Source organism: Blautia intestinihominis (genome assembly GCF_040096655.1).
Lineage (GTDB): Bacteria > Bacillota > Clostridia > Lachnospirales > Lachnospiraceae > Blautia_A > Blautia_A intestinihominis.
In genome coordinates this window covers 1-57,671 of record NZ_JBBMEI010000011.1, presented here as the reverse complement: position 1 = coordinate 57,671, position 57,671 = coordinate 1, and the positions used below count along the sequence as shown (strand labels likewise).

Annotated in this window: 48 protein-coding genes, 1 tRNA gene, 1 pseudogene and 1 other annotated feature (1 of these 51 running past the window's edge); of the genes and pseudogenes, 45 read left to right on the top strand and 5 right to left on the bottom strand. The window is 45.5% G+C overall.

Features of this window, described 5'->3' with window-relative positions:
* The 14 genes from WMO75_RS05380 to WMO75_RS05315 form a co-directional block, all read left to right on the top strand.
* On the top strand, positions 1 to 453 hold the end of the coding sequence (locus WMO75_RS05380) for a hypothetical protein (RefSeq protein WP_303223025.1). The gene continues 483 nt to the left of window position 1, outside the view; 453 of the gene's 936 nt are visible here — the last part of the coding sequence; its start codon lies beyond the left edge, outside the window; the stop codon is at positions 451 to 453.
* A 19-nt stretch (positions 454 to 472) separates the two neighbouring features.
* Positions 473 to 1,114 (top strand): hypothetical protein, encoded by a 642-nt coding sequence (locus WMO75_RS05375; protein WP_118252281.1) that lies wholly within the window; start codon positions 473 to 475, stop codon positions 1,112 to 1,114.
* Positions 1,115 to 1,136: 22 nt separating this feature from the next.
* Entirely contained in the window at positions 1,137 to 1,862 is a 726-nt protein-coding gene (locus tag WMO75_RS05370; RefSeq protein ID WP_118252280.1) for a transglutaminase domain-containing protein, read from the top strand.
* A 21-nt stretch (positions 1,863 to 1,883) separates the two neighbouring features.
* Positions 1,884 to 2,684, top strand: coding sequence for a hypothetical protein (locus WMO75_RS05365; protein WP_303223027.1), 801 nt, complete (start codon positions 1,884 to 1,886; stop codon positions 2,682 to 2,684).
* A 72-nt stretch (positions 2,685 to 2,756) separates the two neighbouring features.
* Positions 2,757 to 4,268 (top strand): MBOAT family O-acyltransferase, encoded by a 1,512-nt coding sequence (locus tag WMO75_RS05360; protein WP_118698261.1) that lies wholly within the window; start codon positions 2,757 to 2,759, stop codon positions 4,266 to 4,268.
* Positions 4,255 to 5,223: a hypothetical protein gene (locus WMO75_RS05355; protein ID WP_022213748.1), complete on the top strand. Its 969-nt coding sequence runs from the start codon at positions 4,255 to 4,257 to the stop codon at positions 5,221 to 5,223. The genes WMO75_RS05360 and WMO75_RS05355 overlap by 14 nt, the downstream gene beginning before the upstream one ends.
* A gap of 123 nt (positions 5,224 to 5,346) precedes the next feature.
* Positions 5,347 to 5,601, top strand: a binding site (T-box leader).
* Positions 5,602 to 5,663: 62 nt separating this feature from the next.
* Positions 5,664 to 7,319, top strand: a complete 1,656-nt coding sequence (locus WMO75_RS05350; RefSeq protein ID WP_118698260.1) for a 2-isopropylmalate synthase — start codon at positions 5,664 to 5,666, stop codon at positions 7,317 to 7,319.
* 187 nt (positions 7,320 to 7,506) lie between these two features.
* Entirely contained in the window at positions 7,507 to 8,325 is an 819-nt protein-coding gene (locus WMO75_RS05345; protein WP_118698259.1) for an FAD binding domain-containing protein, read from the top strand.
* Complete coding sequence (locus WMO75_RS05340; protein ID WP_022213745.1) at positions 8,315 to 8,782, top strand: (2Fe-2S)-binding protein; 468 nt, start codon at positions 8,315 to 8,317, stop codon at positions 8,780 to 8,782. The genes WMO75_RS05345 and WMO75_RS05340 overlap by 11 nt, the downstream gene beginning before the upstream one ends.
* A gap of 1 nt (position 8,783) precedes the next feature.
* The gene (locus WMO75_RS05335) at positions 8,784 to 11,078 is read left to right on the top strand and encodes a xanthine dehydrogenase family protein molybdopterin-binding subunit (RefSeq protein WP_118698258.1); all 2,295 of its coding nucleotides are present in this window, start codon (positions 8,784 to 8,786) and stop codon (positions 11,076 to 11,078) included.
* 2 nt (positions 11,079 to 11,080) lie between these two features.
* A complete protein-coding gene (locus WMO75_RS05330; protein WP_303223030.1) occupies positions 11,081 to 12,112 on the top strand; it encodes a DUF6077 domain-containing protein in 1,032 nt (343 codons plus the stop codon).
* Positions 12,113 to 12,125: 13 nt separating this feature from the next.
* Complete coding sequence (locus WMO75_RS05325) at positions 12,126 to 12,932, top strand: hypothetical protein (RefSeq protein WP_022213742.1); 807 nt, start codon at positions 12,126 to 12,128, stop codon at positions 12,930 to 12,932.
* A gap of 102 nt (positions 12,933 to 13,034) precedes the next feature.
* A tRNA-Arg gene (locus WMO75_RS05320) sits at positions 13,035 to 13,106 on the top strand.
* Between the two features lie 55 nt (positions 13,107 to 13,161).
* Complete coding sequence (locus WMO75_RS05315; protein ID WP_022213741.1) at positions 13,162 to 14,082, top strand: SH3 domain-containing protein; 921 nt, start codon at positions 13,162 to 13,164, stop codon at positions 14,080 to 14,082.
* Positions 14,083 to 14,179: 97 nt separating this feature from the next.
* On the opposite strand, the gene WMO75_RS05310 is transcribed toward WMO75_RS05315, so the two are convergent.
* Positions 14,180 to 15,388, bottom strand: coding sequence for a polysaccharide deacetylase family protein (locus WMO75_RS05310; RefSeq protein WP_173906828.1), 1,209 nt, complete (start codon positions 15,386 to 15,388; stop codon positions 14,180 to 14,182).
* 187 nt (positions 15,389 to 15,575) lie between these two features.
* On the opposite strand from WMO75_RS05310, the pseudogene WMO75_RS05305 reads away from it, so the two are divergent.
* The 10 genes and pseudogenes from WMO75_RS05305 to ybaK all read left to right on the top strand — a co-directional run.
* Positions 15,576 to 16,250 (top strand): annotated as a pseudogene (locus WMO75_RS05305) (pseudouridine synthase); the annotation flags it as partial.
* Between the two features lie 91 nt (positions 16,251 to 16,341).
* On the top strand, positions 16,342 to 18,300 hold the full coding sequence (gene ligA, locus WMO75_RS05300) for an NAD-dependent DNA ligase LigA (RefSeq protein ID WP_118698256.1): 1,959 nt from the start codon (positions 16,342 to 16,344) through the stop codon (positions 18,298 to 18,300).
* 35 nt (positions 18,301 to 18,335) lie between these two features.
* Entirely contained in the window at positions 18,336 to 19,277 is a 942-nt protein-coding gene (gene metA, locus WMO75_RS05295; RefSeq protein ID WP_022213738.1) for a homoserine O-acetyltransferase MetA, read from the top strand.
* A gap of 29 nt (positions 19,278 to 19,306) precedes the next feature.
* Positions 19,307 to 20,809 (top strand): Na+/H+ antiporter NhaC family protein, encoded by a 1,503-nt coding sequence (locus WMO75_RS05290; protein WP_173906826.1) that lies wholly within the window; start codon positions 19,307 to 19,309, stop codon positions 20,807 to 20,809.
* A gap of 30 nt (positions 20,810 to 20,839) precedes the next feature.
* Positions 20,840 to 21,448: a C39 family peptidase gene (locus WMO75_RS05285; RefSeq protein ID WP_118252270.1), complete on the top strand. Its 609-nt coding sequence runs from the start codon at positions 20,840 to 20,842 to the stop codon at positions 21,446 to 21,448.
* Positions 21,449 to 21,535: 87 nt separating this feature from the next.
* A complete protein-coding gene (locus WMO75_RS05280; protein ID WP_227221891.1) occupies positions 21,536 to 22,135 on the top strand; it encodes a zinc dependent phospholipase C family protein in 600 nt (199 codons plus the stop codon).
* Positions 22,136 to 22,310: 175 nt separating this feature from the next.
* The gene (locus WMO75_RS05275; protein ID WP_303223032.1) at positions 22,311 to 24,341 is read left to right on the top strand and encodes an NlpC/P60 family protein; all 2,031 of its coding nucleotides are present in this window, start codon (positions 22,311 to 22,313) and stop codon (positions 24,339 to 24,341) included.
* 152 nt (positions 24,342 to 24,493) lie between these two features.
* Positions 24,494 to 25,747 carry a transglutaminase domain-containing protein gene (locus tag WMO75_RS05270; RefSeq protein ID WP_243875190.1) on the top strand — a complete coding sequence of 418 codons (1,254 nt, stop codon included), beginning with the start codon at positions 24,494 to 24,496 and terminating at the stop codon, positions 25,745 to 25,747.
* A gap of 10 nt (positions 25,748 to 25,757) precedes the next feature.
* Complete coding sequence (locus WMO75_RS05265) at positions 25,758 to 26,924, top strand: TM7S3/TM198-like domain-containing protein (protein ID WP_173906824.1); 1,167 nt, start codon at positions 25,758 to 25,760, stop codon at positions 26,922 to 26,924.
* A 21-nt stretch (positions 26,925 to 26,945) separates the two neighbouring features.
* Entirely contained in the window at positions 26,946 to 27,425 is a 480-nt protein-coding gene (ybaK, locus tag WMO75_RS05260) for a Cys-tRNA(Pro) deacylase (protein ID WP_022213731.1), read from the top strand.
* A gap of 85 nt (positions 27,426 to 27,510) precedes the next feature.
* On the opposite strand, the gene WMO75_RS05255 is transcribed toward ybaK, so the two are convergent.
* Positions 27,511 to 29,151, bottom strand: a complete 1,641-nt coding sequence (locus WMO75_RS05255; RefSeq protein ID WP_022213730.1) for an ABC-F family ATP-binding cassette domain-containing protein — start codon at positions 29,149 to 29,151, stop codon at positions 27,511 to 27,513.
* Positions 29,152 to 29,451: 300 nt separating this feature from the next.
* On the opposite strand from WMO75_RS05255, the gene WMO75_RS05250 reads away from it, so the two are divergent.
* The 19 genes from WMO75_RS05250 (at position 29,452) to yqeC (ending at position 54,132) form a co-directional block, all read left to right on the top strand.
* Positions 29,452 to 29,883 (top strand): RrF2 family transcriptional regulator, encoded by a 432-nt coding sequence (locus tag WMO75_RS05250; protein WP_173906823.1) that lies wholly within the window; start codon positions 29,452 to 29,454, stop codon positions 29,881 to 29,883.
* Positions 29,884 to 30,109: 226 nt separating this feature from the next.
* Positions 30,110 to 33,646 carry a pyruvate:ferredoxin (flavodoxin) oxidoreductase gene (gene nifJ, locus WMO75_RS05245; RefSeq protein ID WP_303223035.1) on the top strand — a complete coding sequence of 1,179 codons (3,537 nt, stop codon included), beginning with the start codon at positions 30,110 to 30,112 and terminating at the stop codon, positions 33,644 to 33,646.
* A gap of 81 nt (positions 33,647 to 33,727) precedes the next feature.
* A complete protein-coding gene (locus WMO75_RS05240; protein ID WP_291581445.1) occupies positions 33,728 to 36,475 on the top strand; it encodes a YfhO family protein in 2,748 nt (915 codons plus the stop codon).
* 5 nt (positions 36,476 to 36,480) lie between these two features.
* Complete coding sequence (locus WMO75_RS05235) at positions 36,481 to 37,443, top strand: glycosyltransferase family 2 protein (protein ID WP_227221881.1); 963 nt, start codon at positions 36,481 to 36,483, stop codon at positions 37,441 to 37,443.
* A gap of 12 nt (positions 37,444 to 37,455) precedes the next feature.
* On the top strand, positions 37,456 to 37,878 hold the full coding sequence (locus tag WMO75_RS05230; RefSeq protein ID WP_022213467.1) for a GtrA family protein: 423 nt from the start codon (positions 37,456 to 37,458) through the stop codon (positions 37,876 to 37,878).
* A gap of 35 nt (positions 37,879 to 37,913) precedes the next feature.
* Positions 37,914 to 38,966, top strand: coding sequence for a nicotinate-nucleotide--dimethylbenzimidazole phosphoribosyltransferase (gene cobT, locus WMO75_RS05225; protein ID WP_227221880.1), 1,053 nt, complete (start codon positions 37,914 to 37,916; stop codon positions 38,964 to 38,966).
* A gap of 2 nt (positions 38,967 to 38,968) precedes the next feature.
* Positions 38,969 to 39,520, top strand: coding sequence for a bifunctional adenosylcobinamide kinase/adenosylcobinamide-phosphate guanylyltransferase (locus tag WMO75_RS05220; RefSeq protein WP_118698248.1), 552 nt, complete (start codon positions 38,969 to 38,971; stop codon positions 39,518 to 39,520).
* Complete coding sequence (cobS, locus tag WMO75_RS05215) at positions 39,501 to 40,277, top strand: adenosylcobinamide-GDP ribazoletransferase (protein WP_291581450.1); 777 nt, start codon at positions 39,501 to 39,503, stop codon at positions 40,275 to 40,277. The genes WMO75_RS05220 and cobS overlap by 20 nt, the downstream gene beginning before the upstream one ends.
* An 11-nt stretch (positions 40,278 to 40,288) precedes the next feature.
* Positions 40,289 to 40,669, top strand: a complete 381-nt coding sequence (locus WMO75_RS05210; RefSeq protein ID WP_291581451.1) for a bifunctional adenosylcobinamide kinase/adenosylcobinamide-phosphate guanylyltransferase — start codon at positions 40,289 to 40,291, stop codon at positions 40,667 to 40,669.
* Entirely contained in the window at positions 40,662 to 41,261 is a 600-nt protein-coding gene (locus WMO75_RS05205) for a histidine phosphatase family protein (RefSeq protein WP_118698247.1), read from the top strand. Before WMO75_RS05210 ends, WMO75_RS05205 begins: the two co-directional genes overlap by 8 nt.
* A gap of 487 nt (positions 41,262 to 41,748) precedes the next feature.
* A complete protein-coding gene (gene ssnA, locus WMO75_RS05200) occupies positions 41,749 to 43,080 on the top strand; it encodes a putative aminohydrolase SsnA (RefSeq protein ID WP_303223037.1) in 1,332 nt (443 codons plus the stop codon).
* Between the two features lie 50 nt (positions 43,081 to 43,130).
* On the top strand, positions 43,131 to 44,885 hold the full coding sequence (locus tag WMO75_RS05195; RefSeq protein ID WP_303223039.1) for a selenate reductase: 1,755 nt from the start codon (positions 43,131 to 43,133) through the stop codon (positions 44,883 to 44,885).
* 31 nt (positions 44,886 to 44,916) lie between these two features.
* Positions 44,917 to 47,499 carry a selenium-dependent xanthine dehydrogenase gene (gene xdh, locus WMO75_RS05190; RefSeq protein ID WP_303223041.1) on the top strand — a complete coding sequence of 861 codons (2,583 nt, stop codon included), beginning with the start codon at positions 44,917 to 44,919 and terminating at the stop codon, positions 47,497 to 47,499.
* Position 47,500: 1 nt separating this feature from the next.
* Positions 47,501 to 47,992, top strand: coding sequence for a 4Fe-4S binding protein (locus WMO75_RS05185; RefSeq protein WP_173905362.1), 492 nt, complete (start codon positions 47,501 to 47,503; stop codon positions 47,990 to 47,992).
* A 264-nt stretch (positions 47,993 to 48,256) separates the two neighbouring features.
* Positions 48,257 to 50,533 (top strand): xanthine dehydrogenase subunit XdhA, encoded by a 2,277-nt coding sequence (xdhA, locus tag WMO75_RS05180; protein WP_303223042.1) that lies wholly within the window; start codon positions 48,257 to 48,259, stop codon positions 50,531 to 50,533.
* 15 nt (positions 50,534 to 50,548) lie between these two features.
* The gene (gene xdhB / locus WMO75_RS05175) at positions 50,549 to 51,457 is read left to right on the top strand and encodes a xanthine dehydrogenase subunit XdhB (protein WP_303223044.1); all 909 of its coding nucleotides are present in this window, start codon (positions 50,549 to 50,551) and stop codon (positions 51,455 to 51,457) included.
* Positions 51,454 to 51,948 carry a xanthine dehydrogenase subunit XdhC gene (xdhC, locus tag WMO75_RS05170; protein ID WP_022213455.1) on the top strand — a complete coding sequence of 165 codons (495 nt, stop codon included), beginning with the start codon at positions 51,454 to 51,456 and terminating at the stop codon, positions 51,946 to 51,948. Before xdhB ends, xdhC begins: the two co-directional genes overlap by 4 nt.
* Before the next feature lie 7 nt (positions 51,949 to 51,955).
* Positions 51,956 to 52,759 carry a selenium-dependent molybdenum cofactor biosynthesis protein YqeB gene (yqeB, locus tag WMO75_RS05165; protein WP_303223046.1) on the top strand — a complete coding sequence of 268 codons (804 nt, stop codon included), beginning with the start codon at positions 51,956 to 51,958 and terminating at the stop codon, positions 52,757 to 52,759.
* On the top strand, positions 52,759 to 54,132 hold the full coding sequence (yqeC, locus tag WMO75_RS05160; protein ID WP_302700435.1) for a selenium cofactor biosynthesis protein YqeC: 1,374 nt from the start codon (positions 52,759 to 52,761) through the stop codon (positions 54,130 to 54,132). The genes yqeB and yqeC overlap by 1 nt, the downstream gene beginning before the upstream one ends.
* A 79-nt stretch (positions 54,133 to 54,211) precedes the next feature.
* Here the strand turns inward: yqeC and WMO75_RS05155 are convergent, their stop codons facing one another.
* Genes WMO75_RS05155 through WMO75_RS05145 form a run of 3 tightly spaced genes read right to left on the bottom strand, consistent with a single transcriptional unit; the run spans position 54,212 to position 55,849 of the window.
* Positions 54,212 to 54,766 carry a PIN domain-containing protein gene (locus WMO75_RS05155; RefSeq protein WP_022213452.1) on the bottom strand — a complete coding sequence of 185 codons (555 nt, stop codon included), beginning with the start codon at positions 54,764 to 54,766 and terminating at the stop codon, positions 54,212 to 54,214.
* Complete coding sequence (locus tag WMO75_RS05150; RefSeq protein WP_022213451.1) at positions 54,759 to 55,514, bottom strand: ImmA/IrrE family metallo-endopeptidase; 756 nt, start codon at positions 55,512 to 55,514, stop codon at positions 54,759 to 54,761. The genes WMO75_RS05155 and WMO75_RS05150 overlap by 8 nt, the downstream gene beginning before the upstream one ends.
* A gap of 5 nt (positions 55,515 to 55,519) precedes the next feature.
* Positions 55,520 to 55,849, bottom strand: coding sequence for a helix-turn-helix domain-containing protein (locus tag WMO75_RS05145; protein ID WP_022213450.1), 330 nt, complete (start codon positions 55,847 to 55,849; stop codon positions 55,520 to 55,522).
* 237 nt (positions 55,850 to 56,086) lie between these two features.
* Here WMO75_RS05145 and WMO75_RS05140 point away from each other — a divergent pair, with 237 nt between their 5' ends.
* Together WMO75_RS05140 and WMO75_RS05135 are read left to right on the top strand one after the other, a co-directional pair.
* On the top strand, positions 56,087 to 56,977 hold the full coding sequence (locus tag WMO75_RS05140; RefSeq protein ID WP_303223049.1) for a Fic family protein: 891 nt from the start codon (positions 56,087 to 56,089) through the stop codon (positions 56,975 to 56,977).
* A gap of 290 nt (positions 56,978 to 57,267) precedes the next feature.
* Positions 57,268 to 57,671: IS66 family transposase (locus WMO75_RS05135; RefSeq protein ID WP_349077722.1), on the top strand; the 404-nt coding region annotated here is incomplete at its 3' end.

The window sequence follows — 57,671 nt, the reverse complement described above, 5'->3', positions numbered from 1 at the left end:
ACTATAAGCGGTCTCAGGCTTGGCAAGAACGGATATGCGGTGGATACCATGCAGGCACGCTGTAAGATGGCAGCAAGGAGATTTATTGCAAATCATACAACAGCAGGTATGACCAATCGTCAGAAACTGCGGGCATGCTTTAATTATATTATAGGTTATAATAGATTTGTAGGAAGCATGGATCCTACCCCTGCTGAATTCAGAAGCCGCAGATGGGTATACAAATACGCAGTTCAGATGTTTGAAAACGGTCTGACAGGAAACTGTTATGGAATGGCAAGTGCAGTCGCAGCAGTTGCAAAGGAACTGGGATATCAGCCGTATGTGATCACTCTGGCAGAGGGACACAGCTTTGTGATGATAAATGGACGCTATTATGATAACATGTATGGAGCTTTATTTGATGCGGCTTCACGCCCGTCTTATGTAGCACAGTATAAAATAAAATTTTAAATAAAAAAGGAGAATCAACATGAAAAAAACCAGAAAAATCTTGGCAGTAGCACTTTTCCTGCTGCTCATGCTGACACCGGTTGTTTCAGTTTCTCAGCCAGTTACTGTGCAGGCTGCTGCAAAAACAACCCTGAAGAAATCAGGCGGCAGATATTACGCTTATGAGAATGGCAAGAAACTGTGTAATGCTTGGCGTAAGATCAAGAGCGGCAAGGTCAGCTATACCTATTACTTTGGAGCAAATGGTGCAGCCTATCAGGCCGACAAAGAAATGATGGGAAAATACAGTGTAATTGTCAAAAAGATCAAGGGTCAGTATTATGGCTTTGATTATCTGGGACACAGAGTTAAGGGAGTACGTGTGGGAAGTACCTCTGCATATGGAATGCCATATGTATATTACTTCAACGCAAACGGGACTTACAACAAAACAAAAACAGCACAGTTGAGAGCTGCTTCCAGAACAAACAAAAATGCAACAACAATCAAGAAACTTCTCGGAAAATACAAAAAATACAAAATTTCCAAAAACAGTTGTTTCAGAAATGGAAACGGAGTGGATATCACCTATACTTATGATAATGTAGAGTTATCTGTATTCCGTCCAAAGGGTAAGAGCTATAAATATGATGTTGTAGAGAGCCTTGTTTCACGCTACTAAGAAAGAAGAGGGAGAATCTAGCATGAAGAAAAAATTAACAGCACTCGTTTTAAGTCTTGTGATCGCAGCAATGCCGGCAGCAGCTCCGGTTATGAATGTACAGACCGTGTCAGCGGCAACAACCAAAGCAGCTGTTCTGAAAAATACATGGAGCAAAGATCATAAATATTATTATGACAAAAACGGCAAAAAAGTAAAAGGAATCCGTAAGATCGGCAAATATACCTATATCTTTGATTCCAAATATACACTTGTGAAAAACAAGAAATATTACAAATACAACGCAAGTACTTACTACAGGATCGATACTCGGGGACGTGCAACCAAACTGTCTCAGGTAGAGACACTGGCAGCAATCCGTCTTCAGAAATGTGGCGGTAACTTAAGAAAAGCGTTTAACTGGTCAGCATCTCTTCGCTACAATGGAAACTACAAAGTGGCAAAGAAAAACCAGACATATTATGGAATTTATGGTTTCCGTACAGGAAGTGGTGACTGCTATGTGATGGCAAGTACATTTTACTGGATGGCAAAGGTTGCGGGATATAATGCACATTATGTAACTGGTTACGTAAACAAAGGTAAAGGCAACGGACCTCATGCATGGGTTGAAATTAAGGTCAAAAACAACACTTATGTATATGATCCAAACTTCCAGAAGGAATACGGACCGAAAGGTTACACAGGATATGCAGTCAAATACGGACAGAAAGGTACTTTGAAGTATATCAAGAAAAAAGTCTACTAAAAAGAGAGGCAGGACAGGTAAATGAAGAAAAAAATCGTAACAATTTTAATGACAGCGGCAATTGGAACCAGTCTGTTAGCAGGCCAGGCTGTTATGGCAGCAGACACAGAAACAGCGACAGAAGCCAAAGCAGATGATACCGGGGATTCCAAAGAAACAGAAGAAGAAAAAACAATCGGTAAAAAACCGGAAACAGATAAAGACGCAGAGGGTGTTTTCAGCCTGAAATTCAAGAACCTTACAGGTAAGGTGATTACAGAAGTGACTGTCAAGAATGAGAAAGATGAGAAATATCCGGATAATTTCCTCGAAAAAGATGACAAGTTTGCAGCAGATGAAGAAAGAACACTCTGGTTTGACCCGAATGCAGACACAGAAGATGCAGCAGAGACAGCAGATGACAAGGACACAGAAGAAGCATCTGAAACATCTGAGCCGGAAGTTCAGAAATATGATATGCAGATTACATTCGAAGATGGAACAACTGCAACACTTCATACACTTCCGTTTGGCGATACAGAGGAAGCGGAACTTCATCTTGAAGGAGAAGTTGCTTATATTGTATTTGACAGCAAGGATCTGAAGAAATCTGTCAATACAAAGGAAACAGAGCAGGCACTGGCACCGAAACCGACAGAAGCACCGGCACAGCAGACATCCTCACAGACAGAGGATTACAGCTATGATGACAGTTATGATGATTACAGCTACGATGACTACAGTTATGATGATTCCGGAGATTCTGACGGCGGAAGCGATGATTCCGGAGATTCTGACGGCGGAAGCGATGATGGATGTCTGGACAATGCAATTTTGAATTAATCAGTCAGGCAGGGGCACTGCATTAAGTAATTAGTGCAGTGCCTTATTCTGGCTTATGCAGGAGAAAATATCATGTCATTAGTATCAAATCTTTTTTTATTGTTTGTAGCGGCAGGAGTTATTGTATATTATCTTGTGCCTGCAAAGTGGCAATGGCTGGTGCTGTTGGCTTTCAGTTATATTTATTACATAGCGGGAGGCATCAGATATGTTGGCTTTCTGCTGTTTTCCACGTTTGTAACCTGGCTGACTGCGCTTGCCATAGAAAAAATGGAAACAGCAGGGAAACACAAAACCGCAAGGAAATTTGTGATCCTTGGGCTGGTACTTAATTTTGGAATGCTTGGTCTTGTGAAATACACAAACTTTGCAATAGAGAATCTGAATGCCCTGTTTCATATGAATCTGAGGGGAATGCAGATTCTGCTTCCACTGGGCATTTCCTTTTATACCTTTCAGTCTTCGGGATATATTCTGGATGTATACTGGAAACGATGCAAGGCAGAACATCATCCCTTGAAATATGCGCTGTTTGTATCCTTCTTCCCGCAGATCCTTCAGGGACCGATCGGAAGATACAGCAGACTGGCACATCAGCTTTATGAGCCTCATAAATTTGAGAGCGCGAATATTACAAGAGGTCTTGAGAGAATTCTCTGGGGCTTTTTCAAAAAAATGATCCTGGCAGATTGGTCAGCGGTTTTTGTAGATGCAATTTTTGATAATCCGAATCAGTATGGCGGCTTGGCAATCTTTGGAGTCCTGTTTTATACGATACAGCTGTATGCGGATTTTTCCGGTGGAATGGATGTTGTAATTGGTATTGCTTCCATGTTTGGAATTGAACTGGATGAGAACTTTACCCGTCCGTTTTTTGCAACGTCTATTACAGACTTCTGGCATCGCTGGCATATCACCCTTGGTACATGGATGAAGGACTATGTTTTTTATCCGGTGACGCTTTCTGGATGGATGAAAAAATTTGGAAGATGGGCAAAAAAAGTCTTTGGAAAGAAAACAGGTCGTACTTTACCGATCTGTCTGTCAAATCTGATTGTATTTTTTGTAGTTGGTGTGTGGCATGGTGCAGCATGGAAATATATCGTATATGGTATGTATAACGGTATTATCATTGCATTCAGCGGCCTTATGGCAGGAAACTACAAGAACTGGAAGAAAAAGCTCAATATTACGGGCAAAGAGAACTGGTATTATGTGTTTATGATCATCAGGACTTTTGTTCTGGTAAACATCAGCTGGTTCTTTGACCGTGCAGATACCGTTGGACAGGCACTTCATATGATGAGACTGGCGGTGACCAGATTTGCGCCGGCAGAACTGCTTCTGATTCCGGCAGGCAAGGAGGGAACAGCATTTACACCTTATGCATTGCTGATTCTTGCAGTTGGATGCATGATTCTGTTTATTGTCAGCGTTCTTCAGGAACGTGGTATCAGAATCAGGGAGACGCTGTCCAGATGTAGTTTACCGGTCACAGTGGCAATTTATTTTTGCCTGCTGTTATCCATTGGTTTCTTCGGATCAACAGCGGCAGTAAGGGGATTTATCTATGCACAGTTTTAAAAAATTTTCAAAAGCAGTTCTCGTCATTGCAGTCTGCACAGCAATACTGATACTGCTGGATACAGCACTTTATCCCTGCACTTTTATGAGAAACGATGTACATACAGTTGTAACACAGCAGTTTGATGACATTATTCTGGGAACTTCTCATGGTAAAATGGATATTGATCCGGAGTCCATGGAGGAAGTGAACGGACGTACAGGACATAATCTCTGCGTAGGTGGTGAATATGGGATTGATGCATATTATCTTACAAAGCTGATCACAGAGAAGCAGAAACCGAAACGAATCATTTATGAAGTGGATCCGGGATATTTTGTTACCGAAAAAGAAGAAGGAAACAACTATCTGCTGTTTTATCATGAATTTCCAGTCACAAAAGCGAAGGCAGAGTACTTCTGGAATTCTATTGTGAAATGTAATTTCCGAACAGTTTTGTTTCCGTGGTATGAATATTCACTTAGCTATGAAGTTCCAAAGATCAAAGAGACTTTCACACAGAAATTGAAAAAAGATTACAGCATCGAAGGGTTAAAGAGTGATTCTCAGGAATATCATGAGAGTGGATTTATCGAAAGGTATCCGGTGGATGTAAAGAAAATAAAGAAAACAGAGCCAAAACTGTTTGAACAGGATAAAGTCAGCAGCCAGAATATGGAATACCTCCAGAAGCTGATTTCATTCTGTAAAGAAAATGACATTGAGTTTGTGGCAGTAACCACACCGGTTCCAATTGCGGCATTGAAGGATTACAGTGATAATTATAATGCGGCGTGGAAGTATTTCGGTAAATTTTTTGAAGAGCAGGATGTAGAATATCTGAACTTTAACACACAGTACTTCAAGGTATTTACACATGACATGAAGGCATACACAGATTATGATGGTCACATGAATGGTGACGCGGCAAGACAGTATTCCAGAATCCTGGCAGAACTTCTGGATAAAAAATAATATTTACGTACCGGATTTCAAATAAGGAATCCGGTATATTGTTTTAAAGGGAACTTTTGAAATTCACCCTTGACAAGAATGAAATGTCATGTTAGTCTTACTACATCAGAAAAAGCAAAATGATGAAATGCAATGATAAGGAATAGTACATGCAAACCGGAGCGCAGAGAGCTGTCGGCTGGTGTAAGGCAGCAGAAGGAATCCATGGAACTCGCCTTTGAGCATCTGTCCGAAATCCGATAAGGAGAGTAGACACAGACGGTATCCACCGTTATATGGAGAGGATATAAGGATCCAATGATCCCGTATCCCTTGAGTGTATGAAACCGTTCATAAATAAGAGTGGTACCGCGAAAGTTACTGTCTTTCGTCTCTTACAATAGTGTAGAGATGAGAGATTTTTTTTTGCACAGAATTTTTTACAAGATGGAGGAAAGATCATGGAAAACGTAACAAAATATCAGAGACAGTATTTTATGCCGCCAGTGAGATGCATGAAATGGGCAGAGAAAGAATATGTAGACAAAGCTCCAATCTGGTGCAGCGTTGACCTTCGTGATGGAAACCAGGCCCTGGTCATCCCGATGAGCCTGGAGCAGAAGATCGAATTCTTCAAACTGCTCGTAGAGATCGGTTTCAAAGAGATCGAAGTTGGCTTCCCGGCAGCATCTGAGACAGAATACACCTTTATCCGTACTCTGATCGAACAGAACCTGATCCCGGATGACGTAACCATCCAGGTACTGACTCAGGCGAGAGAGCATATCATCCGCAAAACTTTCGAGGCTGTCAAGGGCGCACCGAAAGCGATCGTTCACGTATATAACTCTACTTCCGTAGCACAGCGCGAGCAGGTATTCAAGAAATCCAAAGAAGAGATCCTGAAGATCGCTGTAGACGGAGCAAAACTCCTCAAAGAACTGGCTGACCAGACAGAAGGAAATTTCCAGTTTGAATACAGCCCGGAGAGCTTTACAGGAACAGAACCGGAATACGCGCTGGAAGTCTGCAACGCAGTTCTGGATGTATGGAAACCGACCGCAGACAACAAAGCGATCATCAACCTGCCTGTTACCGTACAGCATTCCATGCCTCATGTATATGCAAGCCAGATCGAATACATGTGCGAAAACATGAAATACCGTGAAAACGTTATCGTTTCCCTTCATCCACACAATGACCGTGGCTGCGGTGTCGCAGATTCTGAGATGGGTCTGCTGGCAGGCGCTGACAGAATCGAGGGAACCTTATTCGGAAATGGAGAGCGTACCGGAAACGTGGATATCGTTACTGTTGCAATGAACATGTTCTCCCAGGGCGTAGATCCGAAGCTTGACTTTTCCGATATGCCGCATGTATGCGAAGTATACGAAGAGTGCACAGGCATGAAAGTTGACGAGAGAAGCCCGTACAGCGGTGCACTTGTATTCGCAGCTTTCTCCGGATCCCATCAGGATGCGATCGCTAAAGGAATGCACTGGAGAGAGGAAAAAGACCCGAGCCGCTGGACAGTTCCATATCTGCCGATCGACCCGACCGATGTTGGAAGAAACTACGATGCAGATGTTATCCGTATCAACAGCCAGTCCGGAAAGGGCGGCGTAGGCTATATCCTGGAGACCAAGTACGGTCTGAATCTGCCGCCTAAGATGCGTGAAGCTATGGGTTATGCAGCCAAAGCCGTATCTGACCACAGCCACAAAGAACTTCATTCGGATGAGATCTTTAACCTGTTCAAATCCACTTTCGAAAATGCGGTCAGCCCATACAGCATCAGCGAAGTACATTTCCAGCAGAAAGACGGTGGAATCGTTACTCAGGTAACTTCCAGCTTCAATGGAAAGACAGTTACAACAGAGGCAACCGGAAATGGTCGTCTGGATGCAGTCAGCAATGCACTGAAGAAAGCTTACGAACTGAAATTTACACTGGTTACCTACCAGGAGCATGCGCTTGAGAAGAGCACCAGTTCCAAAGCGATTGCTTACGTAGGAATCCAGAAACCAGACGGAACTCTCTCCTGGGGAGCCGGCGTTGACCCGGATATCATCCGTGCATCCATCGATGCACTTGTAACTGCGATCAACAACCGCTAAATGAAAATCAATCATCTCTTTCTTTTCCGCAGTTCTCCGCAAAACTGCGGATCAGAAAGGGATTTTTTTATGCATGTTTCACAGAAAAATCGATCCCTCTGGAAATTTCGGAATTTTTCTGCTAAAATTAAATAATGTATGCCTTTATACCTTTAAAATTGGATGAAAGAAAGGAATCGATGCACAGATGCTAAAGATTAAAAGCTATGTGAAAGTAAACAGCATTGAGGAAGCATATGAGCTGAATCAGAAAAAAACAGCGATCGTGCTTGGCGGAATGGTATGGCTTAAGATGGGAAATCGAAATATTTCCACAGCCATTGATCTTTCCGGACTTGGACTTGCTGGCATTCAGGAAACGGATGAGGAATTCGTGATCGGATGCATGACGACTTTGAGAGAACTTGAGACTGATAAGAGACTGAATGAATATACGCAGGGGGCTGTGAGAGAAAGTGTCCGGCACATTGTTGGCGTGCAGTTCCGAAACTGTGCGACTGTCGGCGGCAGTATCTGGGGACGATACGGTTTCTCGGATGTACTGACCATGTTCCTGGGGATGGATACCTGGGTAGAACTTCACAATGCAGGAAAAATTCCGCTGACAGAGTTTGTGGATCGGAAGAAAGATAACGATATCCTTGTAAATATTATTGTAAAGAAGCAGCCTCTCCGCGTCTGTTATATGAGCCAGAGAAATACAAAGACAGACTTTCCGGTACTGACCTGCTGTGTTTCTCTGATCGGAAACGAAGCGAGGACAGTGATCGGTGCAAGGCCTGCCCGTGCCATGGTCGTAGAGGATCAGGAAGACATCCTTGGAAATTTTGATCAGAAGAGTGAAGAAGCAAAGAAAGAAGTAATTCAGAAATTTGCAGACTATGCAGCAGAACATGTTCCGACTAGCGGAAACATGAGAGGATCCAAAGAATACAGAACCCTTCTTGTAAAAGTTCTTACGAGAAGAGCCTGGGAAGTAGTAGGGGGAATGAAGGATGAATATTAAATTCTGGCTGAATGGAATACAGCGTCAGGAAGAAGTCGATCCGGGAATGCTCCTGATCGATTTTCTGAGGGAAAAAGGCTGTTACAGTGTCAAGAGAGGCTGTGAGACAGCAAACTGTGGTCTCTGTACGGTGTTGATGGATGAGAAACCGATCCTTTCCTGTTCCATGCTCGCTGTAAGGATCGATGGAAAGAAGATCGTGACACTGGAAGGACTTCAGAAAGAAGCAGAGGAGTTTGGAACTTTTCTTGCAAATGAAGGTGCAGAACAATGCGGCTTCTGCAATCCGGGATTTATCATGAATGTGATCGCGATGCTCCGTGAACTCGAGGAACCGGATGAAGAGCAGATCAAGGAATACCTTGCAGGAAATCTGTGCAGATGTTCCGGTTTTGTCTCCCAGACCGCAAGTATCCTGAAATACCTTAATTATAAGAAAACACAGGAGGAAGCATAAAATGAAATATGTAAATCAACCTGTCCAGAAAACAGATGCCATGGCACTGGTAACAGGAAAGCCTGTGTACACGGACGACCTGGCACCGAAAGATTCCCTGATCGTCAAAGTCCTGCGAAGCCCTCATGCCAATGCATGGGTCGACACGATCAAGACGGATACAGCAAAGAAAGTTCCTGGCATCGTCTGTGTTTTTACCTATGAAGATGTTCCGCAGAAGCGTTTTACACTTGCAGGACAGACTGCACCGGAGATGAGCCCGGATGACAGACTGATCCTTGACCGTCATGTGCGTTTTGTCGGAGATGCAGTTGCGATCGTTGCAGGTGAGACAGAGGCGGCTGTTGATCTGGCACTTAAGCGGATCAAGGTCAAATATCAGGTGGAAACACCGGTCTTCGACATCCATACTGCAAAAGATAATCCGATCCTGGTGCACCCGGAGGAGGACTGGAAACTCAAGATCCCGCTTGGCGGCGATAATAAGAGAAACTTATGTGCTACAGCAAGGGAAGAACATGGTGATGTAGATAAAGTCTTAAGTGAATGTGCATATACGGTAGAACACACTTATCACACCAGGGCAAACCAGCAGGCTATGATGGAAACTTTCCGCACAGCATGTTATATGGACCATTTTGGACGTCTGATCGTACTTTCTTCTACACAGATTCCTTTCCATATCAGAAGAATCGTAGGCCGTGCACTGGATATTCCGGCATCCAAAGTTCGTGTCATCAAACCAAGGATCGGCGGTGGCTTTGGCGCAAAGCAGACTTCTGTCAGTGAGATCTACCCGGCATTTGTAACCTGGAAGACAGGCCGTCCGTCCAAGATGATCTATTCCAGATATGAATCGATGATCTGCTCCACACCGCGTCACGAGATGGAGATCACTGTCCGTGCAGGTGCAGATGAGAACGGTATCATCCGTGCACTGGATGTCTATACACTGTCAAATACCGGTGCGTATGGAGAACACAGTTCTACAACCGTAGGATTAAGTGGTCACAAATCCATTGGACTTTACCGACATACCGAAGCATATCGTTTTTGCTTTGATGTCGTTTATACGAATGTGCAGGCAGCAGGAGCTTACCGTGGATATGGAGCAACGCAGGGTATTTTTGCGGTTGAATCTGCGGTCAATGAACTGGCACACAAGATGGGAATGGATCCGGCCAGGATGAAAGAATTGAACATGCCGGTAGAGGGCGGTCCGCTTCCGGGATATCCAGATGTCCCATATGCACAGAGCTGTGCAATGGATCGCTGTATGGCAAGAGCAAAGGAAATGATGAACTGGGATTCCAGATCACTCTCTCAGGATATGGGCAATGGCAAAGTACGCGGTCTGGGTGTTGCGATGGCAATGCAGGGTTCTTCTATTGCAGGTGTTGATGTCGGCGGTGCAGACATCAAGCTGAATGAAGATGGTTCCTACACTCTGGCACTTGGCTGTACAGACATGGGAACCGGATGCGATACTGTCATGGCACAGATTGCTGCAGACTGTCTGGAGACTCCGATGGAAAATATCGTAGTATTCAGTGTAGATACTGATATTTCTCCATATGACTCAGGTTCCTATGCATCTGCAACAACCTATACAACCGGTATGGCAGTCGTAAAAGCCTGCCAGGAGCTCCGCAAAAAAATCTGTGAACTCGGAGCAGAAATGCTGCAGACAGAGCAGGAGAACGTTGATTTTGACGGCTCTTATGTATTCTGTATCGAGGATGAGAATAAAAAAGTTTCTCTCGAGGAAATTGGGCTTAAGAGTACTTTCTTTAACAATATAGAACTGCAGGTAGTGAAACAGCATTCCTCACCGCTGTCCCCTCCGCCGTTCATGGTCGGAATGGTCGAGGTCGAAGTAGACAAAGAAACAGGAAATATAGATGTTCTTGATTATGTTGCTGTTGTTGACTGTGGAACACCGATCAACCCGAATCTTGCCCGGGTGCAGACCGAGGGCGGTATCGCACAGGGAATCGGAATGGCACTGTTTGAGGATGTACAGTATACAGATAAGGGAAAGATCCGCAACAATTCCTTCATGCAGTACAAGATCCCGAGCAGAATGGATATCGGTAAGATCCGTGTTGATTTTGAGAGCAGTTACGAGGAGAGTGGCCCATTCGGAGCGAAATCCATTGGAGAGCTTGTCATTGATACCCCGTGTCCGGCACTCGCAGAAGCAATCTATAATGCAACAGGAGTCCGTGTACGTGAACTTCCGATCACTCCGGAGAAGATCGCGATGGGGATCCTTGAAAAAGAGATGGAGAAATAAATATGGAAATGGCAATGAAGGGAATCCTGGCTGTTTTCTGGCTTATCCTTGTACCGGTTGCAGTGGGAAGACTGCCGTTTGTCAAAAGACGGCAGCCCCTTCTGACTGAACGTTTCGTGAGCGGTTATCTGATCCTTTTTTCGATCATGGAGGTTCTGACCCTTCCAATGACGTTTCTGAAAATGCCGCTGCATGTGCTGGTGATTTCCTATGGAACTATCGCACTGATCCTGGCTCTGACAGGTGTTTTTGTGACGGTGAAGGCGAAAGATACTATTCGTCTGTCCGGTATTTTTGACAGAGAAAAAATCTATTTCTGGATCGCACTGATCCTGATTCTGGCACAGATGGCAATGTGTGTTCTACTGGCACATATGGATGCAGATGATGCTTTTTATGTGGCTCAGGCGACCTCTGGTGTACAGACGGATACGATCTTTGAAATTATCCCATATACAGGACAGAAGTATTATGGTATTGCAAGCAGATATATACTTTCTCCGTTCCCTGTATTTCTTGCGGTGGTAAGCCAGCTCAGTGCGGGACTTCATCCAGCGATCATGGCGCATATGATTTTCCCGGCAGTTTTTCTTCCGGTAGTTTACAGTGTTCAATATCTTCTTGGAAAGAAATGGTTTCCCGGTGATAAAAGAGCGCAGGGAATGTATTTGTTCCTGACAGCATGTATCTGTAGCTTTTCAGCATATTCTGTATATAATTCAGGAAGCTTTCAGATGATTCGTATCTGGCAGGGCAAGGCACTGCTGGCATCTGCTTTTCTGCCGCTTCTGCTTTATATCTGCCAGTCTGTGCTCATGGAGAAAAAACCGGAATATCCCTGGGTTCTTCTTGCAATGGCAGATTTAAGCTGCTGCCTTCTGTCATCTATGGGAATCATTCTGGGGACAATGATGCTTGGAGTTTTTCTACTGCTTTGCCTGGTGATTCGCAGGGACTGGAGAACTTTTTTGAAGGGAATCATCTGCTGCATTCCTTCTCTGGTGCTCGGAGTTTTTTACATTTTGATTGTGTGAAGGATAAAAGAATATGATGAAAGAAATGATTAAAAAATCTTTGGGATTCTGGAATAATTACTGGGGGAGCAGCATTTTTCCATATCTTCTGGTAATTGCACTTCTTTATCTGCTGATTTTTAAACACAAAAAGAAAACGACCCGGTATGTACTGGCATATGTTTTTCTGATGCTTTTTCTGTTCTTTTTTCCATATACGGCAAAAATCATACAGAAATGTATAGGAGAGAATGTTTACTGGAGAGTTTTGTGGCTCGTACCATCAACATCGGTGATCGCACTGGCATTGACAGAGTTTATCCGTGGAAGGAAAAGCTTCCTGCAGCCGGTTCTTCTGGTTCTTTTTGCAGGAATGATCGCCTGGGGCGGCAAAGAGTTTTATACAGAGGGCTACTATCATAAGGTAAATAATTATCAGCAGGTTCCGGACGTAGTTGCAGGAATCTGTGAACTTGCGAAGCAGGATGCAGATGGAAAGAAATTCCTGCTGGTGGCAGATGAGTATGTCAGTTCGTATATTCGTGTTTACGATCCATCGGTTTATCTTCCGTTTGGAAGAAGAGGATCCGGCGGTGCGGTAGGGGCGAGGAGACAGTTGTACTTCGAAATCAATGCACCTGCATTTAATTACGCAAATATTGCAAAATATGCTGAATGGGTTAAATGCAACTATCTTGTGGTAAAAATTCCAAATGAACAGCAGAAAGAGGAACTGGAAGCCTGTCGCTATCAGGAGCTTGGAGTAGTCGGAGAATACAGTGTTTATCGGCTTGGAAATTCAGTAGAAGAATACAGAAGTCCTTTGCTTGGAGAATCGTAACTACAATTTTATGCAATTGTGTATATAAAATAAAAAACTTTACTTTTCAAGTAAGATGTGATAATATATCATGTGTTAAGAGTATTGCGTCTTAACACATTTGCACCTGTAGCTCAGTGGATAGAGCAGTGGTTTCCGGTACCATGTGCGGGGGTTCGATTCCCTTCAGGTGTGCTGCACTGGGTAATGGGTCTGCCTCGGTGCGTTGTAATTTAAGGAGGACAAGAACTTGGATAATTTCAGAGAATGGTTATCGGATAACCTTCGCTATTTTATGCTTGGCGGAGCAATTCTGATAATCGTAGCTGTATTGTTCTTTGGCGTTCGTGCCTGTATTGGAAGTGGGAAGGGTACTTCTAAGAAAGAACAGAATACAGTGGAGGACAACAGCCAGGGAAATGATCCTTCTTCTCCGGAAGATGATGGGGAGACAAACGACGGGAAGAAAGAAGAAGACACGAATCCCTTGGAAGAAGGCAGTGATGAGATCACCGCACTTATGAAGAGCTATTATCAGGCTTTAGGGGAAAGAGATATTACCACACTGAGAACACTGGTCAGCAATCTGACGCCTTCTGATGAGTCGCGAATTACAAATGCCAAAGATTATATAGAAGGATATCAGGTTGACCATGTATATGCGAAGAAGGGCATGGACGAGAATTCCTATGTAGTATATACACGTGGAAGTTTTATTTGTAAGGGGATAGATACATCTGCGCCTTCATTATGGAGTTCTTATATAGTCAGAGACAGTGACGGCAGTTATAAGATTCTGGGCGATCTGGAACAGAATAAAGAAGTTTCCGATTACATGGACTCACTGAAATCCGATGAGGATGTTAAGAAACTTACAGCAGAAGTTCAGGCAGATTATGAGAAGGCACAGCAGGATGACACAGCACTTGCTGCATTTTTGAATGGACTGGGAGAAGAGGTGGATTCCACCACATCACAGACATCGGATGGTACGACAATGACTGTTGCAGAGGGGTGCAATGTGAGATCTGCTGCCAACAGCGATGAGGATAATATCATCGGTGGTCTGGATGAAGGAGATCAGGTACAGGTTCTCGGTCAGGAAGGTGACTGGATTCAAATTGAATATGACGGGCAGACTGGATATGTATACAGTGGATTGCTTCAGTAACGTAAGGCAAAGGCACAGATTTTCTGTGCCTTTTGTTATGTCCGGGTTTATGGGCCAAAAAAGAATCTGCGTTTTGGTGTATACGCAGATTTCTTTTTTATTGACCGGTAAAATCACCGTATGCGATGCCGGTGGTAAGTTCTGTGCCTTTGATTTTGGCAAGTTCGTGAATCGTGACTAACTGGTAGCCTTCCTCGATTAATTTCGGGATAAAAATCTCAGCAGCATCTACAGAAGTACTGAAGATGTCGTGCATCAGAATAATTGAACCATCCTGAACCTGAGACATGACAGCCTCTGTGATCTGACTGGCATCCTGCGTTTCCCAGTCCAGTGTGTCGATCGACCAGAGAATCATAGGGGTGCCAACGGTTGATCGTACAGAATCATTGATGTTTCCATATGGAGGACGAAGTACCGTGGCACCGTGTCCGACCAGATTGACGAGATCTTCATCTACACCTGCAATTTCGGCAGACATATCTTCCGGGGCAAGTGTTGTGAGATCTACATGGGAATAAGTATGGTTTCCGAGTTCACAGCCCAGAGATTCCATGCGTTTAACTTCATCAGGAAAACTGTCGATTTCTTTGCCGACCATAAAAAAGGTAGCTTTGGAATTGTTTGCTTCCAGACAGTCAAGCAGTCTGTTCGTAAAAGAACTTGGACCGTCGTCAAAGGTCAGAGCCACATATTTATCGGCTGTTTTTTCAGACGATTTATTTTTGGACTTTGAGGCTTTTGCTTTGGCAGTGGGTGTTGTCGTGGCCTTTTTTGTCTTTGCTTTGTAGCCTTTCAGTGAACCGTCATCAAGAAGTTCATAGCTTTTTCCGTCGACAGTGACAACACCAGTCTGCATGATACCGTCCAGATCCATATAGTAACGTTTGCCGTCTGCATCTACCCATCCGGTTTGCATAATACCATCTTTGTTGAAATAGTATGTTTTGCCGTCTGTGTCTGTGAGCCATCCGGTATAGGCTTTGCTGTCTACCATAAAGAGCCAGTCGCTTCCACTGGAAGTCCAGACTCCGGAAGCTGCCCCATCAGAAATTTTGCGTTCAGATGAAGATGGCTTCTCTGTAGGAGAAGGTGTGGCAGTTTCGGAAGGTGAAACGGATTTCTGGTCAGAATCAGGCTCGTTCTGTTCCTGGCTGTCAGATACAGAAGCAACTGACTGAGAAGGTTTCTCGCTGAGAACAGAAAAATCAGCATTTGACTGTCTGAGCGTGACACCAAGAACGAGACAGATAGCGATGGCAATGAGCAGCAGAAACGGATTTGTATGTTTTTTGCGGCTTGGCATGCCGTTTCCTCCTAACATTTATGAAAATAATACCGGGTCTGTCTGAGAAGACAAAAGCCCGGACTTCTATACATGATACAATAATCGACACAAAAATACAAGAGTCCGTCAAAATTAAGGCTGGAATTAAAAGGAAAACCTGAAACTCTTTGTTGCGGTCAAAAAGAAAAAATTATATAATAGAACAATGGATAAAAAAATCAAAACAGAAAATACAGAAACGATCAGAATAAATAAATACTTAAGCAACGCAGGCGTATGTTCCAGGCGGGATGCCGATCAGCTTACCGATGCGGGGAGAGTTACGCTGGATGGCGTTGTGATAAAAACAGGAGAGAGGATAACGGCAGATGCAGAAGTCTGCCTGGACGGACACCCGATCACGAGAGAGGATAAAAAAGTCCTTCTGCTGTTTTATAAGCCGAGAGGAATTGTCTGCAGCACCAAGAAACAGCGAAATGAGACGACGGTGACGGAGTACCTTAACTATCCGCTGCGTGTCTATCCGGTCGGACGGCTGGATAAGGATTCGGAAGGGCTGCTGCTTCTGACGAATCAGGGCGATCTTGTGAATCGGATCATGCGTGCAGGGAATTATCATGAGAAAGAATATCTTGTGACAGTAAATAAGGAGATTACGGAGGATTTCCTTAAGGGCATGCGGGGTGGCGTTCCGATCCTTGACACGGTGACGAGACCCTGCACGGTAAAGAAAACCGGATGGAGAAGTTTTCAGATCATTCTGACGCAGGGGCTGAACCGTCAGATACGCAGGATGTGCGAATATTTTGGATATCAGGTGCAGACACTTAAGCGAGTCCGGATCATGAACCTGACCCTTGATGGGCTGGATCCGGGAGAATACCGTGAGATCCGAAAGGAACAATGGAAGGAATTAGAAAAACGGATCCGAAATTCATCAAGTGAAACGATCAAAGAGACAGGAGGACATCATGGAAACAGCAGCCGTAAACCAAATGAAAGAACTGGTAAAAAAACTGAACGAAGCGGCAAAGGCCTATTATCAGGAAGACCGGGAGATCATGAGCAACAGAGAATACGACGCTCTGTACGATCAGCTGGAGCAAATGGAAGCAGAAACAGGCATCGTTCTGGCAGACAGTCCGACTGTTAATGTAGGATATGAGGCAGTAGATGCACTGCCAAAGGAAACACACGAATCTCCGATGCTCTCTCTCGACAAGACCAAAGAGCGAGAGACACTCAGAGCTTTTATAGGAACCAATCCGACACTGCTTTCCTGGAAAATGGATGGACTGACCATTGTCCTTACCTATGAGAACGGGGAACTTCAGAAGGCGGTCACCAGAGGAAACGGGATCGTCGGAGAGGTCATTACTAATAATGCAAGGACATTCAAGAATATCCCGCTTAAGATCGCCTATCAGGGAAGGCTTGTGCTGAGGGGCGAGGCAATCATCACCTATTCCGATTTTGAGAGGATCAATGAAACGATCGAAGATGTCGATGCCAAATACAAAAATCCGCGAAATCTCTGTAGCGGATCGGTCAGACAGCTGAACAATCAGATCACCGCGGAGCGAAATGTAAGGTTTTATGCGTTTGCGCTGGTATCTGCACAGGATGTGGATATGCATAATTCCAGGGCATATCAGATGGAATGGCTGAAATCTCAGGGCTTTGAGGTGGTGGAATACCGTATGGTGACAGGCGAAAGCCTGGACGAAGCGATGGATTATTTTTCTCATGCGATCGAGAATAATGATTTTCCATCCGATGGACTTGTTGCGCTTTATGATGACATTGCATATGGAGATTCACTTGGAAGTACTGCGAAATTCCCGCGAAATGCGTTTGCTTTCAAATGGGCAGATGAGATCCGCGAAACGACGCTTCGTGAGATTGAGTGGAGCCCGTCGAGAACAGGACTGATCAATCCGATCGCAGTTTTTGATCCGGTGGAACTGGAGGGGACGACCGTCAGCCGTGCAAGTGTCCACAATGTCAGCATTGTGAAGGAATTACAGCTTGGGATCGGCGATACGATCCAGGTCTACAAGGCAAATATGATCATTCCGCAGATCGCAGAGAACCTGACCAGGAGCAGTAATCTGGAAATCCCGCATATCTGTCCGGTCTGCGGTGAGGAAGCCAGGGTCATTCAGGAAAATGAAGTAGAATCTCTCTACTGCATGAACCCGGACTGTGTTGCGAAGAAGATCAAGGCATTCACACTCTTTGTAAGCAGAGATGCCATGAATATAGACGGATTGTCTGAAGCTACACTGGAGAAATTCATCGCCAAAGGTTTTATCCATGATTTCGGAGATATTTTTGAGATCGCGAAGCATCGCGAAGAGATCGTGACAATGGAAGGATTTGGAGAGAAATCTTATGACAATCTTATAGCAAGCATTGACAAAGCAAAGGAGACAACACTTGCGAAGGTGATCTACAGTCTTGGAATCTCTAACATCGGACTTTCCAATGCGAGAGTGATCTGCCGGCATTTTGATGATGATCTGGACAAGATCCGGACAGCCGAGGAAGAGGAGATCAGTGCGATCGATGGAATCGGCCCGGTGATCGCAAAGAGCCTCACGAAATATTTCAAAGATCCGGAAAACAACCGCAAGCTGGATCATCTGCTTGGATATCTTCATATTAATAAAGAAGAAGTTTCTGAGAACCAGACACTGGCAGGAATGAATTTTGTTATCACAGGAAGCCTGGAGCATTTCAGCAACCGCGGCGAAGCCAAGAAGCTGATCGAATCCTTGGGCGGCAAGGTGACAGGTACCGTTACAGGCAAGACAAATTACCTGATCAACAACGATACCACATCCAATTCATCCAAAAACAAAAAAGCCAGGGAACTTGGGATTCCAATTTTGTCTGAGGAAGACTTTATCAAAATGACAGAACAATAATATATAGAAAGAAGCACATAAAGGAGGAACGGAAAATGCCTATTAAAATACAGGGGGATTTACCGGTAAAAGAAATTCTGGAAAGAGAAAATATATTCGTTATGGACGAGGGAAGGGCTGTGCATCAGGACATTCGTCCGATCCAGATCCTGATCCTGAACCTGATGCCACTCAAGGAGGAGACAGAGCTTCAGCTTTTGCGTTCTCTCTCCAACACACCGCTGCAGGTGGATGTGACTTTTATGGCAGTGGAGAGCCATGAGGCAAGAAACACTTCGATCAGTCATCTGAATAAATTCTATGAGACTTTTTCTGATCTCAAAGACAGACGTTTTGACGGAATGATCATTACAGGAGCTCCGGTCGAGCAGATGGAATTTGAAGAAGTAGACTACTGGAACGAACTCCAGGAGATCATGGACTGGACTTCTGACCACGTGACCTCTACGATCTTTCTGTGCTGGGCTGCACAGGCGAGTCTTTATCATTTCTATGGACTTAAGAAACGCCAGCTTGACCACAAGATGTTCGGTCTGTTCTGGCACAAAGTCCTGAACCGCAAGATCCCGCTGGTAAGAGGGTTTGACGATATGTTCCTTGCACCACATTCCAGACATACAGAGGTCCCGATCGAGGACATCCGTGCCTGCAAGGACATCACGATCCTGGCAGAATCTGAGGAAGCTGGACTTTTCCTGGCAATGGCAGAAGGTGGAAGGAAGATCTTTGTGATGGGACATCCGGAATATGACCGTGTCACACTGGACGGCGAGTACAAGCGTGACATGAGCAAGGGACTCCCGATCGAAATCCCGGAGAATTATTATCGCGAAAACGATCCGGCAAACAAACCGCTGCTTATGTGGAGAGCACATGCAAACAATCTGTATACAAACTGGCTGAATTATTACGTATACCAGAGTACACCGTTTGATCTGTACGGAACACCTGATTTCGACAGTATTAAAGGGCATTGATAAATTAAAAAATAAGAGGGGGAAACGAAATGGATGGATCAATGTTTATCGGAACCTGGTGGTCACTGGTTCCACCGCTGCTGGCGATCGCGCTGGCGCTGATCACGAAGGAGGTTTACAGCTCACTGTTTATCGGTGTGGCAATGGGAGCACTGCTTTATACGGGCTTTCATCCGTGGAATGCGTTTGTAGCATTGTTTGACATCATGAAGAGCAGTATGAATCTGAATATTCTGATCTTTGACGTTCTGCTTGGAATGATCATTGTACTGATGGCGAAGTCAGGAGGGTCAGCGGCGTATGGACGCTGGGCGGGCAGTAAGATCAAGAATAAAAAGAGCGCAATGTTTGCAACAACAGGACTTGGTATCCTGATCTTTGTGGATGACTATTTTAACTGTCTGACCGTAGGCTCTGTTATGCGTCCGGTCACAGACAAGTACAGAGTATCACGTGCGAAACTTGCTTACATAATCGACGCGACTGCAGCACCGGTTTGTATTATCGCACCGATCTCAAGCTGGGCGGCAGCAGTCAACTCTTATGTGCCGGCAGATGCAGGGATCACAGGATTCCAGCTTTTTCTCTGGACGATCCCGTATAACCTGTATGCACTTCTTACCCTGGTCATGGTATTTTATATGATCGGTACCGGATTTGATTTCGGACTTATGAAGAAACATGAACAGAATGCGGCAAGAGGAGATCTTTTTACTTCCGGCGGAGAAGAATTTGATCAGGTCAAGGAAGAAGAGATTTCTTCCAACGGTCATGTCATCGATCTGATCCTTCCGGTCCTGGTACTGATCGGAACTGCGATCGGTGCGATGATCTATACAGGATTCCTTGGCGGAGCGACAGATATCGTCACTGCTTTTTCCGGCTGTGATGCAGAGACCAGTCTGATCTTTGCAACGATGATCACCGTATTATTTATGCTCGTGCTGTATCTTCCGCGAAAAGTTGTCACATTCAAGGGGTTTATGGACAGCTTTGTAGAAGGATTCAAGATGATGATCCCGGCGATCGCGATCCTGATCTTTGCATGGTCACTGAAAGGAATGGGCGATGCACTTGAGATCGGAACTTTTGTCAAGACGATCGTAGGCACCAATGCATCTGCAAGTGTGATCCTTCCGGCAATCCTGTTCCTGGTGGCGATCTTCCTTTCTTTCTCAACAGGAACAAGCTGGGGGACGTTTGCAATCCTGGTTCCGATCGCGATCGCGATGTTTCCGAGTGCGGACAATATGCAGATGATGATCATTGCAGTATCCGCGGTTCTTTCCGGAGCTGTCTGCGGAGACCATGTTTCGCCGATCTCTGACACAACGGTTATGTCCTCAGCAGGTGCACAGAGTAATCATATCAATCATGTAACGACACAGATGCAGTACGCGGCTGTAGTTGCAGTGGTATCCGCAGTGGGCTTCCTGCTTGCAGGCTTTGTCCATGTATGGTGGATCGTCCTGGGAGTCAGCCTTATCCTGCTGCTTGCGGTCCTTACTGTGCTCCGCAAAGTTGCAAAGTAGATGATATCTGACAGGAAAGAGACAGGAGATATGACGAAGATCAAAGTACCTTATATCGACCAGAGCGGCAGATATCCGACAGGATGCGAGAGCGTCACTGCTGTCATGCTTCTCCGTTATCTTGGGTGTGATATTACGGTAGATGGTTTTATCCGGAACTGCCTCAGGTGCAGGGCGATGGAGCAGAGAGAGGACGGACTTTATGGACCGGATCCGAACGAATTTTTCTGTGGAAGTCCTTATGATGATGAGGCTTTTGGATGCTATGCACCGGCGCTTAAGGGAGCACTTGAGCGGGCGGCAGGAGATACTTTTGCATTTGTCAATGAGACAGGAACTTCCATAGAAGAGTTGTGCAGAAAGTACATTGACCGCGGGATGCCGGTAGTTTTCTGGGCCTGCATCAATATGCGAAAGGAGATCCCGGGGCCGGAGTGGAAACTTCTGGATTCCGGTGAGCGGTTTGAATGGACTTCCAATGAGCATTGTATGCTTCTGGTGGGATATGATGAGAATGGCTACTGGTTCAACGATCCATATGATCATAATGGCGTGATCTTTTACGAAAAGGAACTGACAGAGCAGCGTCATGCGGCACAGCACAGTATGGCGATCGGTGCTTCGAAGAAAAAAATTTAAAATTCACAAAATCTCTATTTTCAAATGGCCGGATATCTGTTATAGTAGATGTTGGTTACAGCAAACAATTTATTTGCACAGAAAGAAGTGTTTATTTTGCGAAAGAAATCACACATACTGTTAGCAAGATATCTGGCAGACCAGATGCCTGCTAATGAGAGCTTACAGTCACATAGAAAAGCATTTTGTCTCGGAAATATTCTTCCGGACATCCAGCCATCCTTTGTAACCAAGAGACATGAATATTTTGGTACCTTTGACGAGGTACAGGGAAAGATCAGCCGTCTGGTAGAGAACGGTCTGGTAGAATACAATGACCGTGTGTTCTGGAGAAGAGCAGGCGAGATCATGCATTACATTGCAGACTATTTTACATTTCCGCATAACAAGACATTTGACGGATCTCTGCGTCAGCACAATACGTATGAGAAGCATCTGAAGAATGAACTCAAGGTCTTTGTTGAGAGTGGAAGAGCAGATATTTATGCGGAGAAGAATCTTCGCTTTGATACACTGAACCAGCTTCTTGATTATATCAGAGAGCGTCACAACGTTTACCTTGACCGCAAGCGTTCGATCGAGGAGGATATCCATTATATCTTAAGTGTATGCTTTCAGGTATTCCAGGGATTGTTCCAGCTTTGCCTCCGTGTAGTAGCATCAGGTGTACCGGCAGTAAATATCTGAAAATATGAAAAAAATATGAAATTTACCCAAATCCGCCGGAGTGTTACACTCCGGCGGTTGATTTTGAAAAAACAGTATGCTAAAATAAGCACAGTTATTATGTAAGTTAGAAGATTTTAACATATTCCTTTCAGGAAATGGGAATATGGTCACAGAAGGGAGTTTTTTTGGCAGAATGAAGAATAAATATCTGACAAAGTATTTATGCATCTCGATGATTTCAGCAATGGTTTTGTCCAGCCCGATGTCTATTCTAGCTGCGGATGAAGGAATAGAGGCTTCAAGCGATTTTGGAGACGGCAGTGATCTGAGTGATGGTTCCGGGGAGGAGACACCGGCACCAGAACCAACAACAGCGCCAGATCCGGAACCAACAGTCGCACCGGAACCAACAACGGCACCAGAGCCAACGACAGCACCGGAACCGACAACAGCGCCAGAACCAACGACGGCACCGGAACCGACAACAGCACCGGATCCAACAGCAACTGTGACACCGGTTCCAACTACAGCGCCTACGTCAACACCAACGCCGACTCCGACAACAGATAATTCAGCAGTGACTGCGCTGATCAGTCAGATCAATGCCCTGGCAGGGGAGACACTTACTTTGAATCATGCATCCAGAGTAGAGGCACTTCGGACAGCTTACAATAATCTGTCAGATGAACAGAAAGCAATGGTTACCAACTATCAGACTCTGGTAAAACTTGAGGCAAAGATTGCAGAACTTAAGAAGAAACAGAACAGCAGCAACAGCAATACTACTGATATTTCAGATGGAACGAAAACGACAGATGTGACAGGTAAGACCGGTACACCGGTTTATTATGTGTCAAACCTTCATGCAGGAAAGGACTTCTATCTGGACAGCCTGAAGGAGAATTATCAGCTCAGCTTTTCTGATGATTTTTCATCTGTAATGGACGAAATTGAGAAAGAATATAAAGAAAAGAACAAACTGACAGATGCCAGTGACAGCAGAACGGATGGAATGACTACATCTGCGGATTCTCTGCTCGTGCGAAACTGGCAGGATATTCTGGCGATTTATGTGTATGAGCAGAGCCAGAAAGGTACCAAGGAATTTAAACTGGATTCTTCCAGCAAGGATGAGCTTGCTGAGATTTTTGCAAAGATGAATCCGGTAGTTCGTGACAAAGAAAATATCACCCATGTTTCCTATGGAAACTATCATATTAATACGTACATCAAGCAGAATAATATTGCACAGGACAAGAGAACTGTTCTCAAGAAATACACAGAAACAGACTGTAAGCTCCTTTGTGCGATCGTTACAGATGCCAAAGGATTTGTACGTCAGAGTGTTGGAGATGATGTTTCGGAAGAACGTGTCAATGTCATTACAGCGGCATATTCTCTGGTAGGTGAGGTCGGCTATTTCTGGGGCGGCAAGTCTACTACGATCGGCAAGGATCCGAGCTGGGGAAATGCAGAGAAGGTTTCAGCAGCCGGAAGCCCGAGCACAGGAACGACCAGAGCCTATGGTCTGGACTGCAGCGGCTTTGTTACCTGGGCAGTCATCAATGGATATGACAGCACAGATATGGAAGGCAGTGTTGGAGATGGAACTTCTGATCAGTGGGAAAAGGCAAATGTAGTCAGCGAGCAGGATGCGCAGCCTGGCGACCTGGTGTTCCAGAATGGTCCGGAATCAGGAAGCAATAATCATGTGGGTATCATCTGTGGTAAGACAGATGCGGGCGACTGGATCGCAGTACATTGTTCTTCCAGCAAGAACGGGGTTACAGTAGGAGAGGCATACGGTGCAAGTTTCCGTTACATCCGTCAGCCATCTTTCTATCCGACACAGGAAGAACTTGCCCAGATGGTAAGTGATGGAACGACTGCAAGTAATGCAGAGGCACTGGATACTGCCGCAGATGTAACAGAAACATCGGATGGTGATTTCACAGCCAATACAGAAACAAAAGCAGACACTAAGAAAGCAGAAGAATCCAGCGAAGATACATCAGGAATTGATATCAGTTTTGAGGATGATGTGGAAGCAGGAACAGAGGATGCCGGGCTTTCTGACGGAATCACTTCAGGAAGTACAACAGTAGAAGTGACAGGTACACTTAAAGAAATTCTCGAAAAGGGAATGACAGTTTCTTCCGGCAGTGCCGCAATTTATCCACAGCAGCCGGATAACAGTGATATTCAAGTGGAATTCGAAGATTAATACCTGAGAAAAGCCCGTGAAGATCGGTATATGATTTTCGCGGGTTTTTTGACATCGGGATTTGTCGGTTGTTCGTGAATATCCGTAATACAGACCCTTTTTTCGGTATGCTATAATAAAAAGAAACTATCAGGAAGACAGAGGAGTGGGAAATGAGAAAGCACAGGTTGCCTCAGAAAGTATGCCTGTTTGTGATTTTGCTTGCCGTTCTGGGATGGGGACTGAATACACGGATCCACAGATCTGGAGAGACAGGCAGTGATACAGAACAACAGTCTGTGATCATGGATGTGGCGAGGGGGATTTTTGACAGAGAACCTTCAGAGGTACAGGATTTACGAGAACAAAGTATAGCAGAGACGGACGAGGGTGGATATCAGGAGTATTATTTTAATCTTCTCGGGGATGATGAAAGAAGAATCTACCGGGAAATGTTAGATGGAATTGAGAAAAGAGAGAATAATTTTTATCTGACAACTTCAGAAGAAACGAAGATCAACAAGGTTTATCATGCACTTCTTAAGGACCATCCGGAATTGTTCTGGGTACATAACCGGCAGGAAGTATATACAACTTCCTATCAGGGGAAAGATTACTGTGAATTTGCCCCGGGCTATACTTACACAGATCAGGAAGTCGAAGAAATTCAGCAGGCAATGCAGAATGCCTGTCAGGAAGTTCGAAGTCTGATTCCAGAAGGAGCAGATACTTACGAGAAAGTCAGGACAGTTTACGCTTATCTTATTGATCATGCAGAATATGCATCTTCTGAGGATGATCAGAATATTGCGGGGATTTTCTGGAAAGGGCAGGCAGTCTGCGCCGGTTATGCAAGGGCTGTACAATACCTCCTGGAACAGCTTGATATCCCCTGCATTTATGTCGAAGGGGATACCAGGGACAGTGATGAGGGACATGCATGGGATATTGTTCAGATAGAAGGGCAGTATTATTATGTGGATGCAACCAATGGAGATCAGCCGCAGTTTCTGGAGGGAGATGCTGTTCAGTTCGCAGAACACAAAACAATTATTTATGACTATCTCTGTCCGTTTCCTCAGGAGTATGAGCTGGTTTATACAGCTTCGGATGAATTTCCTGTACCGGAATGTACGGCAACAGATAAGAATTTCTATATGTTAAATGGAGCATGCTTTGACAGTTACGATTACCAGTCGCTATATGAATTTTGCTGTATGCGTCTGGATAACGGGGCTGCGGTAGTTCGTTTTAAGTTCAGAAATCAGGAAGATTTTGACGAAGTTTATCAGCAGTGGATTCAGAGCGACGGAGATGAATATATTCAGGATGTGGCACGATATTATATGGGACTGTATGGGCTTAGTACAGTAGAGTATCATTATGGAGTTCTGGATAATCTCAAAACAATGTATTTTATGTTTTAGGAGGAGCGTTATGACAGGAATTTTACAACAGATAATGAGTACCATGGAGCAGACCAGGTCCGTTTCGGTTCTGGACAGTGTTTCTATGATCGGATTTGCAGCCCTTCTTGTTCTTGGTGCGATCAATTGCGTATTGGGATACCGGCTGCTCCGCTTCTGGATGATGCTGTTTGGCTTTCTGATCGGAGGCGGTATCGGACTTGGCGTGGCATATACCATGGGAATCCAGGAAAAATATATGTACGCAGTGATCATGATCGGTGTGGGCATTCTGCTCGCAGTGATCGCTTTTCTGAGCTACAAGGTCGGAATTTTTATTATCGGTGCAGGCATCGGACTGGGACTTGGAATCTATGTTTTCCATCCGACAACTTCTCTGGTATTTTTCTTCTGCCTGCTGCTTGGCGTGGGACTTGGCGTGCTTGCCATGAAGTGGGCGGGGATTGTCCTGATCGTTGGAACCAGCCTGCTGGGCGGCGCCATGGCAGGTTTTTCCTTGGCGAAACTTGGAGGACTTGCAGATATTCCGTATGGACTTGGCTTGAGCGTGGGTTGTGCCCTTCTTGGTATGCTGATCCAGTTTGCGACAAACCGCCGTGTTGTGATCGAAGAAGAGGAATATGACCCGCAGGAATACGAAAAAGCTCGCAGAAGCTCAGACTATGTGGATACAGACGATTATCTTCCACGCAGAAAGAGAGAAAGAGCAACGGGTGAGGAACAGAAATCCCAGAGGAATCGTAAACGCCGTGAAGAGCATTCCAAAGAACATAATTCTGTTCAGCAGAAACAGGTAGTTGATGTTCCGCTTGAGAAAAAAACACGTAAGCGCAGGCTCGATGATCCGGCACCGGAACGGGAGGAGACAGTTGTATACCGTCCAAAGAGAACCAGCGCATCTGCGGGAACAGGGCGCAGTGGCAGCGGTAATGTGAATGACAGAAATGTAAATAATAGAAATATAAATAACCGAAATGTCAGACGGAATACTTATGAGGATGATTATTACGATGATTACTATGATGACGAGCCGATCGACGAGGAGGATCTTGACGAGCAGATCATTCAGGAAATGATGGATGAGGATGACCGCGAAGGCGAAGAGATCTGGAACCGGATCTCCGGAAAGAATTCAAGAAATACAAAGAATACAAAACGAAACAGAAATGCCAGATAAGAGGCAGGAAAGAAGGACACAATGGCAAAGGAAGCAAAGACAAATGCAATGAGAATGTTGGACCGCCAGAAGGTGAAGTATGAGGCGTTCCCTTATGAATGTGATGAATTTATAGATGGACTCCACAGTGCAGACCTGATCGGTGCACCATACGAACAGTCCTTTAAGACACTGGTCATGGAGGGCAAAAGCGGCGGCTATTATGTGTTCGTAGTTCCGATCGAGAAAGAAGTAGACCGCAAGGCAGCAGCCAAAGCAGTCGGCGAGAAAGCAGTAGACATGATCCATGTCAAGGATATCCTCAAGATTACGGGATATGTCAGGGGTGGCTGCAGTCCGCTCGGAATGAAGAAAGCATATCCGACAGTTTATGATGCATCCGCGGGAAACTTTGATGAGATCTATGTGAGCGGCGGAAGGATCGGACTGACACTCAAGGTTCCGCTTGAACCACTTCTCAAGGTGACCAATGGGAAGCTTGCTGATATCACCATGAAATGATAAATATATAAAAATCCCCCGTTCCATGAGAAGTGTCTCGGGAACAGGGGATTTCTTGTATATGGAATAAATCAGATGCAAAGATTTAGTTATCCGCAGCGTCCTCTTCATTAACCTGGAAGACATGGCGTTTCTTGGCCATTTCGTCGCTTGCCAGATATTCGTCATAAGTTGTGATCTTGTCGATCAGCTTGCCGTCCGGAAGGATTTCCATGATACGGTTTGCAGTTGTCTGTACAAACTGATGATCGTGTGAGGTGAAAAGGATGACACCCGGGAATTTGATCAGTCCGTTGTTCAGGGCAGTGATGCTTTCCATGTCAAGGTGGTTGGTAGGCTCATCAAGGATCAGGATGTTCGCACCGGAGATCATCATCTTGGATAACAGGCAGCGGACTTTCTCACCACCGGAGAGTACACGGACTTTCTTGACACCGTCTTCGCCCGGGAAGAGCATTCTTCCGAGGAAGCCACGTACATAAGTAGCATCCTTGATCTCAGAGTACTGGGTCAGCCAGTCTGTAATGGTAAGGTCATTGTCGAATTCCTGTGTATTGTCCTTCGGGAAGTAAGCCTGGGAAGTAGTAACGCCCCATTTGTAGGTTCCTTCATCCGGCTCCAGCTCTCCTGTAAGGATACGGAAGAATGTTGTGATCGCCTGTTCATTGGCACCGACGAAAGCAACCTTGTCGTCATGACCGAGAGTGAAGCTGATGTTGTCAAGAACTTTCACACCATCGATGGTCTTGGAAAGGTTCTCGACCATAAGTACTTCGTTTCCGATCTCGCGGTTCGGACGGAAGTCGATGTAAGGATATTTACGGCTGGACGGACGCATGTCGTCAAGCTGGATCTTCTCCAGGGCACGCTTACGGGAAGTAGCCTGTTTGGACTTGGAAGCGTTGGCACTGAATCGGGAAATGAATTCCTGGAGTTCTTTGATTTTTTCTTCCTTTTTCTTGTTGGCTTCTTTCATCTGTTTGATGAGGAGCTGGCTGGATTCGAACCAGAAGTCGTAGTTTCCGGCATATAACTGGATCTTGCCGTAGTCGATATCTGCGGTGTGAGTACAGACTTTATTAAGGAAGTAACGGTCATGGGATACAACGATGACGGTATTGTCAAAGTTGATCAGGAATTCCTCGAGCCATTCGATCGCCGGGAGATCCAGGTGGTTGGTAGGCTCATCGAGGAGCAGGATGTCCGGGTTTCCAAAAAGTGCCTGAGCCAGAAGGACTTTGACCTTCTGGCTTCCTGTCAGGTCTGCCATCTGTGTGTAATGAAGATCGGTATCAATGCCAAGTCCGTTTAGAAGAGTAGCAGCATCAGATTCTGCTTCCCATCCGTTCATCTCTGCGAATTCGCCCTCGAGTTCACTGGCACGGATTCCGTCCTCATCTGTAAAATCTTCTTTAGCGTAGATCGCTTCTTTTTCTTTCATGATCTCGTACAGTCTGGCATTTCCCATGATGACGGTGTCGAGAACCTGATAAGCGTCATATTTGAAGTGGTCCTGCTGCAGGAAAGAAAGACGCTGGCCAGGAGTGATAACGATATCTCCGTTGGTCGGCTCAAGCTGTCCGGACAGGATCTTGAGGAAAGTAGACTTACCGGCACCGTTTGCACCGATCAGACCATAACAGTTTCCCTCTGTGAATTTGATGTTGACATCCTCAAAGAGAGCTTTCTTGCCAACACGCAGTGTGATATTATTTGCTGAAATCATAAAGTACCTCTTTTCTTGATTATGGTTTCTTGGTTTTCTTATTATTTTTATGCATTCACATCTCATTTTACAGTAAAAAGAGGATTTTGCAAGACTTAATCCTTGATTTTTGCGGGAAAAACGAAGAAGCTGTTGAAAATAATTAAAAATCCGGCTGAAAAATTAAAAATAATGTTGAATTTATACAATAAAATTGTTATAATCCATACCAATAGGCTGTAGTAAGAAACAAAAGGTACGCAGACAGATAAGGACGCAAAGGAGAGGGACGTCCGAGACAGCAGAGAGAGGGCTTAAACTATGTTGATTACCAGAGAATGTGATTATGCAGTAAGGGTCGTGCGCGCACTGGCGGCAGGCGGGAGGATGAGTGTTGGGGATATCTGTGATAAGGAATTTATCACAGCACCTTTTGCCTACAAGATCCTTAAGAAACTTCAGAAAGCAGAGATTGTAAAGGGATTTCGGGGAGTGCATGGGGGGTATTCCCTGAACCGCAGGGCAGAGGATCTGACTCTTTACGATATTTATACAGCGATTGATCCGGAATTCCTGATCATCGACTGTCTGGAACCGGGATATGAGTGTCCGCGCAATGGTGAGGGTGACCATGCGTGTACCATACACTGTGAGCTGTGCAAGATCCAGAAGGAACTTTGCGGAATGCTTAAGAGCAGTAACCTTAAGGATCTTCTTCCATCGGACTTTATGGAAGAGCCGGTCGATTCCTGAAAAGCAGAACAGAATGTCGTTTTTGGTACAAAACACCAGAGAATTTGTTACAGTTCACAAAAAGTAAGCGGACTGTAACTTTTTTGTATGTAAATATGTACAGAAAAAATACAATCCAGATTGGACAATCCGAAAGGCGTATGCTATAATAATGAATGGACTTTTAGACCGCTTACTGGTCTAGAGATAAAAATTTTTCATCATACCTTTAAGGAGGAAACAAACTATGGCAAGAAAGATGAAAACCATGGATGGTAACCATGCAGCCGCTCATGCTTCTTATGCATACTCAGATGTAGCTGCTATCTACCCGATCACTCCTTCATCTGTTATGGCGGAAGCAACAGATGAGTGGGCAACTCAGGGAAGAAAGAACATCTTTGGACAGGAAGTACAGGTTACAGAGATGCAGTCTGAGGCAGGTGCTGCAGGTGCAGTACACGGATCTCTGGCAGCAGGTGCTCTGACAACTACTTATACTGCATCCCAGGGTCTTCTTCTGATGATCCCGAACCTTTACAAAATCGCTGGTGAGCAGCTTCCGGGCGTTATCAACGTATCCGCTCGTGCACTTGCTTCTCACGCACTTTCCATCTTCGGAGATCATTCCGACGTTATGGCCTGTCGTCAGACCGGATGCGCAATGCTCTGCGAATCATCCGTACAGGAAGTTATGGACCTGACACCGGTTGCTCATCTTGCAGCAATCAAAGGTAAAGTTCCGTTCATCAACTTCTTCGATGGATTCCGTACATCTCACGAGATCCAGAAGATCGAGACATGGGACTATGAGGACCTGAAAGACATGGCAGATATGGACGCTATCCAGGCATTCCGTGACCATGCACTCAACCCGAATCATCCATGCCAGAGAGGTTCCGCTCAGAACCCGGATATCTTCTTCCAGGCAAGAGAAGCATGTAACCCGTTCTACGATGCTCTTCCGGCAGTAGTTCAGGAATACATGGACAAAGTAAATGAGAAGATCGGAACAGATTACAAACTGTTCAACTACTACGGAGCAGAAGATGCTGAGCACATCATCATCGCTATGGGTTCCGTAAACGATACAATCGAGGAGACAATCGATTACCTTGCAGCAGCAGGCAAAAAAGTCGGTGTTGTTAAAGTTCGTCTTTACAGACCATTCTGCGCACAGGCACTGATCGATGCTATCCCGGATTCCGTTAAACAGATCAGCGTTCTCGACAGAACAAAAGAGCCAGGAGCACTTGGCGAGCCTCTGTACCTTGACGTTGTTGCTGCATTAAAGGACAGCAAGTTCAAAGATGTCAAGATCTTCACAGGACGTTACGGTCTTGGTTCCAAAGATACTACACCGGCACAGATCGTTGCAGTATACGAGAACACAACAAAAGAAAAATTCACAATCGGTATCGTTGATGATGTTACACACCTTTCTCTGGAAACAGGCGCTCCGCTTGTTACAACACCAGAAGGAACTACAAACTGTAAGTTCTGGGGACTTGGAGCAGATGGTACTGTAGGTGCTAACAAGAACTCCATCAAGATCATCGGTGACAATACAGACATGTACGCTCAGGCTTACTTCGATTATGACTCCAAGAAGTCCGGCGGTGTTACAATGTCTCACCTTCGTTTCGGTAAGAAACCGATCAAATCCACATACCTGATCCACAAAGCAAACTTTGTTGCATGTCACAATCCGTCCTATGTAAACAAATACAACATGGTTCAGGAACTTGTTGATGGCGGTACATTCCTTCTTAACTGTGCATGGGATATGGAAGGTCTTGAGAAACATCTCCCGGGACAGGTTAAAGCATTCATCGCTAACCACAATATCAAATTCTATACCATCGACGGTGTTAAGATCGGTATTGAGACTGGCATGGGACCAACACGTATCAACACAATCCTTCAGTCTGCATTCTTCAAACTTACAGGAATCATTCCGGAAGAGCAGGCAATCGAACTGATGAAAGCAGCAGCAAAAGCTACTTACGGACGTAAGGGTGATGACGTTGTTCAGAAGAACTGGGCAGCTATCGATGCTGGTGCAAAACAGGTTGTAGAAGTTAAAGTTCCGGAGAGCTGGAAAGATGCAGCTGATGAAGGTCTCTTCATGGCTCACGCTAACCACGGTGCTCAGGATGCTCAGGACTTCGTAAACAACATCCAGTGCAAGATCAATGCTCAGGAAGGTAACTCCCTCCCTGTATCTGCATTCACAGAATATGTTGATGGTACTACACCGTCCGGAACAGCAGCATACGAAAAACGTGGTATCGCTGTAAACGTACCGGTATGGCAGCCAGAAAACTGTATCCAGTGTAACCGTTGTGCATATGTCTGCCCACACGCAGCAATCCGTCCGGTAGCACTGACAGAAGAAGAAGCAGCTAACGCTCCAGAAGGAATGGCTACTCTTCCAATGACAGGTATGAAAGATTACAAATTCACCATGACTGTATCAGCTTATGACTGTACAGGATGTGGTTCCTGTGCAAATGTCTGCCCAGGCAAGAAAGGTGCAAAAGCCCTTGCTATGGAAAACATGGAAGCAAACGCAGGACTTCAGAAATTCTTCGATTACGGAAGAGAACTTCCGATCAAAGAAGATGTTGTTGCTAAATTCAAAGAAACAACAGTTAAGGGAAGCCAGTTCAAACAGCCTCTGCTTGAGTTCTCCGGAGCATGTGCAGGTTGTGGTGAAACACCTTACGCTAAACTGATCACACAGCTGTTCGGTGACAGAATGTACATTGCAAATGCTACAGGATGCTCCTCTATCTGGGGTAACTCTTCACCGTCTACACCATACACAACCAACGCTAAGGGACAGGGTCCGGCATGGGCTAACTCACTGTTCGAAGACAACGCTGAGTTCGGTTATGGTATGCTTCTTGCTCAGAGAGCTATCCGTGATGGCCTCAAAGCAAAAGTTGAAGCTGTTGTAGCAGAAGGTAAAGACGAAGCAGTTAAGGAAGCAGGTCAGGAATGGCTGGATACATTCTCTGTTGGAGCAACCAACGGTGCAGCAACAGACAAACTGATCGCAGCTCTGGAAGCTTGTGGATGTGACGCAGCAAAAGAGATCCTTGCTCAGAAGAACTATCTGTCCAAGAAATCCCAGTGGATCTTCGGTGGTGACGGATGGGCTTACGATATCGGATTCGGTGGTGTTGACCATGTTCTCGCAAGCGGACGTGACATCAACGTTATGGTATTCGATACAGAGGTTTACTCCAACACAGGTGGACAGTCCTCTAAATCTACACCAACAGGTGCGATCGCTCAGTTCGCAGCTGGCGGTAAAGAAACCAAGAAGAAAGATATGGCTTCCATCGCAATGAGCTATGGCTATGTATACGTAGCACAGATCTCTATGGGTGCTGACTTCAACCAGACTGTTAAAGCAATCGCTGAAGCAGAAGCTTATCCGGGACCGTCTCTGATCATTGCATACGCTCCATGTATCAACCATGGTATCAAGAAAGGTATGGCAAAAGCTCAGACAGAAGAAGAACTGGCAGTTAAGTGCGGATACTGGCACAACTTCCGCTTCAACCCGGCAGCAGACAAGAAGTTTGCTCTGGATTCCAAGACACCGGATATGGAGAACTACATGGACTTCCTGAATGGCGAGGTTCGTTACAACTCCTTACAGCGTCAGAATCCTGAAAAAGCAGCTAGACTGTTTGCTAAGAACGAATCTGAAGCAAAAGCTAGATATGCATATCTGAATAAACTCGTAGCTATGTACGGCGAAGAAGAATAATTCAGAATCATTGGCCGCGGTACTTTATGTACCGCGGCTTTTTTGATACATGCAGGATGGATTTGTATAAGAGAGAATGGCATGAATAAAAAACTGGATAAAAAAAGAAATATAGATTTTTACCTGTTATATACGTTAGTTTTTTTTGCAGTTGCCCTGGCACTGTATCTGAAATTTTTTGCAAATGGGAAATCACTTGTCTGGAGCCATGACGGTGTGCCACAGCATCTCAACTCACTGGCATATTATGGAAAGTATCTGAGAAAGGTACTTTATACTTTGTTTATAGAACATAAGCTGTCCCTGCCTCTGTGGGATATGCATATTGGCTACGGTTCGGACATTTTGACGACCTTACATTATTATGTGATTGGGGACCCGCTGACACTTTTATCTGTGTTTGTCCCGGCATCAAAGACAGAAGCCCTCTATGCGTTTCTGATCTTTCTGCGTATTTATCTGGCTGGCATTGCGTTCAGCAGATACAGTTTTTATCATAAGAATTCAAAACAGGCGACCTTTATGGGAACGATGATCTACATCTTTGCAGGATGGACGATCTATGCGGCGATGAAACATCCGTATTTTTCCAATCCCATGATCTACCTGCCTCTGATTCTTCTGGGAATTGACAAGATCTATAAGAAACAAAAACCATATGTATTTATATGGTCCGTTGCCCTGGCAGGACTTTCAAACTTTTATTTCTTTTATATGCTGGGGATCTTTATGGTACTTTATGCGATTTTCCGCTACTTTGATCTGTTTGCGGACAGATCCATCAAAAATATCGGGAAATGGCTTGGTGTTTTTGCGGTATATTCCGTGATCGCAGTACTGATCGCTGCGGTGATCCTGCTTCCGGTGATTCTTCCGGTGTTTGGAACGGATCGTTTCAAGGCAGAGAACTATGTACCGCTGTTTTATGACAGAATTTACTACGAAAAATATCTTGGATGTCTGATCGGAGAAAACATGATCCAGTGGGGTGTTGCCGGTTATACGGCAGTTTCCCTTGCCGGTGTTTTCGTACTGTTTTCCAAAAAGAAAAAGTACACCGCACTCAAGGCTGGTTTTGTGCTTCTGAATGTGTTTTTGCTGCTGCCTTATGCAGGGCATGTCCTGAATGGACTTTCCTACGTTTCCAATCGCTGGATCTGGGCTTATGGAATGCTGATCGCGTACATCTTTGTAAAAATATACCCGGAACTTTTTGCTCTTACGCTTACAGAAAAGCGAAAAGTTTTTGTGATGCTTCTGATCTACTGTATTCTGGCGCTCCTTCCGGAGGCGGCAAGGACACAGCGAAATCTGATGGCGATGGTCCTTTTGTCACTTTCGACATTTACCGTGCTTTCCTTCGGAAATATCTTTACCAGGGAGCGAAATCTTACGGTGATGGTTGCAGGTTTCCTGATCGCAGGCATCCTGTTTAATATGCATTATCAGTATTCCTATGAGAAAGATTATCTCTCGGAATTCACCGACAGTGGAGAAGCCCTGGAGAAACTGGAAACAGGCGTTGACCGTGCGGTACTCAGTACCGATGATCCTTCGGTTTACCGTTATGACCAGATGGATACGAATTCCAGCGAAAACTCTTCGATGCAGATGGGAACGAACAGTACTGCTTATTATTTCAGTGTCGCAAGCTCAAGCATCGCGAATTTCTTTGACGAGATGTACCTGAATACACCGTGGGAACAGCATTATAACAATCTTGACGGACGGACGATCCTGGACCGCCTCGCTTCAGTGAAATATTTTGTAGTCAAAAAGGGCAAGGAATCAGATCTTCCATATGGCTATTCCAGACTCAGCGGCGAAGCAGAAAAGAATGGCAAGACTTATCTGGCATATGCAGATGAAGATGCATTGCCGCTTGGCTATACCTATGATTCCTGGATATCCAGAGAAGATTATGACAAGATGACTGTGACAGAGAAACAGCAGGCTCTTTTGCAGGGCGTGGTCCTCGATGACAGTTTCCTTCCAGAGACAGAGACACATTTCAATGACCGCGAAGTTTCCTATTATACATCAGAGGGCAAAGGCTGCCGCCTCAAGAATGGCAAAGTCGTGGTCACACAGGAAAATGCACAGCTCAAGCTGGTCTTTGAAGGAGAGGAAAATGCGGAGACATATCTGATCACGGAAGGCCTGGATTACGAAGGGCTTTCCCCAAGAGAAATGATCAGCGACAAAAAATGGTCCAAAATGACAACTTACGAGCAGAACAAACTGCTGGAAGAAAACAGCAACTGGCGTTACTGGAAGGAGAGTCAGAAAGCTTCGATCCAGATCGGAGGACGTTTCCTCAAGAAAACGATCCAGATTTTTACAGATAAGTACAATGCATACAGTGGCAAGCATAATTTCCTCTGCAATACCGGATACAGCGAAAAAGGCAGACACACGATAACTCTGACTTTTGAAAATACGGGAGTCTACAGTTTCGACAGCCTCAAGATCTACTGCCAGCCAATGACAGAGATCGACAGCCAGACCAGCAAACTTGGCGAAGAAGTTCTGACCGATGTAAAAATTGGCAATAACGAGATCAATGGAAAAATCTCTCTTTCTGACACAAAAGCACTGGTACTTTCCATTCCTTACAGTGAAGGTTGGACGGCGTATGTCGATGGAGAAGAAACAGAACTTAAAGAAGCAAATACCATGTATATGGCCCTGGAACTTCCGAAAGGTGATCACGAGATCCACCTGGTATACTGTACACCATATCTCAGAACCGGTCTGTGCTTGACTTGTATCGGTGTATTGTGCTACATTGTGTTGGTGTTAATAAACAGAAAGAAAAAGAGGTTTTAAAAATCATGAAAAATATGCTGTCAGTTGTGCTTCCGGCTTATAATGAGGGACTTATGATAGGAAAAACCTGCAGGGTTCTTCGGGAAGTACTGGAAGGAGCAGGAATTCCCTACGAACTGGTTCTGGTAAATGACGGTTCCAGCGACAATACCTGGGAAGAGATCCTTAAGGCGGGTCACAAAGACCCGGCAGTTCTCGGTGTGCGTTTTTCCAGAAATTTCGGGAAAGAAGCGGCAGTTTTTGCAGGAATGGCGCAGGCATCCGGAGATGTGGTCGCTGTTATGGACTGCGACCTCCAGCACCCGCCGGAAACACTGATAGAAATGTACGCACTCTGGAAACAGGGGTATGAAGTGATCGAGGGCGTCAAGAAAAGCCGTGGCAGAGAAAGTTTTCTGCACAAAGAAAGCGCAGGCTTTTTCTATGGCATCATGTCCAAAGTGACAGGCATAAATATGCAGAACGCTTCCGATTTCAAGATGATGGACCGGCAGGTGGTGGATAATATCCTTGCGATGCCGGAGCGGAATATGTTTTTCCGTGCAACTTCATCTTGGGTGGGATTCAGGACGACATCTGTAGAGTTTGAGGTACGGGAGAGAGAAGCGGGAGAGTCCAAGTGGTCTACCTGGTCACTGGTCAAATATGCATTTACCAATATCGTGGCGTTCACAACATTGCCGCTTCAGTTTGTGACGGTGGCAGGTGGAATCTGTTTTCTTGGTTCACTGCTTCTGATCATTTATTCCCTGGTGCAGTATTTCTCAGGTCATGCAGTGGAAGGATACACAACGACGCTTCTCGTGCTTCTTCTGATCGGCAGCGCGATCATGCTGAGTCTTGGCATCATCGGATACTATATCGCCAAGATCTATGAGGAAGTCAAGCGCCGTCCGCGTTATATCGTTTCCAGGATCATGCGTGGTGGAGAAGACGTTTCAGAGACTGCCAGACACGATGGAAGATAGGAGCAAATGATTATGAAGAAACTAAAAGATATGATCCTGCGTTTTTACCAGAACGATGTGATCCGATATGTATTTTTTGGAGGATGCACGACCCTGGTCAATCTGGTCTGCTTTTTTGTACTCCGTAAATGTGGACTGGAGCTGAATATCGCAAATCTGATCTCGATCATCACAGCGATCCTGTTCGCCTATGTCGTTAATTCCAGATTTGTATTTCAGGACAAATGCGAGACACTTAGAGACCATTTCAGACCGTTCTGCAAATTTATCAGCGCGCGCCTTGTGACAATGGTGATCGAGGTCGGCGGTGTGTGGCTCCTTGTCGAAGTCTGCAAAATGAACGACATGGTGGGAAAATTCATCACACAGTTTATCGTTCTCGCTTTAAATTACATATTCAGCAAGTTTTTTGTTTTTACAACAGGAAAAAAATAATCTGGTCTTAAATATACGATTGGGGGATTTCAGAAATGACATTAGAAGAAACACTTCAGAAGATTCATCCACTGGATGAAAAAGCAATGGAAATTTCCAGAAAGAGATGGGACAGTATCGCTAAACCACTGCATTCTCTTGGAAAGATGGAAGATCTGGTCGTTCAGATCGCGGGCATCACAGGAAGCCCGGATATGAACCTTAAGAAACGTGCCCTGGTTGCGATGTGTGCAGACAACGGTGTGGTAGAGGAAGGCGTGACACAGACAGGACAGGAAGTGACCGCGATCGTTGCAGAGAATTTCCTGACAGGCGATACTTCTGCCTGCACGATGTGCCGTCAGTGCGGAACAGATGTTTATCCGGTGGATGTTGGAATGGCGGTAGATACCAAAGTCCCGACAGATCTCAAAGTTGCCATGGGTACCAGAAATATGGTCAAAGAACCGGCAATGACAAGAGAAGAAGCAGTGAAAGGGATCGAGGCGGGGATCGAGATGGTTTCCCGACTCAAAGCGAAAGGATATGGACTCCTTGCTACCGGAGAGATGGGGATCGGAAATACTACGACCAGTAGTGCTGTTGCATCTGTTCTTCTTGACCGTCCGGTGGAGGAGATGACAGGACGCGGCGCAGGTCTTTCCAGCGATGGTCTGAACCGCAAGATCACCGCGATCAAAAAAGCGATCGACAAACACCAGCCGGATCCGAAGGATGCGATCGATGTCCTTGCAAAAGTCGGTGGTCTGGACATTGCAGGCATGGCAGGCGTATTTATCGGCGGTGCTGCCTTTAGTGTTCCGGTTGTGATCGATGGATTTATCTCCTGTGTGGCAGCCCTGATCGCGCAGCGAATCTGCCCGACCGTAGGTGACTATATGATCGCTTCCCATGTATCCAAGGAACCGGCTGCCCATCTGATCCTGGAGGCTCTTGGCAAAGAAGCTGTGATCCACGGTGACATGTGCCTTGGAGAAGGCAGCGGTGCTGTTGCCCTGTTCCCGTTCCTTGATATGGGAACCGCAGTTTATCAGTCTATGAGCACGTTTGATGACATTCATGTAGAACAGTATGAGGAGCTTGTCTGAGTATGATGATTCTTGTAACAGGAGGCAGCGGAAGCGGGAAATCTGCCTTTGCGGAAGATCAGGTCGTATCTTTTGGCGAAGCGGAGAGAGTCTATATCGCTACGATGTTCCCTTTTGATGAAGAGAGCAAAAAAAGAGTGCAACGCCATCGGAATATGCGAAGCGGCAAGGGGTTTGAGACCATTGAATGCTACACCGATCTTGCACAGGTAAGAGTTTCAAAGGGCAGTACTGTCCTTCTGGAATGCATGTCGAATCTTGTTGCCAATGAAATGTTCCAGGAAAACGGAGCACATGAGCGGACAGTCCAGGAGATTCTCAAAGGTGTGAAGTCTCTTCTTGCCCAGGCGGGGAATCTGGTGATCGTCACGAATGAGATCTTTTCGGAGGCGGCTTCCTATGAGGGAGAGACGGAAACTTACCAGAAATATCTGGGAAAGATCAACCAGGAGCTTGCACATCTTGCGGATGAGGTCGTGGAAGTAGTTTACGGAATCCCTGTCTATCACAAGAAATCAAAAGGAGGCACTTCCCATGAAAAGTCTGTGGAATAGTTTTAAGATCGCATTTGCCATGTTTTCCAAGATTCCCATGCCACAGGCAGAGTGGACAGAGGAAAACATGCGCTATATGCTGTGCTTTTTTCCATTTGTAGGAGCAGCAGCAGGCCTCCTCACGTTGGGAGTAAGCTGGCTGGGAGAGTACTTTGGATTTGGTACAGGCTTTATGGCAATGGCGCTGATCCTGGTTCCAGTCCTTGTGACGGGCGGGATCCATGTGGACGGGCTTCTGGACACTTCAGATGCCTTAAGTTCCTGGAGAGACCGTGAAAAACGTCTGGAGATCCTCAAAGATTCCCATGCGGGTGCATTTGCCGTGATCACAGCATGCGTGTATTTCCTGGCTCTGTATGGCGGATTCAGCCAGATCACGGGTGACTGGACAGCGATGAAACTTATCGCACTTGGCTATGTAGTATCGAGATGTTTTTCCGGACTCGGTGTGATCACCCTGCCAAAAGCCAACGCCGGCGGCACAGTGGCAGAGTTTTCACGCAAGGCACAGGATACCACGGTTCGAAATACGCTGATCGTTTATCTCGTGCTTCTGGCGGCTTTGATGCTTCTGATCCAGCCGGTATGGGGAGCAGTGACTTTTGTGACGGCTGTGCTTGTTTCCCTTTTTTATAAACATAAGGCGATGAAATATTTTGGAGGAACGACCGGGGATCTGTCGGGGTATTTCCTGTGTCTCTGTGAGGCATGGATGGTACTTGCACTGGCAATCCTGACGGTAGTTTATCCGATATAGGAGTGTAGAGTATGGAAATGATAATTGGAGGGGCTTTTCAGGGAAAAAGCACCCTAGCAGAAAAAGATCATCCAGATGTAACATGGATAAACGGGGCACAGGCAGACTGGGAGAGCCTTTCCCATGCAGAAGGTGTCATGGGATTTCATGAATATATCCGAAAAGAAATGAAAGCAGGAAACGATATCAGCAGCCTTGCCGAAGACCTGATCCGTGTAAATCCGGATCTGATCCTGGTATCAGACGAAGTTGGTTATGGCGTTGTGCCGATCGATGCGTTTGACCGCGCCTACCGTGAGGCGGTCGGCAGGATCTGCACGAAACTGGCAGCATACAGCCACCGGGTAACGAGAGTTGCCTGCGGGATCGGGACGGTGATCAAGGATGCTTAAGTTATGGTTTGTCCGCCATGGAATGACGGAGGGAAACAGCCACCAGAGATATATTGGAGTGACAGATGAACCTCTCTGTGAGGAGGGACGGAAATTACTGGAGAAATTTACTTATCCTGCCGTACAGGCTCTGTTTGTAAGCCCTCTGAAACGCTGCAGGGAAACCGCATCGATCCTGTTTCCGAAGGGAGAGCAGAGGATAGTGCCGCTTCTTGCAGAGTGCGATTTTGGAGAATTTGAGAACAAAAACTATAAAGAACTTTCAGACAATCCTCACTATCAGGAATGGATCGACAGCAACGGAACCCTTCCGTTTCCGGGAGGCGAGAGTAAGGAAGAATGCGCGGACAGGAATCTGAAAGGTTTTGATGAAGTGCTCAAAGCCTGTAGAGATGAAGGCATTACCGAGGCAGCACTGGTGGTCCATGGGGGCACGATCATGAATATCATGGAAGCGTATGCCCTTCCGAAGAAAGCTTTTTATGAGTGGCATGTCGGAAACGGCTGCGGCTATCTGGTCGAGCTGGAGCTTCAGGACTGGAATGACGCAGAACGACATTTTACTCAGGTCACTGCCACTGCAAATAAGTAATTGCAAGAGTAATCATGCTCTGTCTCCAGGCAATCCTTCTTTTTATGAGTAGTATGCATCGGTTTGGCGGATTGCTTTATTTTCCGATGCCCGATAGGATGATTATATTAAGGTATGAGCATCGATTTATCAGTTTACATTATTTTCCGATGTCAAATCTGTTTGGTATGTTAGGGTATTGGCATCGGATTTAACGATAACATGGTTTGCGATGCAGAAATTTATTACAGTACTGTTTTTTATAAGAAAAATATGGTAGAATCAGATAGACAGCGACGGAGCGAAAGCTTCGCCGCTTTTTCTGTATCCGGGATAAATGAGAAATTACTTTTGAATACAAAATTTTTTTGACAAACAAAAACATTTTGCAGATTATGGTTGAAATAAAATACAGAATATGATAGAGTATTAGTATAAAATATCTAAATCCTGTGGATGATAACAAACCTGTGTTGGAAAAAATTCACAAGACAAGGAGGAGATCTTTATGTTGATTGTTGGAAACGGAAGAATGATCACAAGGGACGCATCCTGTGTACTGCTTGAGAATGGTGCAGTTGCAATGGATGGTAACACCATAAAGATGGTGGGGGTAACTGATGAAGTAAAGAAAGCATATCCTGATGCAGAATTTATCGATGCACATGGCGGGATCATCATGCCGGCATTTATCAATGCGCATGAACATATCTACAGTGCATTTGCCAGAGGACTGAGCGTGAATGGATACCACCCACAGGGATTTCTGGATATTCTGGATGGCATGTGGTGGAACATTGACCGTCATCTGACTCTGGAGCAGACGAAGCTTTCTGCCTATGCAACTTACATCGATTCGATCAAGAACGGTGTGACAACAGTATTTGACCATCATGCAAGCTTTGGTCACATCACAGGTTCTCTGAATGCGATCGAGGAAGCTGCGAAGGATCTCGGTATCCGCACCTGTCTGTGCTATGAGATCTCAGACAGAGACGGCATGGACAAATCCCGGGAATCCGTGATGGAGAATGTAAACTTCATCAAACATGCGAAGCAGGACGACAGCGATATGCTGGCAGCAATGATGGGTATGCATGCATCTTTTACAATTTCAGATGAGACAATGGCACTGTGCCAGGAATTAAAGCCGGACGGAGTCGGCTATCACATCCATGTGGCTGAGGGGATCTATGATCTTCACCAGTGTCTCAAGGAACACAGCAAACGTATCGTAGACAGACTCTATGACTGGGATATCTTAGGTCCGAAGACTCTGCTTGGACACTGCATCTATATCAATGAGCATGAGATGGATCTGATCAAAGAGACAGATACCATGGTCGTACACAATCCGGAATCCAATATGGGAAATGCCTGCGGATGCCCTCCTACCATGGAGCTGGTACATAAGGGGATCCTGACAGGACTTGGAACGGATGGCTACACCCATGATATGATGGAATCCTGGAAGGTGGCAAACATCCTTCACAAACATCATCTCTGTGACCCGAATGCCGCATGGGGCGAAGTTCCACAGATGCTGTTTGAGGGAAATGCAAAGATCGCAAACCGTTACTTTAAGAAGGAACTCGGTGTACTTAAGGAAGGTACAGCAGCAGATGTGATCGTTATTGATTATGATCCGCTGACTCCTATGAACGAGGGCAATATCAACAGCCATCTGCTGTTCGGCGTAAACGGTGCCATGGTGCAGACAACGATCTGTAACGGCAAAGTCCTCATGAAAGACCGTGAAGTGCTTGTATGTGATGAAGCCAAAGTCATGGCAGACTGCCGTCAGGCTGCAAAAGAACTTGCAGAGGATATCAACAGCTAAATGCTGACAATCACTATTTTTGTATTGGGAATTACAGGGAGAAATAAATTATGAGCGATATTATGAAGAGTATTCCGTTTGGACAGTTAATGGAATGGATATTAGCAGAACACAAAGCAACAGGACAGGTCTTTGGAATCCAGAAAGCATATGTGGCTGATCCGGCCAGAACCGTAGAGATTTTTGGAAGAAAACTTGAAAATCCTGTCGGACCGGCAGCAGGTCCGCATACACAGCTTGCACAGAACCTTGTGGCAGCTTACTATGCAGGTGCGAGATTTTTTGAGTTAAAGACAGTACAGAAGATGGATGGACCGGAACTTTCCGCATGTATTCCGAAACCATGTATCGTGGCAGAGGATGAGGCATACAACTGCGAATGGTCTACAGAACTTTACGTTCCACAGGCAATGGGCGAATATATCAAGGGCTGGATGGCACTTCATGTGATCTCCAAAGAATTCGGACTTGGAAGCCCGGACGGATTCCAGTTCAACATGTCCTGCGGCTACAACCTGGAAGGAATTAAGGATAAGAAGATCGACGACTTTATCGAAGGACTCAAAGATGCCCGCAATACAGAAGTTTTCAAGGAATGTAAGACATGGCTTCTCGATCATGCAGATCTCTTTGAGCATGTGACAAAAGAAGATATTGAGGCAATTCCGTCAGAAATCTGTAATTCTATCACACTTTCTACCATGCACGGATGTCCTCCGCAGGAGATCGAAAATATTGTTATGTATCTCCTCAAAGAAAAACACATCAATACTTACGTAAAATGTAATCCGACACTTCTTGGTTATGAATTTGTCCGTAAAGCAATGGACGATCTGGGATATGACTACATGGCATTTACAGATTTCCATTTCAAGGATGATTTACAGTATGAGGATGCTGTTCCAATGCTGAAACGCCTCAAAGAAACAGCAGCACAGGAAGGCCTTTCCTTCGGTGTGAAACTGACCAATACCTTCCCGGTAGATATCAAACGCCAGGAACTTCCGGGTGAGGAGATGTATATGTCCGGTAAAGCCCTGTTCCCGCTTTCTATCACAGTGGCAGCACGTCTTGCAGAATCTTTTGACGGCGAGCTTCCAATGTCCTTTTCAGGCGGAGCTGACCAGAAGAATATCGATCAGATTGTGGGCTGCGGTATTTGGCCGGTCACAGTGGCAACTGTTCTTCTCAAACCGGGTGGATACAAATGGATGACCCGCATTGCAGAGAAAGCAGATGAGTGCGAAGTTGGAGAATGTGGCAAAGTCAAAGTAGATGAAGTGAAGAAACTTGCAGAATCTGCTCTTGCTGATGCTCATTATCAGAAGAACACAAAGAAAGCAGCAGGAAAGAGAAACGAAGAGAAATCCCCGCTTCTTGACTGCCTTAAGAAGAAAGATGCTCCGGACAAAAAAGATTTCACAGCACACAAACGTGTATGCGGAAACTGTGCAGACGTATGTCCGAACCGTGCAAACATCCTGATCGAAGTACCGGAGATGGAACTTCTGCAGATCCTTCATGTAGACTATATGTGTAACGAATGCGGCAACTGCCGTTCCTTCTGCCAGTATGCGGGAGCACCATATAAAGACAAATTTACTTTATTTGCAACAGAAGAAGACATGAAAGACAGCACAAACAATGGTTTCACCGTACTGGATACAGAAAGCAAAGAAGTAAAAGTACGTATTGGAGACAAAGAAGAAATCGTAAAAGCAGACCAGCTGTCCGGCATCCTCACAGAAGGACTGTCACAGCTTATCTGCACAGTAATCAATGACTATGCTTACCTGTTGATGTGATATCCATAAAACAGGAAAAGGAGAATCCACTATGGCAATATTTAAAGTAAATGGACAAAGTGTTCAGCCGGAGAAGAATCAGAAGTTTTTGAGATTCCTCCGTGACGAACTTCACCTGACATCCGTAAAGGACGGATGCAGTGAGGGCGCATGTGGAGCCTGTACAGTGATCATTGACGGAAAAACCTGCAAAGCATGTGTCCCGGATACAGATTCCCTTGACGGAAGAGAGATCATAACCGTAGAGGGACTGACAGAATGGGAACAGCAGGTATACACCTATGCATATGGAAAGGCCGGAGCAGTACAGTGTGGATTCTGCATTCCTGGAATGGTAATGTGTACGAAAGCACTTCTCGATGAAAATATGGAGCCTACAGACGACGAGATCCGATATGCGCTGCGCAATAACTACTGCCGCTGCACAGGATACGTAAAGATCATGGATGCCGTCCGTCTGGCAGCAAAGATATTAAAAGCAGGCGAAATTCCAGATGATGGTGACCCGAACTGGACACTTGGCAATCGCGTGGCAAGGATCGATGTAGAGGAGAAAGTCCTCGGATACGGTAAATATCCGGATGATTTTTACCTGGATGGCATGCTTTATGGAGTCGCTCTCCGAAGTAAATATGCACGTGCGAGAGTGCTTTCCATCGATACTTCCAAAGCAAAAGCACTTCCGGGTGTGGAAGCAGTTGTAACTGCAGAGGATATCCCAGGCGAGAACAAGATCGGTCATCTGAAGCATGATCAGTACACTCTGATCCCGGTCGGCTCTCTCGTACATTATCTCGGCGATGCGATCGCACTCGTAGCGGCAAAAGACCGTGAAACCGCAGAAAAAGCGATCAAACTTATCAAGGTAGAGTATGAGGCGCTTCCTCATGTACATACGATTGAGGAAGCAGCAGCGCCGGATGCACCGAAGGTTTTTGACGAGGAAGAAAACAATATCTGTGCACACAAACACATCAGCAGGGGAAATGCCGAGGAAGCGATCCGAAATTCCAAATATGTGATCTCGCATCATTTCGAGACGCCATGGACAGAGCATGCTTTCCTTGAGCCGGAATGTGCCGTTGCTTTTTATGATGAGGACGGAGACGTATTTATCTATTCCACAGACCAGTCAGCACACCAGACCCTGCATGAGTGTTCTCTGCTCCTTGGAACAGATAAGGTCAAGGTGCAGAATGCACTTGTAGGCGGCGGTTTTGGCGGTAAGGAGGATATGACAGTACAGCATCTTGCAGCTCTCCTTACTTATGTGACAAAGAAACCGGTCAAAGTCAAATTTACCAGAGCAGAGTCTCTCCTTGTCCATCCGAAGCGTCATCCGTTCTATATGGATATGACGATGGGTTGTGATGAAGATGGTAATATCATGGGCGTAAAAGCAAGCGTCACTTCGGATACAGGTGCTTTTGCCTCCCTTGGCGGCCCTGTCCTGGAACGTGCCTGCACCCATGCAGCAGGTCCGTACCATTACGAAAACTTTGAGATCGAGGGAACTGCTTACTATACAAACAATCCGCCGGCAGGAGCTTTCCGTGGATTTGGTGTAACGCAGACCTGTTTTGCGACAGAGACCCTGCTTAATATGATGGCAGATAAAGTCGGCATCACTCCATGGGAGATCCGCTACCGCAATGCGATCCGCCCGGGAGAAGTCCTTCCGAATGGCCAGATCGTAGATGATTCCACAGGCCTTGTGGAGACTCTGGAGGCGGTCAAGGAAGATTATGACGCAGCGATGGCGGCAGGAAAACCGGTCGGAATCGGCTGTGCGATGAAAAATGCCGGTGTTGGCGTTGGTATTCCGGATACAGGACGTGTGAAATTGATCGTGGAGGATGATGAGAAACTTCATATTTATTCCGGAGCTTCCTGTATCGGTCAGGGCCTTGGAACGGTTCTCGTACAGATGATCGTGACAAATACAGACATCAGACAGGAAGACATCGTATATGAGCGAAGCAATACCTGGATCTCACCGGATTCCGGAACGACTTCCGGTTCCAGACAGACGCTTGTTACCGGTGAAGCCTGCCGAAGAGCCTGCGAGAAACTGATGGAAGACCGAAGAGCCGGCAAGGAACTTAAGGATATGAAGGGGATTGTATACTACGGAGAGTACCTGGCAAAGACAGATCCTCTTGGTGCAAATGTGCCGAACCCGGTATCCCACGTTGCATACGGATATGCGACCCAGATGTGTGTCGTAGATCCAAAAACCGGTAAACTGGATCAGATCGTTGCCGCACACGATGTCGGCAAAGCGGTCAATCCACTGTCCTGCGAAGGTCAGATCGAGGGCGGTGTGGTCATGTCCATGGGTTACGCCCTGAGGGAGCAGTATCCGATCGATGAGAACTGCAAGCCGATACAGAAGTATGGTTCTCTCAGATTATTCCGTTCCCATGAAGTTCCAAAGATCAAAGCGATCGTTGTAGATAAACCGGGACTCAAAGTAGCCTGCGGAGCGATCGGTATCGGAGAGATCACATCGATCCCTACCGCACCGGCGATCGCAGATGCATATTTCCGCTATGACGGAATCCGCAGATACAGTCTCCCGCTTGTGAGCACACCATACGAAAGGAAGGGTTGATATGGCAGTCAAAAAGAAATTTCCATATAAGGCAGCCATTGTTTCCTGCAATGGTGGATGCAGGGCAGTCAAGGGGGAAGCAGGATGCAGTGAAGGCTGTATCGGCTGTGGAGCCTGTGTCGATGCATGTAAATTCGGCGCGATTTCCCTCAATGAATACGGAGTAGCAGAAGTCGACGAATCCAAATGCATTGCCTGCCAAAAATGTACCAAAGTCTGTCCGCAGGAGATCATTCATATTCATGAATGCGCGAATTATATCGTGGTCAAATGCTCCAATAAGAGCAAAGGTGCAGCGGCGAAGAAACAGTGCGAAGCAAGCTGTATCGGCTGCGGGATCTGCGAGAAGACCTGTACTGCAGGTGCTGTTAAAGTAACAGATAACTGTGCAGTGATCGATGAGGATGCCTGCTTAAGCTGCGGCATGTGTTCCGTCAAATGCCCGCGCCATGTGATCCATGACCTGCGAGGTATCTTTACACCTGTAAGATAAAGAAAGTAATAAAAGATAGACTAAAAATTCAGAAAATTCAACAGAAAAGATTGCAACTATGCAGTAAAATATGTTACACTATGGGTACGCAAAAAGAACTGAATACCTGAAGTGGAAAATAGCATGGTTCGGAGCCGGACGTAAGTTCAGAGGGGAACAGAGAAGTTTCTTGGGACTTGATCCGGCTCTTTTTATCAGAGAATTTTTCAGAAAATAAGTGCAGGTATTCCAAAGTTTACAATAAAAACAGGCAGGTGAGAGGTTATGATAGGAAAAAGCGTTCCGCGTGTAGACGCATATGAAAAGGTAACCGGAAGAGCCAAATTTACAGAGGATCTGATACCGCCGAGATGTCTGATCGCCAAAGTGTTGCATGCATCGATCGGAAATGGTATCGTGACATCCATCGACACAAGTGAAGCAGAAGCGCTGGAAGGGGTTGTCAAAGTTGTGACTTTTAAGGATGTGCCGGAGCACTGTTATCCGACACCGGGACATCCATGGTCAGTAGAACCGGCACACCAGGATGTGGCAGACCGGAATCTTCTTACGGGACGTGTCCGTTATTATGGTGATGATATTGCGGCAGTTGTCGCAGAGGACGAGATCACGGCAGCCAGGGCACTGAAACTGATCAAAGTGGAATATGAGGAATATCCGGTTGAGATCCATCCACGTAAATCCATGCAGGGAAGCCATCCGCCGATCCATTTCGACAAGAAGGACAATGTTCTGGCACGCTCCAATTATTTTATCGGAGATGTCGATAAAGGTATGGAAGAATCAGAGACAGTTGTCCGGGGAACGTATAAGACCCCGATCGTCCAGCACTGTCATATCGAGAATCCAATTTCCTATGCTTACATGGAAAAGGGCAGGATCGTAGTAGTGACTTCCACACAGATCCCGCATATCGTCCGCCGTGTCATCGGCCAGGCACTGGGAATCCCGTGGGGCAATGTACGTGTCATCAAGCCGTATATCGGCGGAGGTTTCGGAAATAAGCAGGACGTTCTCTATGAACCGCTGAATGCCTTTCTGACCACGCAGGTTGGCGGCAGACCAGTCAAACTGGATATCAGCAGAGAAGAAACTTTCTGCAACACCAGGACCCGTCATTCGATCGAATTCGACCTTGCAGCAGGCGTGGACAAAGACGGTAAACTGCTTGCCAAGGATATGCATTCTTATTCCAACCAGGGAGCTTATGCCTCCCATGGACACGCGATCGCGGCGAACGGTCTGACTTCCTGGCGTTTACAGTATGCCTGTCCAAATATCCGGGGAGAAGCGTATACAGTTTATACCAACACCCCGGTCGGCGGCGCGATGCGAGGTTATGGGATCCCGCAGGTATGTTTCGCGATAGAAAGCTTCATGGATGATGTGGCAGCTGCGATCCATATGGATCCACTTGAATTCCGAAGAAAAAATCTGATTCAGGGATACTATGCAGACGTTTATCTGAAACCGATCGCGGCAAACTCAAACGGTATTTTTGAATGCCTCAAAAAAGGTGCAGATTACATCCACTGGGATGAGAAACGTAAGGAATATGCAAACCAGACCGAAGATGTACGAAGGGGAGTCGGTATGGCACTGTTTTCTTATAAAACAGGCGTATGGCCGATTTCTCTGGAGATCTCAGGAGCAAGGCTTTCCCTGAATCAGGATGGAAGCGTGCAGCTTACCCTTGGCGCGACAGAGATCGGCCAGGGTGCAGACACTGTATTCTCGCAGATGGTGGCAGAGACACTTCACACAGATATGGAACATGTACATATCATGTCCACACAGGATACGGATATTTCGCCATTTGATACGGGAGCTTATGCATCGAGACAGTCTTTCGTTACAGGAACGGCAGTCCGTCATTGTGCGGAGATCCTGCGTGACAAGATCCTTGCCTATGCCAAGACACTGCTTCCGGAGATCGACACCACGGAACTTGAACTTCGGGACAACTGGATCTGGGCAGGTAAAGAGCGGGCGATCTCACTTGCAGCTCTTGCCGAGGAGAGCTATTACAGTCTCACCAATTCTTTTGTACTGACAGCAGAAGTTTCCGAGCAGGTGAAAAAAAATACGATCGCGACCGGCTGCTGTTTTGCAGAAGTCGAAGTAGATATGAAGCTTGGAAAGATCAAAGTCCTCCATATCATCAATGTGCATGACAGCGGCAAATTATTGAATCCGCAGCTTGCAGAGATGCAGGTACATGGAGGCATATCCATGGGTATGGGCTATGGTATCAGTGAGCAGCTCATTCTCGATGAGAAGACAGGACGGCCGCTGAATGGAAATCTCCTGGACTATAAACTGATGACCATGCTCGATACACCGGAACTCAAGGCAGATTTTGTCGAACTTGATGATCCGATCGGACCATATGGAAATAAGGCACTGGGTGAGCCGCCTGCGATCCCGTGTGCACCGGCGATCCGAAATGCCGTCCTGCATGCAACAGGAGTTGCTTTTAACGAAAATCCACTGACACCGCAGAGACTGATCGATGGTTTCCAAAAAGCGGGACTGATCTGAAAGGGGGAAGACATCATGTATGATATTGAAAATTATTATAATGCAAAAACCGTTTCAGAAGCAGTGGAGCTTCTTACGGAACATCCGGACGCAAGGATCATTTCCGGGGGAAGTGATGTCCTGATCAAGATCCGTGAGGGAAGGATGGCAGGCACTTCGCTGGTGTCGATCCGTGACATCGAAGAACTTAAGGGAATTGAGAAAAAAGATTCCGGGGATATTTATATAGGGGTAGGAACGGTGTTTTCACATATCACAGCAGATCCGATCATTCAGGAGTGTGTTCCTGTGCTTGGGGAGGCGGTAGACCAGGTTGGTGGACCGCAGATCCGAAATATTGGAACGATTGGTGGAAATATCTGCAACGGTGCAGTCAGTGCCGACAGTGTGCCGACGGTTTTTTCCTATAATTCACTTCTGCATATTGCAAATGCAGAGGGCGGCAGAGTGGTTCCGATCAGGGAGTTCTATCTTGGTCCGGGACGTGTGGCTCTTAAGCAGGGAGAAGTGCTGACGCATGTTGTGATCCCGCGTACCGAATATGAAGGGTATCATGGACATTACATCAAATATTCCATGCGAAATGCCATGGATATCGCAACGCTGAGCTGCAGTGTAGTCAGCAAAGTGAACCCGGAAACAAAGATCCTGGAGGATGTACGTATCACATTTGGTGTAGCTGCACCGGTACCGTACCGTTGCGTGGAGACAGAAGAACTTCTGAAGGGACGGAAACTTGGAGAAGAGCTGTACCGGAAACTTGAGGACAGCATCCGAAATGAGATCCATCCGCGAGATTCCTGGAGAGCTTCGAAGGCTTTTCGTCTGCAGATCGGCGGAGAGATCGCCCGCAGGGCACTGATCCGGACTGTGGAACTTGCCGGTGTGCCGGCCGACAGTGTCAGTGGAGGTGAAATGGCATGAAGAGACAGAAAGTACTCGTACAGTGTATTGTAAACGGAGAAGAAGTTGCGGAGTATGTAGACCCGAGAGAATCGCTTCTGGATATGCTGCGTAATCATCTTGGTCTTACTTCCGTCAAAAAAGGCTGTGAAGTAGGCGAATGTGGTGCCTGTACCGTCATCATAGACGGAGAAACGATAGATTCCTGCATCTATCTTGCTGTCTGGGCAGAGGGCAAAAACATTCGCACCCTCGAAGGTCTGGAAAAAGACGGGCAGATCACAAGAATCCAGGAAGCGTTTATTGAAGAAGGTGCAGTTCAGTGCGGTTTTTGTACACCGGGATTTATCATGTCTGCGACTGTCCTTCTGGAGCAGGGCAAAGAACTCACCAGAGATGAGATCCGCAAAAAAATGTCCGGAAATCTCTGCCGCTGCACCGGATATCAGAATATCGTCAATGCGGTAGATAAAGTCATGCATGAAAATGCAGAAAGCAGCAGAAAGGAATAAAAGTAACATGGAACACAAGACAAAACTGATCGTTCGCGGAGGAGGAGATCTTGCCAGCGGGGTGATCCATCGATTATATCGATGCGGCTATCAGGTACTGGTACTGGAATGTAAGAGACCAAGCGCGATCCGAAGAGAAGTTTCTTTTGGAGAGGCAGTCTACGATGGAACTTCCTGCGTTGAGGGAGTGACAGGAAGGCTGATCACGAAGGTCAGTGAATGCCAGAAAGTCTGGGAGAATGGAGAGCTTCCGATCCTTGTCGATGAGAGCGGGGAAGCGGTGAAAGAGTTGAAACCGGATGCGCTGATCGATGCGATCCTTGCAAAGAGAAATCTTGGAACAACGAGGGACATGGCACCTTTCACTGTCGCGCTGGGACCTGGCTTTGAAGCCGGAAAGGACGTAGATTTTGTCATAGAAACGCAGAGAGGGCATGACCTTGCAAGGATCATCTCCAAAGGGCCGGCAACGCCAAATACAGGAGTTCCGGGCATCATTGCCGGATACGGCAAAGAACGAGTGATCCATTCCCCGGCGGCAGGGATCATGCATAACCGCTCCAGGATCGGAGATATTGTAGAAAAAGATCAGATCATAGCGATGGTCGATGAGATGCCGGTCTATGCATCTCTGACCGGTGTTCTCAGAGGAATCATCCGCGATGGCTACAAAGTGCCAAAGGGAATGAAGATCGCAGACATCGATCCACGTAAAGAGCAGAAGAAAAACTGTAATACTATCTCGGACAAAGCCCGCTGCATCGCCGGAAGTGTCGTGGAAGTCCTGATGGCGAACGGAGTGCTGCCGTGATGAAAAAGATACTTCTGGAAGCACTGGCGATCAATGCAGAAAAAATATCCACGATCGCCGTAGTTGGCGGCGGCGGCAAGACCAGCCTGATTTTTCGGCTGATGGAAAGCTTTGTTTCTATTGGAAAAAAAGTGATCGTGACAACGACCACACACATGGCATATGAGCCGGAGCGGCCGTTTGTGGAGGACGGAGATATTGACGGAGTTTGGAAGGATCTGCAGAGATATCACTATACGGTAGCAGCCAGTCTTGACCGCGCGACGGAGAAGATTGGCTGTCTTTCCGAGGAGAAATTAGAGGAACTGAGAGGACTTGCAGATGTACTTCTGATTGAAGCAGATGGTGCAAAACGCCTGCCACTCAAAGTACCGGGAGAGCGGGAACCAGTGATTCCGGAGTTTGCGGAGATGGTTATCGGAGTTGTTGGTGTGGATGCTCTCGGAGAGCCAATCCAGAAGACCTGCCACAGACCGGAGAAAGTTGCGGATTTCCTTGGAAAAGGGATGGAAGAAGTGGTTACAGAGGATGATATCGTGAAGATTGCTGTTTCCGCGGAGGCATTAAGGAAATGTGTGGATGGACGCGAGTATTGTGTTCTGTTAAATAAAGCAGACATCCGGGGGAAAGCCGAGGCAGCAGAGAGAATCGCAGGGAAACTGGAAGAGCAGGGAGTTCATGCGGTCTGGGGGAGTTTACAGAAGCAAAATTATAATAGTATCTGTAATTGTATTGATAGGACAGAAGAAAAAGCAGAAGTGTGGATGAATAAGTTGCAGGAGCCGCAAAATAAAGGTAGCCAGGCACAGGAAAAGCCCACATTCATCATGCTGGCAGCAGGAAACAGTCGCCGTTTCGGCTCCAACAAGCTGCTGTACGAAATCGGCGGAGTGCCGATGTATCTGCGTACATTGCACAAGCTTCAAAAGGCAGCGTCAGAACTCGGAAACTGCGAGATCATAGTCGTCACCCAGTACGAAGAAATAGCTTCCAAAGCACAAGAATCAGGAGTCCGGGTTCTGATCAATTCACACCCGGAACGTGGCATTTCCTCATCCATGCAGATCGGCCTAGCCGCTGCAAAAGAATCGGCCGCCTGCCTTTTTATCGTATCCGACCAGCCCTGGCTCACCACAGAGACCATCGTCAATCTGGTGCACAAATTTCAATCAGAACACAAAGGCATGGCATGCACCCTCCTTAACGACAAAACCGGAAACCCCTGCATCTTCTCCCGGAAATATTACCAGGAACTACAGGAGATCACCGGCGACAAAGGCGGAAAACAGATCATAAACAGACATCCCGAGGATGTGGCATATCTTGAGATCGAAGATGCGAAGGAGCTTGTGGATGTGGATACGCTGTACTAATGATGGCAGACAATGAAGAAGGAGCCGATTTCCATAGAGAGGGATTTCGACTCCTTTATTATATGTTATGTTAGCATTGCTATGATTTTTCTGACTGATGCTTCGCAAGATAATCTGAAAATGATCTATATCCAAGTTTCCTTTTTCTGGCAAGCATATTAGCCCAGATAGTATTTCCCTGTGCTTCGTTGATGTACCCTGCATCAAATGCCATTTTCATAATGTCGCCTGTTGTAAGATGAGAAAGACCATATTCTGTAACATAAGCAGATATATCTCTCAAATTATTGCTGGCAAGTATGCCTTGTTTCTCTTTTGCAAGTGAAATGGAAGCAGCTTCTCCGCGACCGATGATTTTGTGTCCGGGGTCTGGATGACTTGTAAGCTTTCGGTAAAGTTCATATGTATCAGTACCCACCATAATGGACTCGATTGTTGCATTCCCTGCCTGGAGCATTAAATCGACTTGCGCCTTTAATCCTTTAACACGATTTACACCAGGATGAGACAACTCATCATATACTTCTTTGGGAATAACAATTCTTCCAGGAAACAGCTTGGAAAGAATGCTTTCATTATTTACCCAAAGAAATGCAGAAATGCAATCTGTATCAAAGAAAAGTGGCTCAGTCAATCAATTCACCACCTTCCTCGGTGCCATATACGAGATCATCTCTGAAAGCAGTGAGCAATAATTCTTCATATTTTCCATATGAAACAATATCACGATTTAATAACTGGTCAGCCTGGTTAATATAATGACCATAGGTGCGATATTGTTTTTCTTCAGGTAATGGACGATACAAATCAGAACTATAGCCCATTGCCTCTGCCTGTCGTCTGACACTGATATTTAACAAAGCATCAAGTTCCTCTCGGTTTATATAGCCACAATTATTTAACTGATACACGGCGGTCTGATGGCTGACTCCGAAATACTGCTCAATGCGGATAATATCCTGAAGGGTAATTTTGCCTCCGTGCTTTGAAATAAGTTTATCTGCTTTGTCAGCTAATGCTGCACGAGGCATTAAAAAATATGCAGCAAAAGCATCGGCCATTTTTTCTGTTTCATTGCCTGTACCGATTGACTTGGCACAAACAGATTTCATATTATTATCATAAAACAAATGGTAAAATTCGTGAGCAAGTGAGAAACGCTGCCGTCCTAATGTCATTGATGAATTTAATGCTATGGTGCATCTTTCCTCAGTCCCTTTGATACACATTCCACTGATCTTATTACCCAGAGGATAATAGACAATGGTTAATGTTTCGATTCCTTGTGCTAATGAGAAAATATCGATCGGAGAGTTATTGTCCTCTCCAAATTGCTTTCTTAAACGTTCGGCTTTTGTCATTAAATCTGCATAATCAATCATAAGCGTTATCCTTTCAATAATTCTGCCATATACTCGGAGTTAAGTGCAATACGGTTAATAGCACTGATTGCTTCCAGATCTTCAGCAGACAAATCGCTTGCCCTGAATGCAAATGAAAGGCTTGATGTTTCAATAGTGTTGCTTTCGATAGCATCAATTGAGATACCGAACAGACATGCAAGTTTCTCCAACATATCGGTCGATAAACTTCTTTCGCCTTTTTCGACTTTTGAAATCAAGCTTTGATCCACATTGAGGAAACGGGCAATAGTAGACTGGCTAAATCCCATATTATCTCTAAGTATTTTAATATTATTTCCGATGATGTTTGCCATGTTTATGTTCCTCCCTCTTATTATTGTCGTTTGTATTATTATATTATGAATTTGTCATAATATCAACATAAATAATAAGAGAAAATATGACAAATTACAGAGACATAACTGGCAAATAGTTGTTTCCTATAACGGCAAAATAGAATGAATAAATTTGAATATTCATGGGTTTGTTGCCGATAATGTGGTATCATATAATATGATTAAGGAAAATTTTGATTTTATGGGAGGATAGCAATGTCATATCTTTCAGTTGCTGAGACTGCAAAAAAGTGGAATATCTCTGAACGCAGCGTAAGAAACTATTGTGCTCATGGACGTGTACCAGGCGCATTTCTTACCGGTAAGACCTGGAATATCCCCGAAAATGCAGAAAAACCAGAGCGATCTAACAAGAAAAAAGAAAAACCAATCATTTTGTTAGATATCCTGCAGGAGCAGAAAGTCAGCAAATACTCTGGTGGTATTTACCATAAAACACAGATTGATCTGACATATAATTCTAACCACATCGAAGGAAGTCATCTGACCCATACTCAGACTCGCTGTATATTCGAAACGAACACTATTGGTGTTGAAAAAGAAGTTCTCAACGTAGATGATATAATTGAAACTGCAAATCATTTTCGCTGCATCGATCTGATCATTGACCATGCAAAAGCAACACTGACAGAAAAATTTATCAAGGAACTACACTTTATTTTGAAAAACAGCACCAGCGATTCCAGAAAAGAATGGTTTGCTGTAGGCGATTATAAAAGACTGCCGAATGAAATAGGTGGCATGGAAACTGCTTTACCAGAAGAGGTTGCTGACAAAATGAAAGCATTGCTGGCAGAATACAACAGTAAAGAGGAGAAGACTTTCGAGGATATTCTGGGTTTTCATGTAAGATTTGAACGGATTCATCCTTTCCAGGATGGAAATGGTCGTATAGGACGATTAATTATGTTCAAAGAATGCCTGAAATACAATATTGTTCCGTTCATTATTGAAGATAACCTGAAATTGTTCTATTATCAAGGCTTAAAAGAATGGAACAATGAAAAAGGTTATCTGACAGACATTTGCTTGACTGTACAGGACAGGTATAAGGCGTATTTGGAGTATTTTAGAATTGTTTATTAAAGAAGCAGGAGTGAATTCATGTTTTATAAAATGATAGAAAATAAGTGCACTCAATGGTATGAATCGGATCAGTGTACTGTTAAAAATTTGATTGAATATATAAAAAAAACAGGGCAGATGCGAGACGCTCAGATAGAGGCAATTAAAGTATATTTGTTTCTCAAAATTGCTTGTGAGAGCAAACCATTGATGTAGTTATTTCGTCAGGGATTTTTTAATTCTATTGACGTAACTATTCAGTACCCCGTTAAGTACATCTTGATTTTTCGGCAAAACAGAGAAAATAAAATATCGTAGGTGCAGTCAGCATCAAACGCACCCATGAGATTCTTTCCGGAGTATTTAACATTCCAATTGCAACAGGAACGATCAGCAGCATGGTAAAAAGATGCGCTGACAGTCTGAGTGAAACAGTAGGTAAGATCAAGGATAAAATGATTGGTTCCGCACTTGGACATTTCGATGAAACAGGAACCAGAGTGGATAAAAAACTCTGGTGGGTTCATGATGCCTCAAATTGTGAATACACCTATCTTGATATCAGTCCCAAACGTGGAAATGCAGGTATGGAACAATGCGGTGTTCTCCCGGAATTCAAAGGGATTGCCATGCACGACTGCTGGGCTTCCTACTGGAATTATCCGGATATTCAGCATGCAGTCTGCTGTGCCCATCTTCTCCGTGAATTAACGGG

What these genes read in the sequence shown, in the direction of transcription:
- WMO75_RS05375 (WP_118252281.1), top strand. Translation starts at nt 473, where the DNA reads ATGAAAAAAACCAGAAAAATCTTGGCAGTAGCACTTTTCCTGCTGCTC.
- WMO75_RS05370 (WP_118252280.1), top strand. Translation starts at nt 1,137, where the DNA reads ATGAAGAAAAAATTAACAGCACTCGTTTTAAGTCTTGTGATCGCAGCA.
- WMO75_RS05365 (WP_303223027.1), top strand. Translation starts at nt 1,884, where the DNA reads ATGAAGAAAAAAATCGTAACAATTTTAATGACAGCGGCAATTGGAACC.
- WMO75_RS05360 (WP_118698261.1), top strand. Translation starts at nt 2,757, where the DNA reads ATGTCATTAGTATCAAATCTTTTTTTATTGTTTGTAGCGGCAGGAGTT.
- WMO75_RS05355 (WP_022213748.1), top strand. Translation starts at nt 4,255, where the DNA reads ATGCACAGTTTTAAAAAATTTTCAAAAGCAGTTCTCGTCATTGCAGTC.
- WMO75_RS05350 (WP_118698260.1), top strand. Translation starts at nt 5,664, where the DNA reads ATGGAAAACGTAACAAAATATCAGAGACAGTATTTTATGCCGCCAGTG.
- WMO75_RS05345 (WP_118698259.1), top strand. Translation starts at nt 7,507, where the DNA reads ATGCTAAAGATTAAAAGCTATGTGAAAGTAAACAGCATTGAGGAAGCA.
- WMO75_RS05340 (WP_022213745.1), top strand. Translation starts at nt 8,315, where the DNA reads ATGAATATTAAATTCTGGCTGAATGGAATACAGCGTCAGGAAGAAGTC.
- WMO75_RS05335 (WP_118698258.1), top strand. Translation starts at nt 8,784, where the DNA reads ATGAAATATGTAAATCAACCTGTCCAGAAAACAGATGCCATGGCACTG.
- WMO75_RS05330 (WP_303223030.1), top strand. Translation starts at nt 11,081, where the DNA reads ATGGAAATGGCAATGAAGGGAATCCTGGCTGTTTTCTGGCTTATCCTT.
- WMO75_RS05325 (WP_022213742.1), top strand. Translation starts at nt 12,126, where the DNA reads ATGATGAAAGAAATGATTAAAAAATCTTTGGGATTCTGGAATAATTAC.
- WMO75_RS05310 (WP_173906828.1), bottom strand. Translation starts at nt 15,388, where the DNA reads ATGCCAAGCCGCAAAAAACATACAAATCCGTTTCTGCTGCTCATTGCC.
- ligA (WP_118698256.1), top strand. Translation starts at nt 16,342, where the DNA reads ATGGAAACAGCAGCCGTAAACCAAATGAAAGAACTGGTAAAAAAACTG.
- metA (WP_022213738.1), top strand. Translation starts at nt 18,336, where the DNA reads ATGCCTATTAAAATACAGGGGGATTTACCGGTAAAAGAAATTCTGGAA.
- WMO75_RS05290 (WP_173906826.1), top strand. Translation starts at nt 19,307, where the DNA reads ATGGATGGATCAATGTTTATCGGAACCTGGTGGTCACTGGTTCCACCG.
- WMO75_RS05285 (WP_118252270.1), top strand. Translation starts at nt 20,840, where the DNA reads ATGACGAAGATCAAAGTACCTTATATCGACCAGAGCGGCAGATATCCG.
- WMO75_RS05275 (WP_303223032.1), top strand. Translation starts at nt 22,311, where the DNA reads ATGAAGAATAAATATCTGACAAAGTATTTATGCATCTCGATGATTTCA.
- WMO75_RS05270 (WP_243875190.1), top strand. Translation starts at nt 24,494, where the DNA reads ATGAGAAAGCACAGGTTGCCTCAGAAAGTATGCCTGTTTGTGATTTTG.
- WMO75_RS05265 (WP_173906824.1), top strand. Translation starts at nt 25,758, where the DNA reads ATGACAGGAATTTTACAACAGATAATGAGTACCATGGAGCAGACCAGG.
- ybaK (WP_022213731.1), top strand. Translation starts at nt 26,946, where the DNA reads ATGGCAAAGGAAGCAAAGACAAATGCAATGAGAATGTTGGACCGCCAG.
- WMO75_RS05255 (WP_022213730.1), bottom strand. Translation starts at nt 29,151, where the DNA reads ATGATTTCAGCAAATAATATCACACTGCGTGTTGGCAAGAAAGCTCTC.
- WMO75_RS05250 (WP_173906823.1), top strand. Translation starts at nt 29,452, where the DNA reads ATGTTGATTACCAGAGAATGTGATTATGCAGTAAGGGTCGTGCGCGCA.
- nifJ (WP_303223035.1), top strand. Translation starts at nt 30,110, where the DNA reads ATGGCAAGAAAGATGAAAACCATGGATGGTAACCATGCAGCCGCTCAT.
- WMO75_RS05240 (WP_291581445.1), top strand. Translation starts at nt 33,728, where the DNA reads ATGAATAAAAAACTGGATAAAAAAAGAAATATAGATTTTTACCTGTTA.
- WMO75_RS05235 (WP_227221881.1), top strand. Translation starts at nt 36,481, where the DNA reads ATGAAAAATATGCTGTCAGTTGTGCTTCCGGCTTATAATGAGGGACTT.
- WMO75_RS05230 (WP_022213467.1), top strand. Translation starts at nt 37,456, where the DNA reads ATGAAGAAACTAAAAGATATGATCCTGCGTTTTTACCAGAACGATGTG.
- cobT (WP_227221880.1), top strand. Translation starts at nt 37,914, where the DNA reads ATGACATTAGAAGAAACACTTCAGAAGATTCATCCACTGGATGAAAAA.
- WMO75_RS05220 (WP_118698248.1), top strand. Translation starts at nt 38,969, where the DNA reads ATGATGATTCTTGTAACAGGAGGCAGCGGAAGCGGGAAATCTGCCTTT.
- cobS (WP_291581450.1), top strand. Translation starts at nt 39,501, where the DNA reads ATGAAAAGTCTGTGGAATAGTTTTAAGATCGCATTTGCCATGTTTTCC.
- WMO75_RS05210 (WP_291581451.1), top strand. Translation starts at nt 40,289, where the DNA reads ATGGAAATGATAATTGGAGGGGCTTTTCAGGGAAAAAGCACCCTAGCA.
- WMO75_RS05205 (WP_118698247.1), top strand. Translation starts at nt 40,662, where the DNA reads ATGCTTAAGTTATGGTTTGTCCGCCATGGAATGACGGAGGGAAACAGC.
- ssnA (WP_303223037.1), top strand. Translation starts at nt 41,749, where the DNA reads ATGTTGATTGTTGGAAACGGAAGAATGATCACAAGGGACGCATCCTGT.
- WMO75_RS05195 (WP_303223039.1), top strand. Translation starts at nt 43,131, where the DNA reads ATGAGCGATATTATGAAGAGTATTCCGTTTGGACAGTTAATGGAATGG.
- xdh (WP_303223041.1), top strand. Translation starts at nt 44,917, where the DNA reads ATGGCAATATTTAAAGTAAATGGACAAAGTGTTCAGCCGGAGAAGAAT.
- WMO75_RS05185 (WP_173905362.1), top strand. Translation starts at nt 47,501, where the DNA reads ATGGCAGTCAAAAAGAAATTTCCATATAAGGCAGCCATTGTTTCCTGC.
- xdhA (WP_303223042.1), top strand. Translation starts at nt 48,257, where the DNA reads ATGATAGGAAAAAGCGTTCCGCGTGTAGACGCATATGAAAAGGTAACC.
- xdhB (WP_303223044.1), top strand. Translation starts at nt 50,549, where the DNA reads ATGTATGATATTGAAAATTATTATAATGCAAAAACCGTTTCAGAAGCA.
- xdhC (WP_022213455.1), top strand. Translation starts at nt 51,454, where the DNA reads ATGAAGAGACAGAAAGTACTCGTACAGTGTATTGTAAACGGAGAAGAA.
- yqeB (WP_303223046.1), top strand. Translation starts at nt 51,956, where the DNA reads ATGGAACACAAGACAAAACTGATCGTTCGCGGAGGAGGAGATCTTGCC.
- yqeC (WP_302700435.1), top strand. Translation starts at nt 52,759, where the DNA reads ATGAAAAAGATACTTCTGGAAGCACTGGCGATCAATGCAGAAAAAATA.
- WMO75_RS05150 (WP_022213451.1), bottom strand. Translation starts at nt 55,514, where the DNA reads ATGATTGATTATGCAGATTTAATGACAAAAGCCGAACGTTTAAGAAAG.
- WMO75_RS05145 (WP_022213450.1), bottom strand. Translation starts at nt 55,849, where the DNA reads ATGGCAAACATCATCGGAAATAATATTAAAATACTTAGAGATAATATG.
- WMO75_RS05140 (WP_303223049.1), top strand. Translation starts at nt 56,087, where the DNA reads ATGTCATATCTTTCAGTTGCTGAGACTGCAAAAAAGTGGAATATCTCT.